Source organism: Paenibacillus farraposensis (genome assembly GCF_020736845.1).
Lineage (GTDB): Bacteria > Bacillota > Bacilli > Paenibacillales > Paenibacillaceae > Paenibacillus > Paenibacillus farraposensis.
The window spans coordinates 1-55,257 of record NZ_JAFFQR010000005.1 but is presented as its reverse complement, the minus strand read 5'-3'; the positions used below and the strand labels follow the sequence as shown (position 1 = coordinate 55,257).

Below are 55,257 nucleotides of genomic sequence, written 5' to 3'. Positions count from 1 at the left end.
ATGCCGCAGTGGTTAAATGATGGTTCTTTACCTGGACTGGCTGTTTGGATGATTGCAGGAGCAGCGCTGTTTATAGCTAGTTGCTCATTTGCAGGTGCATCTGTAGCCAACCGGCTGCAGCGGGGCATTGAACGCTTGATACGGATACCGATGAACGAAATGCTGGCAGGTGCCATTGGTATGGTGATGGGATTGATACTTTCCTTGGCAGCATACCCGCTTTTATCATGGTTGGGGGCACCCGGTCTACTGATTCAGACAGCTGTTACCATCGTATGCGGATATGTCGGTTTGATGGTTGGTCTGGCCAAGAGAGACGAGCTGTCATCCTTTTGGAGTTCCGGTTTTTTTGGCCGGATGACAGATGTGGAAGAACGCAAGCTGGAGGAACATAAAATTTTGGATACCAGCGTCATTATAGACGGGCGTATTGCAGATATTTGCAAGACAGGTTTTATTGAGGGAACCATTGTGATCCCTGAATTTGTGTTGGAGGAACTTCAGCATATTGCAGATTCTTCTGATTTACTCAAGCGCAATCGTGGACGTCGGGGGCTGGATATTCTGAATAAAATCCAAAAAGAGCTGGATGTCAATGTGCTCATTTATGAAGGGGATTTTGAAGAAATTTCAGAAGTCGATAGTAAGCTGGTCAAGCTGGCAAAGGTGCTGCAGGGTAAAGTTGTAACCAATGATTTTAACTTGAACAAGGTATGCGAGCTTCAAGGCGTATCGGTGCTCAATATTAACGACTTGGCGAATGCAGTCAAGCCTGTCGTGCTTCCCGGTGAGGAAATTATGGTACAGATCATTAAAGACGGCAAGGAACATGGGCAGGGTGTGGCCTATCTGGATGATGGAACGATGATTGTTGTGGAAGGCGGACGCGACTATATTGGTTCCCTGATGGAGGTGCTGGTTACAAGTGTGCTTCAGACCTCTGCGGGCCGTATGATCTTTGCCAAGCCAAAATTATTGGAAAAAGCTCAATAAACGCGGTATGATGAAGTAGATGTGTTATCATACGGATCGTCCAAGTGCGATCAGGGCAGGAGCTATTTCAATGAATAATCGGGTAGGAGTCGTCATTGTGGCGGCTGGTCGCGGCTCCCGTATGGGAACGCAGGAGAGTAAGCAATTCTTGCTTTTACGGGACAAGCCCATCTTCATACATACACTTGAGATTTTTGCAGCCATGCCCGAAGTGCATGAAATGGTGATGGTGACGGGAGCCGAAGATGTGGAGCGTTGCCGGGATTGGATTCGTCAATACCAGATCAGTAAAAACGTACAGGTGGTGGCTGGTGGCAGTGAGCGCCAGCATTCGGTTTATTACGGTCTGCGCCACTTGCAGGCGGATTGGGTGATGGTGCATGATGGTGTGCGCCCGCTGATCCAGCCTGAGCTTGTACGTTCATGTCTGGAGGCGGCTCAGCGTTCCGGTGCTTCTGTAGCAGCGGTACCTGTAAAGGATACGATCAAGCAAGTGAACGGAGATGGTATCATTACGTCAACGCCGGATCGCCGAAGTCTGTGGAGTATTCAAACGCCACAGACTTTTCGTCTTTCCGATTTGCTTCGGGCATATGAGGAAGCAGAGCAGGCAGGATTTTTGGGAACAGATGATTCGATGCTGGTAGAGCGGCTAGGGATACCGGTGACGGTCGTCCAAGGCAGCTACAGGAACATCAAAATTACTACGCCTGAGGATTTGGAGATGGCGGCGTTATGGGTAAAGACAGAGGGGGAGGATCTGAAGTGATCAGAGTAGGACAAGGATTTGACGTTCACCAGCTGGTGGAAGGAAGGCCCTGCATCATCGGAGGTGTGAATATTCCCTACGAAAAAGGCCTGCTGGGCCATTCCGATGCAGACGTGCTGCTGCATGCCATTAGCGATGCCATCCTGGGAGCGCTCGGCCTGGGAGACATCGGGAAGCATTTCCCTGATAGCGACCCGGAATTTAAGGATGCCGATAGCCTCAAGCTGCTGGAGCACGTGTGGGGACTGGCCAAGGAGCGCGGGTATCGCTTGGGGAACATCGATTCCACGATTATTGCACAGAAGCCCAAAATGGCATCGTACATCCCGCAGATGAATGAAGTCATTGCCCGGGCGCTGGAGGCAGAGGACCCATCGCAGGTTAACGTGAAGGCAACTACGACAGAGCAGCTTGGTTTTACCGGACGGGGCGAAGGGATCGCTGCTCAATCGGTTGTCTGTCTTATCAAGTAAATGCTATCATCTAGAGTAATTTGATTTGGAGGAGATTATATGAGCACGGAAGTTCGTGTACGCTATGCACCAAGCCCTACGGGGCATCTGCATATTGGAAATGCCAGAACGGCATTATTTAATTATTTGTTTGCCCGCAATCAAGGCGGAAAATTTATTATTCGCATTGAGGACACAGATGTGAAGCGCAACATTGAGGGCGGGGAAGAAAGCCAGCTTAAATATTTGAAATGGTTGGGCATGGACTGGGATGAGAGCATAGACGTAGGAGGCGAGTATGGACCTTATCGCCAGACCGAACGTTTGGACATATATAAAACATATTGGCAGGATTTGCTGGATCGTGGCTTGGCTTATCGGTGCTACTGTACTGAAGAAGAACTGGAACGCGAGCGCGAAGAACAGATGGCGCGCGGGGAGACTCCACGCTATTCAGGGAAACACCGTGATTTGACAGAAGAACAGTGTCAGGCATTTGAAGCGGAGGGCCGTGTACCAAGTATTCGTTTTCGCGTACCAGAGGACCGCGAATATACGTTTGACGATATCGTTAAAGGTCAAATTACGTTTAATTCCAAGGAAAGCGGCGATTTTGTAATCGTCAAAAAAGACGGTATTCCAACATATAACTTTGCCGTAGCGATTGACGATCATTTGATGAAAATATCGCATGTGCTGCGGGGTGAAGATCATGTTTCCAATACACCACGGCAATTGATGATTTTCGAAGCTCTCGGCTGGGAGCCGCCACGCTTCGGTCATATGACGCTGATCGTGGGCGAGGATCACAAAAAGCTAAGCAAACGCAATGAATCCATTATTCAGTTCATGGAGCAGTATGACAAGCTGGGCTATTTGCCAGAAGCCATATTCAATTTTATTGCGCTTTTGGGCTGGTCCCCGGAAGGCGAAGAAGAAATCTATGATCGGGAACAGTTAATCTCGATTTTTGATCCCAATCGTTTGTCCAAAAGCCCGGCAGTGTTCGATACGAACAAGCTTGCTTATTTGAACAATCATTATATTAAAAAGGCTGATCCTGAGCGGATTGCCTGCATGGCGATTCCACATTTGCAGGCAGCGGGACTGTTGCCGGCTGAATTGTCGGCAGAACAGCAGGATTGGGCCAGAGCACTCGTTCGCTTATATCAGGAGCAGATGACCTCTGCGTCCGACATTGTAGCGTTGTCTGAGCTGTTTTTCCGTTCGCATCTGGAGATGGACGACGAAGCGGCGGCTGTGCTGTCCGAAGAGCAGGTGCCTGTGGTACTGAGAGCCTTTGCCGACAAGGTTGAAGCGAGCGAGGAATTTACGGCTCCACAAATGGCCAAGCTGATCAAGGAAGTGCAAAAAGAAACCGGCTTTAAGGGGAAACAGTTGTTTATGCCGATTCGTGTGGCCCTTACTGGTCAGACCCATGGACGGGATCTGAATGAAACCATTTATTTGCTCGGACGTGACAAGGTGTTGGATCGACTTAAGGAGCAAAATAAAGGCTGATATTTCTTGTCAATTTGTTGTCTTTTCGCTATAATGACTCCATTGATATGGATTGATATTTACGTGTAAAGGCTGCGAACAGGAGAAGTACACTGCATAAGGCATCTGCCAGAGAGGACGGCCGAGGGAAACCCGGGCTGGAAGCCGTCCAGATGACCTGCGGAGGAAATGCACCTGGGAGTTGTGCGCCCGAAACCTAATCAGCGTCAACGGCTGATAGTGGCAAGGGCGTAACGAGTCGTTCCCGTTACCGGACGCCTAAGACGGACTTTCCTGCTTTTTAGGCAGAGGTTATGTCCGAAGCAGAGTGGGACCACGTTCATGCGTCTCTGCAGCTCAGGCTGCGGGGGCGCTTTTTCATTTTTATCAGCCTCTGACTCGGTATAAGCTGAAAAATGTCGAAGCGTGCTGATGGATTCGAAAATTGACGAAACGTGCAATGTTATGAAGATGTGGCAACGATATGGAGGGAATAGGAGGGCGACATGTTCAGACATATCAAATCCGACATTCAGACTGTTTTGGATAATGATCCGGCTGCTCGGAGCAAGCTGGAGGTCTTTTTTACGTATTCCGGCGTCCATGCCCTCTGGGCACACCGAATCGCACATTGGTTTTATTTGCGAAACTGGTGTACTTTATCCCGTGTTATATCTCAAATATCGCGATTTATGACAGGTATTGAAATTCATCCCGGCGCCCGGATCGGAGAACGGCTGTTCATTGACCATGGCATGGGAGTAGTCATCGGCGAAACCTGTGAGATCGGCGACGATGTCGTATTGTATCAAGGAGTTACGCTTGGAGGGACCGGCAAAGAGAAGGGTAAGCGTCATCCCACCATTGGGAATAATGTTGTCATAGGCTCTGGTGCCAAAATATTGGGTTCTTTTACAGTTGGAGCGCAGTCCAACATTGGCTCCAACTCGGTAGTACTTAAAGAGGTTCCCCCTAACAGTACGGTGGTAGGTATCCCGGGGCGAGTGGTCAGACAGAATGGCATACGCCCAGACCGGCTCAGTCACCAGCTGCCTGACCCGGTCGTGGATTCTATACAGGGCCTCCAACTGGAAATAGAACGATTACGTGCAGAATTGTCTGATTTGAGGGAGGAGCGATCAGCTCAGAAACATCCGGTGACCCAAGAGAATAAATTACAAGGATAATTTTCATAAGGGAGGAACATAACGATGCCGCTTCAAATTTATAATACAATGACGAGGAGCCGGGAGCCTTTTGTGCCACTGGAGCCCGGGAAGGTTAAAATGTATGTATGCGGGCCAACCGTATATGATTACATTCATATTGGTAATGCACGGCCTGTTATCGTGTTCGACGTGGTGCGCAGCTACCTGGAATATTTGGGTTTTGATGTGAACTATGTGGTGAATTTTACGGATGTCGATGACAAGCTGATCCGCAAAGCTCAGGAACTTGGTGTGGATGTTCCGGCAGTTGCCGAAAAGTTTATCGCGGCCTACTATGAGGATTTGGCCGGATTGAATGTTCCTGCTGCCAGCATAAACCCGCGTGTAACGGAGAGCATGGATCTGATTATAGAGTTTATTAAGGAACTGGTAGACAAAGGCTATGCTTATGAGAATGATGGTGATGTGTTCTATCGGACCAAAATGTTCAAAAGCTACGGACAATTGTCCGGTCAAAATCTGGAGGAGCTGCAGTTCGGAATTCGCATCCAGGTGGATGAACGCAAGGAAAATGCCGAAGATTTTGTCCTCTGGAAGGCGGCAAAGCCGGGAGAAATTTATTGGTCGAGCCCTTGGGGGAACGGACGACCAGGGTGGCATATCGAATGCTCAGCTATGGCTCGCCATTACTTGGGAGATACGCTCGATATCCATGGAGGCGGACAGGATTTACAATTTCCGCACCATGAATGCGAATGCGCGCAATCCGAAGCAATAACGGGCAAGCCGTTGGCCCGCTACTGGATGCATAATGGATACATTCGCATTGATAATGAAAAAATGTCGAAATCACTCGGCAATGGTATTTTGGTTAAAGATTTGCGCGCTCGTCACAAGCCTGAGGCTTTACGCTATTTTATGCTGTCGACGCATTACCGCAATCCGTTGAACTACAACCAAGAGACGATGAGTCAGGCGGAGAACAGTGTCGAACGGATTGCTAATGCCGTGGCTAACGTGAACCATCGCCTAGCCAATGCGTTGAAAGGCAACGAAGAAGTGTCGACAGAGCTGCAATCAAAGCTTGACGGGATATTGCAGCAGTTTGGCGAAAAAATGGATGATGATTTCAATACACCTGATGCGATTACTGCTGTATTTGAATGGGTGAGCGAAGCCAATCACTTGTTGCAGCGTGATGTCGTCAACCAGGCAGAATTGCAGGCAGTGCTCCATACCTTTGATTCGATGAATAAAGTACTTCGTATATATTCGGAGCCAGCAGAAGAGCTGCTGGATGATGAAATTGAACAATTGATCGCAGAACGTGTCGAAGCTCGTAAAACTAAAAACTGGGGCAGAGCCGATGAAATTCGTGATCAACTAGCTGCTAAAGGTATTGTGCTTGAGGATACGGCACAGGGTATGCGGTGGCGTCGAAAATGAGTGATAAGCCACTGAATACGGGGGCTTTAGAGGGCGCGGGAAACTGGTTTCCGTATCCTGCGTCCAAACCGACCCGTCTAATGCCTCCCATTGCGCTAGCTTACATTGGCGATGCTGTGTATGAGGTTGCCGTCCGTCAATATTTGCTGGCGCAGCCCAACCTGCGCCCGAATCATTTACACCGGCGAGCCACAGGACTGGTCTCTGCAAAGGCGCAGAGCCGCATGCTGGGACTGCTGGAGAAGGTGCTGACCGAAGAGGAGCGCGACATTGTCCGGCAAGGAAGAAATGCTAAGTCAGGCAGCCTGCCTAAAAATGCAGATGTGCTTGAGTATCGGCACGCGACTGCGCTGGAGGGACTGATCGGCTTTCTGTATTGTGATGGACGTTTGGACAGATTAAGAGAATTGATCACTTATGGTATTGAACAAATGGAAAACACAGAAAAATCATAATTTGGAACGAATCAGATGGATTTAGCATCCGTCGTTTCCCGGGAGGAAGCTAGATATGGAAGAAGAATGGATTGCCGGTAAGCATTCGGTAACGGAGGCCTTACGCTCAGGCAGAACGATCAATAAAATATGGATTGCAGATAATGCGCAAAAGCATTTGACACTACCGATTACGGCTGAGGCAAAAAAAGCAGGAATCATCGTTCAGCAGGTGGACAAGCGCAAGCTCGATCAAATGGTACCGGGGATTCAGCATCAGGGAGTAGTTGCACAGGCTGCGCCTTTTGCCTATGCCGAAGTGGAAGAATTGCTTGCCAATGCTCGTCATAAGGGGGAAGAGCCGTTTTTGATTTTGCTCGATGAAATTGAAGACCCGCACAATCTGGGCTCCATCCTTCGTACAGCAGACTGCACAGGGGCGCATGGTGTTATTGTGCCCAAGAGGCGTTCGGCAGCCGTAACTGCAACGGTGTCCAAAACGTCGGCAGGTGCTGCTGAGTATGTCCCGGTAGCGCGTGTAAACAATTTGGGACAAACCATTGACCGTCTTAAAGAAGAAGGGGTATGGGTAGTTGGCACAGATGTGGCAGCGACTGACCCTGTATTTGGGAATGGAGTATTTACGGGACCCGTGGCCATTGTCATTGGCAACGAAAATAAAGGAATGGGTCGTTTGATCCGTGAGAAATGTGACGTACTCGTCAAGCTGCCGATGGCGGGGCAAATCAATTCTCTGAATGCTTCTGTAGCGGCAGGTGTCGTTATGTACGAAGTATTGCGCGGGCGACAGGTACGGGACTAACGATATGGCTGACACGCGGGATGTTCTGCTTGTGGACGGTTACAACATGATTGGAGCCTGGCCCGAACTTTCCGCGCTGGTACAATCCGGTATGCAGGAAGCGAGGGACAGGCTTCTTGAACGACTCGCGGATCATCAGGCGTATTCCGGTAGAAGAGTCATCGTCGTATTTGATGCATACAGGGTACCGGGATTGGGAAAAGCTTTTGCCCAGAGTAAAGTCCAGATTTATTTTACGAGAGAAAAAGAGACGGCCGACGAGTGCATCGAGCGATTGGTCCGGGAGCTAAGCAGCAAGAGAAGAAGGATTTACGTAGCGACAAGCGACCAGGTAGAGCAGCATGTAGCTTTTGGCCAGGGCGCACTCAGAGTATCGGCGCGGGAACTGCTGATCGAGATTGAGGAATCCGAAAGTGAAGTACAAAAGCGAATCCAGCAGGATAGCTCCAAATTGTCCCGTAATTCACTGGATGCCAAGCTGAGTCCGGAACTTCGAAAGCTGTTTGAGCGATGGCGAAGGGAATAATCCAGTAATTGGGCGCAGTACCATTTTGAAACCATTGACAATTTTGTTAGTGCTCTTCTTTTTTAGGCTGTTGTGGTTGACGGTATCAGCTTACATCGCGTATACTTGTCGTATATTTGAGAGAGTAACGGGTACCTTGCGTTGCAGCCGGAGGGATTGTTAGTGAGTGTGGACCTCAAGGATATCATGTTGTCAAAGTTTGATTACAAAAATGATGAAGACATTGTCGGAGCAGTCCATGAAGGTGATGGAGAGGCGCTGGAGTTTCTGATTAACAAATACCGGAACTTCGTGCGGGCCAAGGCCAGATCCTACTTCCTGATCGGCGCTGATCGCGAGGATATTATTCAGGAGGGTATGATTGGTCTCTACAAATCCATTCGCGATTTCAAGGGAGACAAGCTAGCTTCGTTCAAGGCCTTCGCCGAATTATGTATTACACGGCAGATTATTACGGCAATCAAGACGGCTACACGACAAAAGCACATTCCTCTGAACTCTTACGTATCTTTGGACAAGCCTATCTACGATGAAGAGTCGGATCGGACGTTGCTCGATGTGATTTGCGGAACACAAGTAAGTGACCCTGAGGAGCTCATTATCAATCAGGAAGAGTTTGTAGGTCTTGAATACAAAATGTCAGAAATTCTGAGCGATCTGGAACGAAAGGTCCTTATGCTGTATCTGGACGGACGTTCATATCAGGAGATTGCAGAAGATTTAGACCGCCATGTGAAATCTATTGATAATGCTTTGCAACGGGTCAAGCGCAAGCTTGAAAAGTATTTGGAAGTAAGAGATAATTGAAGATAGAGGTAGACAAGGGAAAGGCTCGATTTCGAGTCTTTTTTTATTCATTCGGGCAAGGTATGCAGGTTTATATGTGTTAAAAATGATTTATACTAAAAAGATAAATAATAGATATCGCTTGGATGTTGAGGCGGATTTTCAGAGAACATTTTTGAAGGATGAGCAGATGCTAAAAATACACCACAGTAAGGACTGCGAATTGTATGCAAACACTCATTGACATGGAAAACCTCGTGTGATAAAGTGTTTTAGGTAGGCCTAAATTCGCGGTTTTTTTTTAGGATCAATTATGAGACTTCCGGTGTTGGATGTCTTCGGGAGGTGCACATCATGCGGGTAATTATTACTTTGGCTTGTACAACTTGCAAACAAAGAAATTACACAACGACGAAAAACAAGCGTAATCACCCCGACCGCATGGAGATGAAGAAATTCTGTAAGTTCTGTAACGAACAGACATCTCATCGGGAAACCAGATAGTGTTTGGAGGTGTATTCGGAGTGAAACGCAGTTTCAAGTCTCTGTTTTCCTTTTTCTCTGAAAGCTGGGCTGAACTCAAGAAGGTTCGCTGGCCCAATCGTAAAGAACTGACCAACTATACGCTGATTGTCATTGGGACAATTGCGTTCGTCACGATTTATTTTTGGGTTCTCGATATCGGCATTTCCGCTGTAGTCGAAGCGATTATCTAGGAAGGGCTCCAGGTGGCTTGATATGGAAAAAAGATGGTATGTCGTTCATACCTATTCAGGGTATGAGAACAAAGTCAAAGCCAATTTGGAAAAACGCGTTGAGTCCATGGGCATGGAAGACAAGATATTCCGTGTTCTTGTTCCAATGGAAGAAGAACTGGTAACCAAGGATGGTAAGAAAAAAACCGTTATGCGCAAAGTATACCCTGGTTATGTCTTGGTCGAAATGGTCCAAACCGACGACTCTTGGTATGTTGTTCGCAATACGCCAGGTGTTACGGGATTTGTAGGGTCGACAGGCTCGGGTTCCAAGCCGACGCCTTTGCTTCCGGAAGAAGTTGAACAGATCCTGAAGCATATGGGCATGGTAGAGCCGAAACCGAAGATTGAATTCGATGTTAAGGAATCCGTGCGAATTAAAGTTGGTCCTTTTGCGAATTTTGTGGGCTCCGTGGAAGAAATTTTGGTTGAGAAGAGTAAGCTTAAGGTTCATGTCAACATGTTTGGACGGGAAACCCCGCTTGAGTTGGATTATACTCAGGTGGAGAAAATATAGATTTTTCTTACAGGTTTCTTGTGGGAGGATCAATAGGGTCCGTCTACCACTATTGAGTCAAGGAGGTGTCATCCATGGCAAAAAAGGTAATTAAAATGGTAAAACTGCAGATCCCTGCAGGGAAAGCTAATCCAGCGCCTCCAGTAGGTCCAGCCTTGGGTCAAGCAGGTGTCAACATCATGGCATTCTGTAAAGAGTTCAATGCTCGTACTGCTGATCAAGCAGGCCTGATTATCCCGGTTGAAATTTCGGTATTTGAGGATCGTTCTTTCACGTTCATCACCAAAACTCCACCGGCTGCTGTTCTGCTGAAAGTTGCTGCTAAAATCGAAAAAGGTTCCGGTGAACCGAATAAAACGAAAGTTGCAACTGTAAATCGCGCTACTGTTCGTCAAATTGCAGAGCAAAAAATGCCTGACCTTAACGCAGCTTCTGTAGAAGCAGCAATGCGTATGGTTGAAGGTACTGCTCGCAGCATGGGTATCACCATCGTAGATTAATTTTATTAATCTACATGTGCCGGCAGTACGGCTGTCCGGTAAGTGTGGGAGGAATATCCGCTAATACCACATAAGGAGGAAAACATAATGGCTAAACATGGTAAGAAGTACCTGGAAGCTGCCAAGCTGATTAATAGCGAAGCGACTTATGAGCCTTTGGAAGCCGTTGAACTGGTGAAAAAGGCTGCAACTGCTAAATTCGACGAAACCGTTGAAGCAGCAGTTCGTCTGGGTGTAGATGCCCGTAAACAAGACCAGGCTGTTCGTGGTGTTGTTGTCCTGCCGCATGGTACAGGTAAAACACAACGCGTTCTGGTATTTGCAAAAGGTGACAAAGTGAAAGAAGCGGAAGCGGCTGGCGCTGATTTTGTTGGTGATCAAGATATGATCAACAAAATTCAACAAGGCTGGTTCGAGTTCGACGTCTGCGTTGCGACACCTGATATGATGAGTGAGGTTGGTAAACTGGGTCGTTTGCTTGGTGGTAAAGGTTTGATGCCTAACCCTAAAGCGGGCACAGTAACTTTCGACGTTGCCAAGGCTGTTCAAGAAATTAAAGCCGGTAAAATCGAATACCGTCTCGACAAAGCAGGTCAAATTCACGCGCCAATCGGCAAAGCTTCCTTCAGTGCTGAACAACTGAACGAGAATCTTAAAGCCTTGATTGATGCCCTGAACCGTGCGAAACCAGCGGCTGCTAAAGGTGTATACCTGAAAAACATCGCTATTTCTTCGACGATGGGACCAAGTGCACGTGTGAACGCATCTGTTTATAGATAATATTTTGATTGACACGTTTAATCCAATTTGTTATTCTGTAAAAGTTGTGAGTCCTTGTGACTGACCGTTAAAGTTGAATATGCTTACCGTAGACAGTAGGTGCTTTCGAGCTTAATTTCCTACCGAGGTGTTATGATAGAACGTTTCGTGTGACGGGTAATCCCCGTTCATGTGGATTTATCAAGCCTTCGTACTCTACGGAGGCTTTTTTCATGCCTATGAAAGCAGCTTTGTGAGATTAACAGAATGTTTTTTTTGAACAAAGCGAATAAATTGATCAGGAGGTGTACAGTTTGGCAAATGCAAAGGTGATTCAAGCAAAACAAGAGGCTGTGGAAGCAGTAGCTGCAAAACTGCGCGAGAGCGTAACAACTGTGGTTGCTGATTATCGCGGTCTGAACGTTGCCGAAGTAACTGAGCTGCGTAAGCAGCTTCGCGAAGCCGGAATCGAATTTCAAGTGCTGAAAAACACACTGCTCCGCCGGGCAACTGCGGCAGCAGAGTTGACTGAACTGGACGCAGTATTGACAGGTCCTACTGCAGTAGCGTTTGGTAAAGATGATGCTGTGTCTGCAGCTAAAATCTTGAACGATTTCGCTAAGAAAAACAATGCGCTGGAACTGAAAGGTGCGGTTGTAGAAGGTCGTGTTATCGGTGTTGAGGAAATCAAGGCGCTGGCAGAACTGCCATCCCGCGAAGGTCTCCTCTCCATGCTCCTCAGCGTGCTTCAAGCTCCTATGCGCAACTTCGCGCTTGCAGTTAAAGCTGTTGCGGAAAAAGAAGAGCAAAGCGCTTAAGGTAGGAATTGTACTTGCTGTATAGAAGTTAAGAACAAAAATACGAAATTAAATGGAGGTTCAACCATGAGTAAAGAGCAAATCTTGGAAGCAATTAAAGGTATGTCCGTTTTGGAACTGAACGATCTCGTGAAAGCAATCGAAGAAGAATTCGGCGTAACTGCAGCAGCTCCAGTAGCTGTAGTAGGTGGCGCAGCAGGTGGTGCAGCTGAGGCTGAGCAATCCGAGTTTGACGTAATCCTGGCAAGCGCTGGCGCTTCCAAAATCAACGTTATCAAAGCAGTTCGCGAAATCACAGGTCTTGGCCTGAAAGAAGCAAAAGAACTGGTTGACAACGCTCCAAAACCACTGAAAGAAAAAGTGGGTAAAGAAGAAGCTGAATCCATTAAAGCAAAATTGGAAGAAGCAGGCGCTTCTGTAGAAGTAAAATAATTACTGCTATCTAGCAGATAATGTGCTTTTTTAAACAAACCCCTTGAGGTGATCTTCAAGGGGTTTGTTGCTGTAAAACGGTAGTACCAGTGGAGTGCCATGATGTCTGAAACGTGAAAATAAAGGCTATGATGGTATTACAAGCGAAAGAGGTGGTCATGAATGGCTGATCATTACTACTCGAAACGGCCGGAGGCCGTGCATGAACGGCGGAATCTGGAGACAGTGCTGCGGGGGCGCACATACCACTTTGCCAGCGATGCGGGTGTTTTCTCAAAGCAGGGAATTGATTACGGCAGCCGTGTGCTGATTGAAGTGATGCAGCTCCCTGTGCAGGCTTCGGTGCTGGATGTCGGATGCGGGTACGGTCCGATTGGATTAGCGGCGGCAGCGCTTGTGCCAGAGGGTCACGTGACCATGATTGATATTAACGAGCGAGCTGTTGAACTGGCAAAAGAGAATGCGGAACGAAATGGGATTACAAATGTCACTATTCAGCAGAGTGATTTGTTCGCAGAAGTGAAACATGAGCGTTTTGACGTGGTTTTGACGAATCCGCCGATACGTGCAGGGAAAGAAACGGTACATGCCATTTTTGAGCTGGCTTATGAGCACTTAAACGAAGGTGGAGCTTTGTGGGTGGTCATTCAGAAAAAGCAAGGAGCTCCATCGGCGAGTGCCAAAATAGAGACTCTTTTCGGTTCTGTGGAGGAAGTTACAAAGGATAAGGGGTATCGGATTTTAAAAGCTGAAAAAAATTTTAGAAAAAAGCAATAGGACCATTGACTTGAATCCTGGTATATGATATTATTATAAAATGTCAGTATTAGGATGCCCTCCATGACTTTAGTTTATTGAAATGTCAATAGCTTTATGCGTAGAAGGTATAGGAAGCATCCCTATTACGTATAATATAATCATTTTGGGCAAATCTGCAAGTAATGAAGATCTTCCGGCAAGAAGATTTTGCAAATACGGGCTCTTTTTTCGAATGCATTCGAGTAAGAGCTTTTCTGTATTTGTGAATCAAATCTTCTGTATGTGTCTTATTATAAGGTCACAAACAGAGGTTCGCAATGTATTTTTAAAGTGAGTAGACATGAGGGGTGAGTTTAAGTTGGCAGGACATCTTGTTCAATATGGTCGACGCACTCGGCGCAGTTATGCACGCATCAATGAGGTACTCGAGGTTCCGAACCTGATTGAAATCCAACAAAAATCCTACGACTGGTTTTTGGAGGAAGGATTACGGGAGATGTTTCGGGATATTTCTCCAATTCAGGATTTCACAGGAAACCTGATTCTGGAGTTTATTGATTACTCTCTCGGAGAACCTAAATATACCGTTGACGACGCAAAAGAACGCGACGTAACGTATGCAGCACCGCTTCGGGTAAAAGTCCGGCTTATTAATAAAGAAACCGGGGAAGTGAAAGAGCAGGAAGTGTTCATGGGAGACTTCCCGCTGATGACTGAAACGGGTACGTTTATTATTAACGGTGCGGAACGGGTTATTGTCAGCCAGTTGGTTCGCTCTCCCAGCGTCTATTTCAGCACAAAAGTCGACAAGAATGCGAAAACAACATACACCGCAACGGTAATTCCTAACCGGGGAGCTTGGCTTGAGCTGGAGATGGATGCGAAGGATATTATCTATGTCCGGATTGACCGTACTCGTAAAATTCCGGTTACGGTGTTGCTGCGTGCGCTTGGTTTTGGCACTGATGCTGAGATTCTGGATTTGCTCGGCAATGACGAATATATCCGCAACACGCTTGATAAAGACAATACCGACTCTACCGAAAAAGCGCTGATCGAAATTTATGAGCGTCTTCGTCCGGGTGAGCCGCCTACACTGGAAAATGCAAAGAGCTTGCTCGTTGCACGCTTCTTTGATCCAAAACGTTATGATCTGGCCAACGTAGGCCGTTACAAAATCAACAAAAAGCTTCACATCAAAAACCGTCTATTCAATCTACGTCTTGCTGAGACTCTGATTGATACAACAACCGGTGAAATCATCGCTGAAGCAGGGCAAATGGTAGATCGGCGCTTGTTGGACGAGATTTTGCCTCAACTGGAGGCGTCGGTAGGACACCGTACGTATCATGTTGCCAGCGGCGTACTGGAAAGCAATGATATTCCGCTTCAAACGATTGACGTATTCTCGCCGATTGAGGATGGCAAGGTCGTAAAACTGATTGCTAACGGAAATATTGATAAATCGGTGAAACATATCACGCCTGCCGATATTATTTCCTCCATCAGTTATTTTATTAACTTGCTTCACGGAATCGGCAGCACAGACGATATTGATCACTTGGGCAACCGTCGTTTGCGTTCTGTAGGTGAGCTGCTTCAGAACCAGTTTCGTATCGGGTTGTCCCGTATGGAACGCGTGGTACGCGAAAGAATGTCGATTCAGGATGCCAATGTAATTACGCCACAGGCGCTGATTAACATCCGTCCGGTTATCGCTTCGATAAAAGAGTTTTTTGGCAGCTCCCAATTGTCCCAGTTTATGGACCAGACGAACCCGCTTGCTGAACTAACGCACAAGCGTCGTCTGTCCGCACTCGGTCCTGGCGGTTTGACACGCGAACGCGCGGGCATGGAAGTACGTGACGTCCATCCGAGTCACTACGGCCGTATGTGTCCTATCGAGACGCCGGAGGGACCAAACATCGGTTTGATTAACTCCTTGTCTACGTTTGCGCGTATCAATGAATACGGGTTTATCGAAGCCCCATATCGTTGGGTAGATCCGAAGACCGGAAAAGTTACAGACCAGATTGATTACCTGACTGCCGATGAGGAAGATAACTACATCGTAGCTCAGGCAAATGCGGAATTGACGGAGGAAAACACCTTCAAGGATGAAATCGTCATCGTCCGCTATAACAAGCAGTCTGATAACATTATTCCAATGGCTAGTAGCCGTGTTGATTACATGGACGTATCGCCTAAACAGGTCGTATCGGTGGCGACTGCACTGATTCCGTTCCTGGAGAACGATGACTCTAACCGCGCATTGATGGGTTCCAACATGCAACGGCAGGCTGTCCCGCTTCTGATTCCAAAGGCACCTTTGGTTGGAACAGGAATGGAACATAAGTCTGCAAAAGATTCCGGTGTTTGTGTTGTGTCCAAATACAACGGGGTTATCGAACGTTCTTCGGCCAACGAAATTTGGCTGCGTCGGATTGAAACTGTGGATGGCGCTGAAGTAAAAGGCGACATTGTTAAGTATAAATTACACAAATTTATGCGTTCTAACCAAGGAACATGCATCAACCAGCGTCCAATCGTGAACAGAGGCGATATTGTCAAAGTTGGCGATATTCTTGCAGATGGTCCTTCCACGGAGATGGGCGAGCTGGCATTGGGACGTAACGTTGTCGTAGCCTTCATGACTTGGGAAGGTTACAACTACGAGGATGCGATCTTGCTTAGCGAGAAGCTGGTTAAAGAGGACGTATATACCTCGATCCATATCGAGGAATACGAATCCGAAGCCCGCGATACGAAGCTCGGACCGGAGGAAATCACGCGTGATATTCCGAATGTCGGTGAAGAAGCGCTTCGCAATCTGGATGAGCGCGGAATCATTCGCATTGGTGCTGAGATTGCCGCAGGTGACATTCTCGTTGGTAAAGTAACACCTAAGGGTGTGACTGAATTGACGGCTGAAGAGCGTCTCTTGCATGCAATCTTTGGTGAAAAAGCACGCGAGGTTCGCGACACTTCCTTGAGAGTTCCCCACGGAACTGACGGGATCGTTGTAGATGTTAAAGTGTTTACCCGTGAAAATGGCGATGAGCTGCCACCGGGCGTAAACCAGCTGGTGCGTGTGTACATTGCTCAAAAACGTAAAATTTCCGAAGGCGATAAAATGGCTGGACGTCACGGTAACAAGGGTGTCGTTGCCAGGATCTTGCCTGAGGAAGATATGCCATTCCTGCCGGATGGTACGCCGGTACAGGTCGTTCTGAACCCACTGGGCGTTCCTTCACGGATGAATATCGGACAGGTGCTCGAAGTCCATCTGGGTATGGCCGCAATGCGTCTTGGTATTCATGTGGCTACGCCAGTATTCGATGGTGCCAAGGAATATGACGTATTTGATACGATGGAAGAAGCAGGCATGCAGCGCAATGGTAAAACTGTGTTGTATGACGGACGTACAGGGGATCGTTTTGAACGTGAAGTTACTGTGGGTGTCATGCACATGATCAAACTGGCGCACATGGTTGACGATAAAATCCATGCCCGTTCCACGGGTCCTTACTCTCTTGTTACTCAGCAGCCATTGGGCGGTAAAGCTCAATTCGGTGGTCAGCGTTTCGGGGAGATGGAAGTATGGGCGCTGGAAGCCTATGGCGCAGCGTACACGCTTCAGGAAATTTTGACTGTGAAATCCGATGATGTGGTTGGCCGTGTTAAAACTTATGAATCCATCGTCAAAGGTGAAAATGTGCCTGAACCGGGTGTGCCTGAATCCTTCAAGGTCTTGATCAAAGAGCTGCAAAGCTTGGGGATGGACGTGAAGATTCTGTCCGAAGACGAACAAGAGATTGAAATGAGAGAGCTTGATGACGAAGATGACTCAACCGGCGATAAGCTGAGTTTGAATCTGGAAGGCTCTGAGGTTGGTGTAGAGTAGTCTGATCGCTGACTGAATCATAACAGCTTTGTTATATGCCTTGATCCATTCGAGGATGGAATGGGCTTCTTGATACCGCCCGGTTATGCCGGGCGGTATCAAACCTAAAAACTCAGGATTTGGTTAAGGAGGGTTGCTCCTTGTTGGACGTCAACAATTTCGAATATATGAAAATCGGGCTTGCTTCCCCCGAAAAAATTCGTTCTTGGTCCCGCGGAGAAGTCAAAAAACCGGAGACGATTAACTATCGTACACTTAAACCGGAAAAAGAAGGACTATTTTGCGAGAAAATTTTTGGACCTACGAAAGATTGGGAATGTCATTGCGGCAAGTACAAACGTGTACGCTATAAAGGTGTTGTCTGTGACCGTTGTGGTGTAGAAGTTACTCGTGCTAAGGTACGCCGCGAGCGTATGGGACACATCGAGCTGGCTGCCCCTGTATCGCACATTTGGTACTTCAAAGGTATTCCAAGCCGTATGGGTCTGGCTCTTGATATGTCTCCAAGATCTCTCGAAGAGATCATCTACTTCGCATCTTATGTTGTAACTGATCCAGGAGATACGCCGCTGGAGAAAAAGCAACTTCTTTCCGAAAAAGAATATCGCAGTTACCGTGAAAAGTACGGCTACGGATTCCAAGCAGGTATGGGTGCTGAAGCAGTTAAAAAGCTTCTTCAGGACTTGGATATCGATAAAGAACTGGAATTCCTCAAAGAAGAGCTGCGTACGGCTCAAGGCCAGCGTCGTAACCGTGCCATCAAACGTCTTGAAGTGATCGAGGCATTCCGCAACTCTGGTAATCAGCCGGATTGGATGATCATGGACGTGCTGCCTGTTATTCCTCCTGAGCTTCGTCCAATGGTACAGCTGGATGGTGGACGTTTTGCCACCTCTGACTTGAATGACCTGTACCGTCGTGTTATCAATCGTAATAACCGTCTGAAACGCCTGCTGGATTTGGGCGCACCAGATATTATCGTACAAAATGAAAAACGGATGTTGCAGGAAGCTGTTGACGCTCTGATTGATAATGGTCGTCGTGGTCGTCCTGTTACAGGTCCGGGTAACCGTCCATTGAAATCCCTCAGCCACATGCTGAAAGGTAAACAAGGTCGTTTCCGTCAAAACTTGCTTGGAAAACGTGTTGACTACTCTGGCCGTTCCGTTATCGTTGTAGGTCCGTACTTGAAAATGTACCAATGCGGTTTGCCGAAAGAAATGGCGCTGGAGCTGTTTAAACCTTTTGTTATGAAAGAGCTTGTGAACAAAGGCCTGGCACATAACATCAAGAGCGCGAAGCGTAAAGTGGAGCGTGTGAGTGCAGAGGTATGGGATGTACTCGAAGAAGTAATCAAGGAGCATCCGGTTCTTCTTAACCGTGCCCCTACGCTGCACAGACTGGGTATCCAAGCTTTTGAACCGATCCTGGTTGAAGGTCGTGCGATTCGCCTGCATCCGCTCGTATGTACAGCATATAATGCCGACTTTGATGGTGACCAAATGGCGGTTCACGTTCCGTTGTCTGCGGAAGCTCAGGCAGAAGCCCGTCTGCTCATGCTGGCATCCGGTAACATTTTGAATCCAAAAGACGGTAAGCCAGTTGTTACTCCTTCCCAGGATATGGTACTTGGTTCCTTCTATTTGACGATGGACAACAAGGAAGAAAAAGGAAGTAACATGATTCTTCGCAATCCGAATGAGGCTATTTCGGCCTACCAACGGGGTACAGCGGGCTTGCATGCTCGTGTAGCTATTCCGGTTAAGGCGTTGAATAAAACGAGCTTTACAGAGAAACAACAGGATGCAATGCTGATTACAACGGTGGGTAAAATTATCTTTAACGAGATTTTCCCGGCAAGCTTCCCGTACATCAATGATGCTACCCGTGCAAACCTGCTTTATGGTACTGCCGAGGAATTCTTTGTTTACGAGAAGGGTGTAAACCTTACAGAAGCTATTCAAAACGCTCCGCAAGCTAGCGGTGTGGGTAAGGATTACCTTGGTAATATCATCGCCCGTTGTTTTGAGATTTACCATACAACCGAAACAGCCGTAATTCTGGATAAAATCAAGCAGCTTGGTTTTACGTATTCCACTCGTGCGGGTGTGACTGTTGCTGTGGCAGACGTTGTTGTACCTAAAGAGAAACAGGATATTCTTAAAAATTCCGACGATAAGGCCCAGGTTGTAACCAATCAGTACCGTCGTGGTTTGATAACAAACGAGGAGCGCTATGACCGGATTATTGATATCTGGTCCAAAGCCAAAGACGATATTACAGACATTTTGATGAAGTCCATGGATCGATACAATTCCATCATGATGATGGTGGACTCCAAGGCGCGGGGTAACAAATCGCAGATTACCCAGCTTGGTGGGATGCGTGGTCTGATGGCGAACCCATCCGGTCGTATTATCGAGCTCCCAATCAAATCGAACTTCCGTGAAGGTCTGACCGTACTCGAGTACTTCATCTCCACTCACGGAGCGCGTAAAGGTTTGGCCGATACGGCGCTGCGTACAGCTGACTCCGGTTACCTGACTCGCCGGCTTGTTGATGTGGCGCAGGATGTTATCGTGCGCGAAGATGACTGCGGAACGGATAAAGGCTTTACAGTAAGTCGTATCCAGGACGGCAAAGAAGTGATTGAGGACCTGTACGATCGCCTGGAAGGTCGTTATTGCTTTGAAACGGTGCGCCATCCAGAGACCGACGAGATTTTGGCTAGACGTAATGAACTGATTGACTCCAACAAAGCTGAAGCGATTGTTAAAGCTGGAGTCGATAAGGTTCAAATCCGTTCAGTACTAAGCTGCCGCGCCAAACACGGCGTCTGCAAAAAGTGCTACGGTCGCAATCTGGCCACTGGTAAACACGTTGAGATTGGTGAAGCAGTTGGTATTATCGCAGCACAGTCCATCGGTGAACCGGGAACACAGCTCACCATGCGTACGTTCCACACAGGCGGCGTAGCGGGTGATGATATTACGCAAGGTTTGCCTCGTATTCAGGAGCTTTTCGAAGCACGTAATCCTAAAGGTCAGGCAACCATCAGTGAAATTGACGGTGTAGTTAAAGAAGTTCGTGAAGGTAAAGACCGTCGCGAAATTGATATTCAGGGTGAGGCAGAAACGAAAACATACTCGGTGACCTACGGTTCCCGCCTGCGTGTAAGCGAAGGTATGACTGTTGAAGCCGGGGACGAACTGACGGATGGTTCAATTGACCCTAAAGAAATGCTGCGTATTAAAGGTATTCGCGGGGTGCAAAACTACATCCTTCAGGAAGTTCAGCGTGTATACCGTAATCAGGGCGTAGAAATCAACGATAAGCACGTGGAAGTTATGATTCGTCAAATGCTGCGTAAAATTCGTATCATTGATGCGGGTGACACAACGCTGCTTCCAGGCTCTTTTGTTGATGTGCATGAGTATGAAAATGCGAACAAGATAGCGATTCTCAGCGGCAAAGAGCCAGCGGTTGCTAAACCGGTTCTGCTTGGTATCACCAAGGCCTCTCTGGAAACAGACTCCTTCTTGTCCGCAGCTTCCTTCCAGGAAACTACTCGTGTCCTGACCGATGCTGCTATTAAAGGCAAGGTTGACCAGTTGCTTGGTCTGAAAGAGAATGTTATTATCGGTAAATTGATTCCTGCGGGTACAGGTATGAACCGTTACCGTAGTGTGAGATTTGCCCAACCGGATGAGGAGCAATCCTCAACAGAAGGACTCGAACCAATTTCGGCTGAGTAATAGAAAAATAGTAATAGCCCGGAACATCTTATCCTTGCTGAAGCCTTACCCTAGAGGCTTCAGCAGGCAAGTTTCGGTGTTTTTCTAAAAATGCAACGATTTATCTTTTTTTAAATGAATTATAGTTGATAATTATCTTGACATTGCTTATAGTCAATGCTAATATAGCAAAGGTGCGTGAGCAGCCTATATGCTATTAGGTCTTTTCGGAGGAATGAGATATGTCTAAAGAACAGGGACTGCAAGATGCTCATGTCAAAATCGGTACCAAGCAAACCATCCGAATGGTAGAATTGGGCTTCGCCGCAGAAGTATATGTGGCAGAAGATGCAGATCAGCGTCTCACTTCCAATATCATTGCTTTGTGCAACAAGCAGGGAGTTAAAGTTACTCTCGTAGACACAATGAAAAATCTCGGAGTTGCATGCGGGATTGAAGTGGGAGCGGCAATGGCTGCTATCGTAAAACAATAAGGTAAGGAACGTTTTTGTCTATGGAATTTTATTCTGGCCGGCAAAGACTTTTCATTTGTTCTTTTATGAACCGCCTGGGTCTGTGGGCTTAGAAAAAGGTTTGTAAAGTAACAGCAGAAATTGAGGAAGGGGGTGGCAACCAACATGCCAACTATTAACCAACTGGTTCGTAAAGGACGTCAAGCCAAAATCGAGAAATCGAAATCACCAGCTTTGCAAAAAGGTTTTAACGCCTTGAAACGTGAAGCTACCGATATCAGTGCCCCGCAAAAACGTGGAGTGTGCACTCGTGTAGGTACAATGACTCCGAAAAAACCGAACTCCGCACTTCGTAAATATGCCCGTGTTCGTTTGACGAACCGTGTAGAGGTGACTGCTTACATTCCAGGTATTGGACATAACCTTCAGGAACACAGCGTCGTGCTGATTCGTGGCGGTCGTGTAAAAGACCTTCCGGGTGTGCGTTACCACATCGTTCGCGGTGCTTTGGATACTGCAGGCGTAAACAACCGCATGCAAGCTCGTTCCAAATATGGCGCAAAACGCCCTAAAGCTAAAAAATCCTAATGAATATAAACCGCTTATGCAGGTTTAACATGTAAGAAAGGGGGATATCCATGCCACGCAAAGGTCCAGTTACCAAAAGAGACGTGTTGCCAGATCCGGTGTACAACAGCAAGTTGGTTACCCGTTTGATCAACCGCATCATGCTCGACGGAAAACGAGGCGTTGCTCAAAGCATTCTGTACAATGCGTTCAAGCTTATCCAAGAACGTACGGGGAATGACCCAATGGAAGTTTTTGAAGCAGCTATCAAGAATATCATGCCAGTCCTGGAAGTTAAAGCTCGCCGTGTCGGCGGTGCCAACTACCAAGTACCAATCGAGGTAAAACCAGAAAGACGTACGTCCCTGGGATTACGTTGGCTCGTAAATTACTCCCGCAGCCGCGGTGAGAAAACAATGGAAGAGCGTTTGGCAGCTGAGATTATCGACGCTTCCAACAACACAGGCGCTTCCGTGAAAAAACGTGAAGACACACACAAAATGGCTGAAGCGAACAAAGCGTTTGCACACTATCGTTGGTAGGATTCAGCTAAAAAAAATAACTTCAATTTTGAAGGGAGACCCATTTCATGGCAAGAGAGTTCTCCTTGAAAAATACACGTAATATCGGGATCATGGCCCATATTGACGCGGGTAAAACAACCACAACAGAACGGATATTGTTCTACACAGGCCGTACGCACAAAATCGGTGAAGTTCACGAAGGTGCTGCGACAATGGACTGGATGGAACAAGAACAGGAGCGCGGAATCACGATTACTTCCGCTGCTACAACCGCTGCTTGGAAAGGTCACCGCGTCAATATCATCGATACCCCGGGGCACGTTGACTTCACTGTTGAAGTTGAACGTTCCCTTCGTGTATTGGACGGAGCAGTTGGTGTTTTCAGTGCGAAAGAAGGCGTTGAGCCTCAGTCCGAAACCGTATGGAGACAGGCTGACCGCTACGGCGTTCCACGGATCGCATATGTAAACAAAATGGATATCATTGGTGCTGACTTCTTGAATGTTGTATCCGACATGCGTGATCGCCTTCAAGCGAACGCAGTTGCGATTCAATTGCCAATCGGCGCTGAAAATGACTTTTTAGGTATTATTGATATCGTTGGACAAAAGGCCTATATGTACAAAGATGACCTTGGTCAAGATATCGAAGAAACCGAAATTCCTGCGGAATTCAAAGATCAAGTCGAAGAACTTCGCAATGAATTGATCGAGAAGGTTGCTGAACTGGACGAAGATTTGACTATGAAATACCTGGAAGGTGAAGAGATTTCTGTTGAAGAAATCAAAGCCGCTCTCCGTAAAGGTGTTGTAGAAGTTAAGATCTTCCCGGTTATCTGTGGATCTTCTTACCGCAACAAAGGCGTTCAATTGATGTTGGATGCTGTTGTTGACTATCTGCCAGCTCCTATTGATGTACCAAGTATCCAAGGGCATCTGGAAGATGGCACAGAAGTTGAACGTCATTCTTCTGATGAAGAGCCGTTCTCCGCATTGGCCTTCAAAATTATGACGGACCCTTACGTTGGTAAGTTGACATTCTTCCGCGTATACTCCGGTGTGCTTCAATCCGGTTCATACGTATTGAATGCAACAAAGGGCAAACGCGAACGTATCGGACGTATTCTTCAAATGCACGCGAACAGCCGTCAAGAAATCACTGAAGTTTACTCTGGTGATATTGCGGCAGCCGTAGGTTTGAAAGATACAGGTACAGGTGATACACTGTGTGATGAGAAGCATCCTGTTATTCTCGAATCCATGAATTTCCCTGATCCGGTTATCGAAATCGCGGTTGAGCCTAAGACCAAAGCTGACCAAGACAAAATGGCAGTTGCTCTCGGCAAGTTGACTGAAGAAGATCCAACTCTTCGCGCTTCTACTAACGAAGAAACGGGTCAAACCATCTTGGCAGGTATGGGTGAGCTTCACTTGGACATTATCATCGACCGTATGCGTCGTGAGTTCAAAGTGGAAACCAATGTGGGTAAACCACAGGTAGCGTACCGTGAAACATTCCGCGCTCCAGCACGTGTGGAAGGTAAGTTTGTTCGTCAATCCGGTGGTCGTGGTCAATACGGTCATGTATGGGTTGAGTTCGAACCACTCGAAGCAGGTACTGGCAGCCAGTTTGAAAGCAAAGTTGTCGGTGGCTCTGTTCCAAGAGAATACATCGGACCTGCACTTGCTGGTATTGAAGAGCAAATGAAAAACGGTGTCCTGGCAGGCTTCCCGCTTGTAGACGTTAAAGCTACAATCGTGGATGGATCATACCATGATGTCGATTCCAACGAAATGGCATTTAAAATTGCCGGTTCGATGGCGCTGAAAGCAGCGAAAGACAAATGTAAACCTGTATTGCTTGAGCCGATTATGAAAGTTGAAGTAACGGTTCCGGAGGAATACATGGGTGATGTAATGGGTATGTTGAACTCCCGTCGTGGCCGGATTGAAGGTATGGATTCCCGTGGCGGTGCCCAAATCATTCGTGCAATGGTACCATTGTCCGAAATGTTTGGATACTCGACTACACTCCGTTCCGGTACACAAGGACGCGGTGTGTTCTCCATGGAACTTCATCATTATGAAGAAGTTCCGAAGAGCATTGCCGAAGAGATCGTTGCCAAAACCAAAGGCGGCGAGTAATACAGTGTATTAGCTGCCCGGTATACATAAGGGTTACCGAATGGTATCCGGCAGCAAAAAAATAAATTAAGTTATTGAGGAGGAATTGTTCAAATGGCAAAGGCTAAGTTTGAACGTACAAAACCGCACGTTAATATCGGTACTATTGGTCACGTTGACCATGGTAAAACAACTCTGACTGCAGCAATCACAACTGTATTGTCCAAAACTTACGGTGGTGCTGCTGTAGCATTCGACCAAATCGACAAAGCTCCAGAAGAGCGCGAACGCGGTATCACAATCTCCACAGCACACGTGGAATACGAAACACCTAACCGTCACTATGCACACGTTGACTGCCCAGGTCACGCCGACTATGTTAAAAACATGATCACTGGTGCTGCACAAATGGACGGAGCGATTCTGGTTGTATCCGCAGCTGACGGCCCAATGCCACAAACTCGCGAACACATCCTGTTGTCCCGTCAAGTAGGCGTTCCTTACATTGTTGTATTCCTGAACAAATGCGACATGGTTGAAGACGAAGAGCTGTTGGAACTGGTTGAAATGGAAGTTCGCGACTTGCTGAGCGAGTACGAATTCCCAGGCGACGACACTCCAATCACTCGTGGTTCCGCTCGTGAAGCATTGCAAAACCCAGAAGGCGACTGGGCTAAGAAAATCGTTGAAATGTTCGAAACAATCGACACTTACATCCCAACTCCAGAACGCGACACTGACAAGCCTTTCCTTATGCCTGTCGAGGACGTATTCTCCATCACTGGCCGTGGTACAGTTGCTACAGGCCGTGTAGAGCGTGGTACTGTTAAAGTGGGCGACGAAATCGAAATTATCGGTATTCAAGAAGAGTCCCGTAAATCCGTAGTAACAGGCGTGGAAATGTTCCGCAAATTGCTTGATTCCGCTCAAGCTGGTGACAACATCGGCGCACTGCTTCGCGGTGTAGATCGTGCACAAATCGAGCGTGGTCAAGTATTGGCTAAGCCAGGTTCTGTTAACCCGCATACAGAATTCTCTGCTCAAATCTACGTTTTGACTAAAGAAGAGGGTGGACGTCACAAACCTTTCTTCACTGGATACCGTCCGCAGTTCTACTTCCGTACAACTGACGTAACAGGTATCATCACGCTGCCAGAAGGTTCCGAAATGGTTATGCCTGGTGACAACATTACGGTTACTGTTCAACTGATCAGCCCAATTGCGATTGAAGAAGGAACTAAGTTCTCCATTCGTGAAGGCGGCCGTACAGTTGGTGCCGGTGCCGTAGCAACGATCTCTAAATAATAGGGTTACTAGCCTTGAATATAGCAACATTGTACTAGAACGAGTAACATTGTATTGGAACGAAGCTAAACGAGCCCCTGCCCTGGTGCGGGGGCTTTTCTCTTGAGAGTATGGCGAATTACAAATGCAATAGCATCTTTTTGAAAATAGATGTATTGTTTTTTGTGTTTTTACTTGCAATAGGCAGAACTATTAGATATAATAACTAATGTTGTTTGTGACTGTGCGATGATGTGAGAGGTTACTGACACACCCGGCCCCTTTGCCATGGGAGGGGTGTTGGAAAATTTTCACGGAGTATGTCCGATACCAAATTGGGCGATAGAAGGAGGGACTAAAATGGCAAAGCAAAAAATTCGTATTCGTTTGAAAGCTTACGATCACAGAATTCTTGATCAATCCGCTGAGAAAATTGTTGAAACAGCTAAACGTTCGGGTGCTGGTGTATCCGGGCCAATTCCGCTGCCAACTGAAAAACAAGTTATTACTATTCTCCGTGCGGTACACAAGTACAAGGATTCTCGGGAACAATTCGAAATGCGCACTCACAAGCGTTTGATCGATATTGTTAATCCGACTCCACAAACTGTGGATGCCTTGATGCGCTTGGACCTGCCGTCCGGTGTAGATATCGAAATTAAATTGTAATATGTGATTAGGAAAAGAAAAGAGGTGTCAACATGAAAGGTATCTTAGGAAAAAAACTCGGAATGACTCAAGTGTTTACTCCAGAAGGTAACGTACTTGCTGTTACAGTTATCGAAGCAGGTCCTTGCGTTGTTCTGCAAAAGAAAGATCTGGAAAACGATGGATACGAAGCGATCCAACTCGGTTTCTCTGATAAGAAAGAAAAAAGATCGAATAAACCAGAAGCAGGACATGCGAAAAAAGCTAATACTGCACCTAAGCGCTACGTTCGTGAACTTCGTGGCATCGACCTTGCTGCGTACGAGGTTGGTCAAGAACTGAAGGCTGATGTCTTCACAGAAGGCGAATTCGTTGACGTAACAGGTATTTCCAAAGGCAAAGGCTTTGCTGGCGTTATCAAACGTTGGGGACAAAGCCGCGGACCAATGGCGCACGGTTCTCGTTACCACAGAGGTCCAGGTTCCATGGGCTCTATTCAAGCCAATCGCGTTCCTAAAGGTAAACACTTGCCAGGACACATGGGGCATGAAACAGTAACGATTCAACGTCTTGAAGTTGTTAAAGTCGATACAGATCGCAATGTATTGCTCGTGAAAGGTTCCATTCCAGGACCTAAAAATAGTTTCGTTAAAGTATCAGAAACGGTGAAAAAATAAACGACTGAAGAAAGGAGGAACACGAAATGCCAAAAGTAGCACTTTTAAATATTAGCGGCAGCCAAGTAGGCGAAATTGAATTGAATGATGCGGTATTCGGTATCGAACCGAACAAACACGTTCTTCATGACGCTGTTGTTATGCAGTTGGCTTCCCTGCGTCAAGGTACTCACAAAGTAAAAGGACGTTCTGAAGTACGCGGCGGCGGACGTAAGCCTTGGAAACAAAAAGGTACTGGTCGTGCTCGTCAAGGTTCAATCCGTGCACCGCAATGGGTTGGTGGCGGTACAGTATTCGGTCCGACTCCACGCAGCTATGCTTATAAATTGCCTAAAAAAGTTCGTCGTCTGGCGATCAAATCGGCCCTTTCATCTAAAGTGATTGAGAATGAAATTATCGTATTGGACGCTCTTACTTTGAACGGACCTAAAACGAAAGAATTCGCAGCCATTTTGAAAAACCTTAAAGCTGATCGTAAAGCATTGGTCGTAGCTCCTAGCTATGATGACAATGTAGCACTGTCCGCTCGTAATATTCCTGGTGTGAAGTTTGTAGCCGCAGACGGCATTAATGTTCTTGACGTGCTTGGACACGACAAACTGATCATTACGAAGGAAGCAGTTCAGAAGGTAGAGGAGGTGCTCGCGTAATGAAGGATCCTCGTGATATTATCAAACGTCCGGTTATCACCGAACGTACGGCTAACATGATGAATGACTTGAAATACGTTTTCGAGGTTGATATTCGTTCTAATAAAGTCGAAATCAAGAAAGCAATCGAAGCGATCTTTAACGTGAAAGTAAGTAACGTAAATACGCTTCGCGTTCCTGCAAAACCCAAACGCTACGGACGTCATTCCGGCTATACGAGCGAGTGGAAAAAAGCGTTCGTAACGCTGAGCAAAGACAGCAAACCGCTTGAGTTCTTTGAAACGGTATAATTGAAACTGTAAAGTAAGGAGGGAAACTCAGTGCCAATTAAAAAGTATAAACCGACGTCCCCGGCCAGACGTGCTATGTCTGTATCTACTTTCGAGGAGATCACAACAAATCAGCCCGAGAAATCGTTGCTGGCACCTCTGAGCAAGAAAGCTGGACGCAATAACCAAGGTAAAATTACGGTTCGCCATCAAGGCGGTGGACACAAACGTAAATACCGTATTATTGACTTCAAACGTAACAAAGATGGAATACCGGGCCGCGTTGCTACGATCGAATACGATCCAAACCGTACGTCCAACATCGCACTTATCCACTATGTGGATGGTGAAAAACGTTACATCATCGCTCCTAAAGGTTTGAAAGTAGGGGACGAAGTGGTATCCGGTCCGGATTCCGATATCAAAATCGGTAACTCCTTGCCTTTGGAAAACATTCCAGTAGGTACGGTTATCCACAACATTGAATTAAAACCGGGTAAGGGTGGCCAACTCGTTCGCGCTGCTGGTACGGAAGCCCAACTTCTTGGTAAAGAAGAAAAATATGTAACAATCCGTTTGACTTCTGGCGAAGTTCGCCGCATTCTGAAAGTTTGCCGCGCTACAATCGGTTCTGTTGGTAACGAAGACCATGAGCTCGTGAAAATCGGTAAAGCCGGTCGTAGTCGTTGGTTGGGACAACGTCCTGAAGTTCGTGGTGTTGTAATGAACCCTAATGATCACCCTCACGGTGGTGGTGAAGGTCGCGCTCCAATCGGACGTAAATCCCCAATGTCTCCATGGGGCAAACCAACTCTTGGTTACAAAACGCGTAAAAAAGGTAAAGCATCTGATAAATACATCGTTCGTCGTCGTACTAAGTAATAAAACGTGCGCTTAAGTCGCACGTTAACATTTTAGAGAACGACAACGCTTTAACGAAGGGAGGATTTATAAATGGGTCGCAGTCTTAAAAAAGGGCCGTTCATTGATGGTTACTTGCTGAAAAAAGTAGAGGTTTTGAACGAAACGGACAAGAAAGCCGTGATCAAAACTTGGTCCCGCCGCTCTACAATTTTCCCGCAATTTATCGGACATACGTTTGGTGTATACGATGGTCGTAAACACGTGCCAGTATACGTAACGGAAGATATGGTTGGACACAAATTGGGCGAATTTGCTCCAACGCGTACGTACAAAGGCCATACAGATGACGATAAGAAAACTAGAAGATAATTAACACAGCGTAGTGTTTGAGAGGAGGTAAACTCAATGGAAGCAAAAGCACATGCTAAGTCCGTGCGGATTTCCGCTCGCAAAGTAAAGCTTGTTATCGATTTGATTCGCGGCAAGCAGGTTGGTGAGGCGATTGCAATTCTTCGTCACACTCCGAAATCAGCTTCTCCAGTCGTTGAGAAATTGTTGAATTCTGCGATCGCAAATGCAGATCACAACTACTCTATGGATGTAAATAAGTTGGTAGTATCCGAGGTTTTCGTAAACCAAGGTCCTACAATGAAACGGTTCCGCCCGCGTGCAATGGGTCGTGCAAGCCGCATCAATAAACGCACCAGTCATATTACTCTGGTGGTATCTGAAAAATAAGGAGGGAAAACGTGTGGGCCAAAAGGTAAATCCCGTCGGACTCCGAATCGGTATTATCCGTGATTGGGAATCCAAATGGTATGCAGGCAAAGATTTCGGTGATCTTTTGCTGGAAGACGTTAAGATTCGTGAGCATCTGAAAAAAAGATTGAAAGACTCCGCTGTATCCCGTGTTGAAATCGAGAGAGCAGCTAACCGTGTCAACGTAACGATCCACACTGCGAAACCAGGTATGGTTATCGGTAAAGGTGGTTCCGAAGTTGAGAACCTGCGTAATGAAATTACTAAAATTGCAGGCGGTAAAAAGGTACACATTAATATTTCTGAAATCAAAAATCCTGAACTGGACGCGATTTTGGTTGCTGAAAGTATTGCACAACAATTGGAACGTCGTGTTTCTTTCCGTCGTGCGTTGAAACAAGCAATCCAAAGAACTATGCGTTCAGGAGCAAAAGGAATTAAAACTCAAGTAGGCGGACGTCTTGGCGGTGCCGAAATCGCTCGTTCCGAAGGGTACAGCGAAGGAACTGTTCCACTGCATACGCTTCGTGCCGACATTGACTACGGTACAGCGGAAGCTCATACTACTTATGGCCGTCTTGGCGTAAAAGTATGGATCTATCGTGGAGAAGTTCTTCCTCCAGCTAAGAAACAAGCTCCTCAGGAAGGAGGCAACTAATCATGTTGGTACCTAAACGTGTAAAACATCGTAAACAACAACGCGGTCACATGAAGGGGCGTGCAAAAGGCGGAACTACACTGAACTTTGGTGAGTACGGTTTGCAAGCTACTGAACCTGCATGGATCACTAACCGTCAGATCGAAGCTGCTCGTATTGCGATGACTCGTTACATCAAACGTGGTGGTAAAGTTTGGATTAAAATTTTTCCTGACAAACCAATTACTCAGAAGCCTCTTGAGGTTCGTATGGGTAGCGGTAAAGGTAACGTAGAAAAATGGGTTGCAGTTGTGAAACCAGGTAAGATCATGTTCGAACTTGCTGGTGTACCGGAAGAGATTGCTCGTGAAGCAATGCGTCTTGCCGCTCACAAACTGCCAATCAAAACTAAGTTTGTGAAACGTGAAGAATTGGGTGGTGAAGCAAATGAAGGCTAGTGAATTCCGCAACCTAACCACTGCTGAAATCGAACAAAAGATCTCTGGTTTTAAAGAAGAACTTTTTAACCTTCGTTTTCAACTCGCTACCGGTCAGCTTGATAACCCGACTCGGATCGGCGCTGTGCGTAAGGAAATTGCTCGTGCAAAAACTGTGATCCGTGAAAGAGAACTTGGGATTAGCTAAGATATTAGACCGGGTGGAAAATCCGCCTGTAATTAGGAAGGAGGCCAACAATGAGCGAACGTAATGCCCGTAAAGTATTAGTCGGTAAAGTGGTCAGCGACAAAATGGATAAAACGATTGTGATTGCTGTAGAAACTTACAAAAAACACAATCTCTACCATAAACGCATCAAAGTGACTAAGAAATTCAAAGCTCATGATGAAAACAACATCGCACAAATCGGCGATACTGTTAAGATCATGGAAACTCGTCCTTTGTCCAAAGACAAAAACTGGAGACTGGTCGAAATCGTTGAAAAAGCTGTTATAATCTAATGTAGCGCAGTTTTTCCGAAAGGAGGATAAATAAATGATTCAACCATTTACACGTTTGACTGTGGCTGACAATTCCGGCGCGAAGGAACTGATGTGTATCCGTGTGCTCGGTGGTACGGGACGTCGTACAGCTCAAATTGGTGACCTGATCGTTTGTTCTGTAAAACAAGCAACACCAGGCGGCGTTGTCAAAAAAGGTGATGTAGTAAGAGCGGTTGTCGTTCGTACTAAACGTTCTGTTCGTCGTAAAGACGGTTCCTACATCGGATTTGATGAGAACGCAGCAGTTGTTGTTAAAGAAGACAAGAGTCCACGCGGTACTCGTATTTTCGGACCAGTTGCTCGCGAGCTTCGTGACAAAGACTTCATGAAAATCGTTTCCTTGGCTCCGGAAGTGATCTAAATTCACCTTAAAATGTGCCCGTAGGAGGTGTACGAAATGCCAAAAGTGAAAAAAGTTCTGGAATCCCACAACAACAAGCTTCACGTCAAAAAAGACGATACTGTTCTGGTGATTACCGGTAAAGATAAAGGTAAAAAAGGTCGCGTTATCGCTGCTTACCCTCGTCAAAACCGTGTGCTTGTGGAAGGTGTTAACATGATTAAAAAACACCAAAAGCCTAATCAGCTGAACCCACAAGGCGGCATCATCGAGAAAGAAGCTCCGATTCACGTTTCTAACGTTATGCACATTGATCCAAAGAGCGGAAAAGTAACTCGTATTGGTTACAAAGTATTGGACAATGGGAAAAAAGTTCGTATTGCAAAACGTTCCGGTGAAGTGATCGACTAATTATTTTTTTGAGAAAGGAGGATTATGATTCATGGCAACAACAAGAATGAAAGAACGTTTCTTGAAAGAGATTACTCCTGCTTTGATGCAGAAGTTCAACTATACAACAGTGATGCAAGTGCCTAAAATCGAGAAAGTTGTAATCAATATGGGTGTTGGCGACGCAGTTCAAAACTCCAAAGTACTTGATTCAGCTCTCAATGACATGCAGCTGATCGCTGGTCAAAAGCCAGTTATTACACGCGCAAAAAAATCTATTGCAGGTTTTAAATTGCGTGAAAACATGCCGATCGGTGTTAAGGTAACACTTCGTGGCGAGCGTATGTACTATTTCCTGGACAAATTGTTCAACATCACGCTTCCTCGCGTACGTGACTTCCATGGTGTATCAACAAAAGCTTTCGACGGACGTGGCAACTACACGCTTGGTCTGAAAGAACAGTTGATCTTCCCGGAAATCGAGTATGATCAAGTTGATAAAGTTCGTGGTATGGACATCGTTATCGTAACGACTGCTAAGACTGACGAAGAGTCCCGTGAACTCTTGACTCAGCTGGGTATGCCTTTCGCAAAGTAATGTTGGCATAATGTTTAGGGTGTCTGATCTGAAAGGACCCCTGTTCTCCGAAACTATTTAGGAGGTGTCAGGCTAAGTGGCAAAAACTTCAATGAAAGTCAAACAACAACGCGCACCAAAGTTTAAAGTTCGTGCTTACACTCGTTGTGAGCGTTGTGGTCGTCCACATTCGGTGCTGCAAAAGTTTAAAATTTGCAGAATTTGCTTCCGTGAATTAGCTTATAAAGGCCAGATTCCTGGCGTGAAAAAAGCAAGCTGGTAAAAAGTCCTGTTTGGGAAGGAGGTTTATACACAATGACTATGTCTGATCCAATTGCAGATATGCTTACTCGTATTCGTAACGCGAACACAGTTCGTCACGAAACGGTAGAAATGCCTGCATCTACAATGAAAAAACAAATCGCTGACATCCTGAAACGTGAAGGTTTCATTCGTGATGCGGAATTTGTTGAAGATAGCAAACAAGGGATCATCCGTATTTTCTTGAAATACGGTGCGAACAACGAGCGTGTTATTACAGGCTTGAAGAGAATCAGTAAACCAGGTCTTCGCGTTTACACAAAGAGCAATGAGATCCCACGCGTTCTGGGTGGACTCGGAGTTGCAATCATTTCAACATCCAAAGGCGTTATGACTGATAAAGAAGCACGTCAGTCCAAAGCCGGCGGAGAAGTAGTTTGCTACGTTTGGTAAGATAACGTTTAAAAGATAGGAGGTGCAACAGATATGTCCCGTATTGGTCGTAAACCAATCGCAGTACCAAGTGGTGTTGACGTTACTTTGAACAACACAGTTATCACAGTTAAAGGTCCTAAAGGAACATTGACTCGTGAGCTTCATAAAGACATGTCCGTTACTGTGGAGAACAATGAAATTAATGTATCCCGTCCTTCGGACAACAAGCTTCATCGCTCTTTGCATGGAACAACCCGCAGCGTTGTTAGCAACATGGTAAGTGGTGTAACTGAAGGCTTTTCTAAATCTCTGGAGCTGGTTGGGGTCGGATATCGTGCAAGCAAATCCGGAGATAAAATCGTTCTGAACGTTGGATACTCTCATCCGGTTGAAATCACGCCGGAAGCAGGCATCGAATTCGAAGTTCCTTCGAACACTAAGATCATCGTTCGCGGAATTGATAAAGAGCGTGTAGGTGCTTACGCTGCTAAAATTCGTTCCGTTCGTGAACCTGAGCCGTATAAAGGTAAAGGTATTAAATACGAAGGCGAGCGCATCATCCGTAAAGAAGGTAAAGCCGGTAAGAAGAAATAAGTTTCTTACCGACTTTGTGCGGTCTTTCATACAGAAAGACTTCGTACTTCTTTTTTACCCAGTGCGTCTTAGTATAAAGGTATAAAGGCAAACTGAAGGGAGTGAAAACTTGAGATGATTACAAAACAAGATAAAAATAAAGCACGTGTCAGAAGACATCTGCGTGTACGTAAAAAAATCGAAGGTACGGCTGTACGTCCTCGTTTGAACGTATTCCGTTCTTCCAAACATATCTATGCACAACTGATTGATGATGTAGCTGGTGTAACTTTGGTATCTGCATCCACTATGGATAAAGAACTGAAAAGTGAAATCAAAAACGGTGGTAGCGTAGAAGCAGCTCGTAAGGTTGGCGAACTTGTTGCTAAACGTGCAAAAGAAAAAGGTCATGCTAACGTAGTATTTGACCGTGGTGGATATTTGTATCATGGACGAATTCAGGCTTTGGCTGATGCAGCTCGCGAAACAGGACTTGAATTCTAAGACATTTCTCAAAAGGAGGTTAACGACTTGCGTGTAGATCCGAATACTTTGGAACTGACTGAAAGAGTTGTAAATATTAATCGTGTAGCTAAAGTTGTCAAAGGCGGACGCCGTTTCAGCTTCAGTGCTCTGGTAGTAGTGGGCGACGGCAACGGCTGGGTAGGCGCTGGAATCGGTAAAGCTGGCGAAGTACCTGATGCGATTCGCAAAGGTATCGAAGATGCTAAGAAAAACCTGATCCATGTTCCACTCGTAGGCACAACAATTCCTCACCTTGTTACAGGTAAGTTCGGTGCTGGCCGGGTTCTGTTGAAACCGGCATCGGAAGGTACTGGGGTTATCGCTGGTGGTCCAGTTCGTGCCGTTCTGGAGCTTGCTGGTGTAGGTGATATTTTGACAAAATCTCTGGGTTCTTCGAATTCCATGAACATGGTCAATGCGACTTTGGAAGGTTTGTCCCGTCTGAAACGCGCTGAAGAAGTTGCTAAATTGCGCGGCAAATCTATCGAAGAGCTGCTGGGCTAAGGAGGGAATATCATGGCGAAATTAGAAATTACCCTCGTTCGTTCGTTGATCGGCCGTCCTGATACTCAGAGAACGACTGTTAAAACGCTCGGCTTGCGTAAAATTAACCATAAAGTAATTCAACCCGACAATGCAGCGATTCGCGGGATGATTAATCAAGTTAGCCACCTGGTTTCTGTTAAAGAAATCGAAGCTTAAGAAATAAAGCATTTCAACAATAATCAAGGAGGTGCAACGAACGATGAAGTTACATGAGCTTTCCCCAGCTCCAGGTTCCCGCAAAGAACGTAAACGTTTGGGTCGTGGTCCTAGTAGCGGTACGGGTAAAACTTCCGGTCGTGGTCATAAAGGTCAAAACGCTCGTTCCGGCGGTGGTGTACGTCCGGGCTTCGAGGGTGGTCAAAACCCACTCTATCGTCGCTTGCCTAAACGCGGTTTCGTAAACCCTACTCGTAAAGAGTATGCGGTTTTGAATATCGAAGATTTAAACAACTTTGCAGCGGGTACAGAAGTAAGTCCTGAGTTTTTGCTGAACAATGGCATTGTGAAAAACGCGAAATCGGGTATTAAAATTCTGGGTAATGGAGAACTCAATGTGAAATTGACAGTTAAAGCAAACAAGTTCTCTCAATCTGCGGTAGAGAAAATTGAAGCTGCCGGCGGTAAAACCGAGGTGATCTAATGTTCAGGACTCTGAAGAATATATGGCGTGTTGAGGATCTTAGAAGTCGAATCCTGTTCACCCTGTTTATACTATTTGTATATCGTATTGGCTCTTTTGTGCCGGTTCCCGGCGTTAACAAGCAAGTCTTTACATCTCAGGATCAGGCAGGAAACGAATTGTTTGGACTCCTTAATACCTTCTCAGGGGGCGCTTTGTATCAGTTTTCGATCTTCGCCCTCGGGATTATGCCATATATTACAGCGTCTATCATTGTACAGTTGCTGTCAATGGACGTGATTCCGAAATTTGCGGAATGGGCTAAACAAGGAGAGCATGGTAAAAAGAAGTTAGCTCAAATTACACGGTATGGTACGGTAGTACTGGGCCTGATTCAAGCATTCGGAACGTCGATCGGCTTTAACCGACTGTATGGTGCAGCGATGATTCCAGGAGCGACTTTTGCTGATTATTTGGTGATTGCAATCGTGCTTACAGCAGGAACTACGTTCCTCATGTGGCTGGGTGAGCAAATTACCGAAAAGGGAATCGGCAATGGTATCTCTATAGTAATCTTTGCAGGGATTGCTGCAGGTATTCCAAGGCATATTCGGACGATTGTGGAATCCCAGTTTATTCAGGCAGATCAGCTGTTTATGAATATTCTGAAGGCAATTATTATTGCCTTGGTCGTTCTTCTGATTATTACTGGTGTTATCTATATCCAGCAAGGTATTCGGAAGATACCGGTGCAATATGCGAAGCGTGTAGTTGGGAACAAAATGTACGGTGGCCAGAATACGCATATTCCGATGAAAATTAATGCGGCAGGCGTTATTCCGGTAATCTTTGCGGTGTCATTGCTGCAATTCCCGACAATTATTGCGAGTTTCTGGGCGGATCATGCATGGGCGAAGTGGGTTACCACTTACTTGTATTATGACAAACCGCTAGGCATGGTTTTGTATGTCGTGATGATTATCGGTTTCACATTCTTCTATACCTTTGTACAGATGAATCCGCAGCAAATGGCCGACAATATGAAGAAAAACGGTGGCTATATTCCGGGAATTCGTCCGGGTAAAGCAACGGAAAAATACTTGACACGAGTAATGTCACGTTTGACGATGACAGGGGCTTTGTTCCTTGCAATCATCTCCGTATTGCCGGTATTCTTCGGTTCGCTTTCGGGCTTGCCTCGTTCCGTGCAAATTGGCGGTACTTCACTGCTCATCATTATCGGTGTTGCATTGGATACAATGAAGCAAATCGAAAGCCAACTGATCAAACGCCATTACAAAGGCTTCATCAACAAATAGGCAATAGGTACCGGCTTAGGATGTTCGCATGCTTACCGGCACCTTTTGTGCTGTTTCTTGTGTAGGGGTCGTCTAGAGGAGTGACAGGTTGTGAATATTTTGATTATGGGCCCTCCAGGGGCTGGTAAAGGTACACAAGCAGATGTCATTGTGAAGGAATTCGACATTCCTCATATCTCGACAGGTGACGCTTTTCGCCTAGCGATGAAACAGGGAACACCTATTGGCATTAAAGCCAAAGAATATATTGATAAAGGCGAACTTGTTCCAGATGATGTAACGATCGGGATCGTTGAAGAACGGCTGCAGCAACCGGATTGCAAGAAAGGATTCTTGCTGGACGGTTTTCCAAGAACTCTAGTTCAGGCTGAAGCCTTGGATCAAATTTTGGGCCGTTTGAACACGAAGCTGGACAATGTCATCAATCTGAAAGTGGATCGTGACAAATTGTTGGTACGAATCACAGGACGGCGAGTTTGCAAAAGTTGTGGGTCTAGCTATCATGTTGTCTTTAACCCTCCTAAGGTTGAAGGCATTTGCGATAAAGACGGCGGGGAACTCTATCAGCGCCCTGACGATAACGAAGATAGCGTAAGAACGCGACTAGACGAATATAGTAATAAAACAGCACCACTCCTCACGTTTTATGAGAACCAGAATCTTCTGCGTCATATTGACGGAGAACAGGATATTGATGTGGTTTCCCAAAATATCGTGTCCTTGTTGCGGGGTTAGCTGTAATGATCATTTGCAAGTCGGGAACGGAATTAAGCTTTATGAGGGAAGCTGAGAGGATGGAGACGATTCATTCCTTGGCAGAACACATCGAGCCCGGTATGACGACCGGTGAACTTGATCATTTAGCTGATCGGTATGTTCGCAGTCAGGGAGCTGTGCCGTCTTTTAAAGGTTATAACGGTTTTCCTGCTAGCATTTGCGCTTCAGTCAACGAACAACTGGTGCACGGATTTCCCGGCAAACGCAAGTTAAACGAAGGCGATAGCATAATAATAACTCGCCAGTTTACAATGTCGCATGCCATTCGGCAATATATTGAGAATCCAAACCGAGGTATTCCCGAGCAAGGGCCGAGGCTGAAAACCGGCATTGTGCTGGCTATTGAATCGATGATTCCAATAGGTTCTCGTCATGTAGGGACGCTGGAAGACAACTGGACGGTCGGTTCGGTGAACGTAGTCTCTCATGTTCATCACGAGCATGTGAAGATGATCGCAACGGACGGCATGGATATTTTCACGAAACTGAGTGCGTAGGTGATTGGGATGGTTCAGCAAGGAAACCTGCAAATCGGTCAGCTGGTGAAAATTCTGAAAGGCAGAGGTGCCGGACAGATTGCGGTTGTCGTTTCAATAGCGGACAGCAGGTTTGTGTATATTGCGGATGGGGATAAACGAAAGTTTGATCAAGCGAAGAAGAAAAATGTTCTTCATTTGATGCCTCAGTCAAAGATTAGCAGCGAGATTGTAAACAGTTTAAACGAAAGCGGTCGGGTGACGAATGGAAAGCTGCGGCACGCAGTGAAAACTTTCCTGGACTCGTCCGAATACCAAGCTGAAGAGAAAGGAGACTGACTTTGGCCAAGGAAGATGTCATTGAGGTTGAAGGTACGGTAATCGAGCCACTGCCGAACGCTACGTTCAAGGTAGAGCTGGAGAACGGTCACCAAATTCTTGCTCATGTTTCCGGTAAACTGCGGATGCACTTTATCCGTATTTTGACAGGCGACAAGGTGGTTGTACAGTTATCGCCTTACGATTTAACGAAAGGCCGTATAACGTACCGCAAGTAATTCATGTAGGTTTTTATCAGACGTACGTCATTTAAAAAAACTTGTTTTGCTCGGCAAAACGATGTGAATGTTCACGAAGCGAGTTTTACCAGGGTAAAGCTTGGAGGAGGGAATCAACATGAAGGTAAGACCTTCTGTAAAACCCATTTGCGAAAAATGCAAAGTCATTCGCCGCAAAGGGAATGTAATGGTTATTTGCGAAAATCCGAAACACAAACAAAAACAAGGTTAATAGAAGGGGGTGTAGCGTAAAATGGCTCGTATAGCTGGTGTGGATTTGCCACGTGACAAACGCGTTGAGATCGCCTTGACTTACATTTTCGGAATCGGTAAGACGACTTCTCAGAAAATTTTGAAGGAAACAGGCATCAGTGCAAACACGCGTGTTCGTGATTTGACTGAAGATGAAGTGAGCAAATTACGTGAAACGATCGACAAAGAGGTTAAAGTAGAAGGCGATCTGCGTCGTGAAATTTCCTTGAATATTAAACGTCTGACTGAGATTGGCTGCTATCGTGGTGTTCGTCACCGTCGTGGATTGCCTGTTCGCGGACAACGTACTAAAACCAATGCCCGTACTCGTAAAGGTCCTCGTCGGACTGTAGCGAACAAGAAGAAATAAGAAGGGAGGATAACATTCAATGGCTAAACCGAAAAAAGTTGTACGTACAAAACGCCGTGACCGTAAAAATATCGAGAGTGGCGTGGCACACATCCGTTCCACGTTCAACAACACGATCGTTACGATCACAGATCCACACGGTAACGCAATCTCTTGGGCCAGCTCAGGCGGTATGGGATTCCGCGGTTCCCGTAAATCTACTCCATTTGCAGCGCAAATGGCTGCAGAAACTGCTGCTAAAGCTGCAATGGAACACGGCATGAAAACTGTCGAAGTTATGGTTAAAGGACCAGGTGCAGGCCGCGAAGCAGCAATCCGCTCTTTGCAAGCTGCTGGTCTGGAAGTTAACCTGATTAAAGACGTAACTCCGGTACCTCATAACGGATGCCGTCCTCCAAAACGTCGTCGCGTCTAATGAGATTTCTCCTCTGCGTGTAGTATAGATCCGGCACAAATTGCCAAGAATGGATGTTTAGGTATACTGCATGATTAACTATGGATATGGTGAATGTTTCATATAGGAGCGACGTTTTGAAGGAGGGATATTGCAGTGATAGAGATCGAAAAGCCGAAAATTGAGACGGTCGACGTCAATGATGATGGCACCTATGGAAAATTCGTGGTAGAACCGCTGGAACGTGGGTACGGTACGACGCTGGGGAACTCGCTTCGTCGTATTCTGTTGTCCTCGTTACCTGGGGCAGCAGTCACATCGGTTCAGATCGATGGAGTTCTCCACGAGTTTGCAACGGTTCCCGGTGTGAAGGAAGACGTAACGGAGATCATTCTGAACTTGAAAGCTTTATCGCTTAAAATCCACTCGGATGAAGAGAAAGTACTCGAAATCGATGCGGAAGGCGAAGGGGTTGTAACGGCAGGAGATATTCGTGCGGATAGTGATGTAGAAATTCTTAATCCGGATCTTCACATTGCTACTCTCGGACCGGGTTCGAGACTCCACATGCGCATTTTTGCCAATCGTGGTCGTGGTTACGTTAAGCAGGATCGGAATAAACGTGATGACCAGCCGATCGGCGTCATTCCCGTCGACTCCATCTATACTCCGATTGCACGTGTGAACTATGGAGTAGAAAATACGCGTGTCGGCCAGGTTACGAATTATGACAAACTGACACTTGAGGTTTGGACTGACGGAAGTATTCGGCCTGAGGAAGCAGTGAGCCTTGGAGCCAAAATTTTGACCGAGCATGTAATGCTGTTCGTGGGTCTCACGGACGAAGCAAAAGATGCGGAAATTATGGTCGAAAAAGAAGAAGACAAGAAAGAAAAAGTTCTTGAAATGACGATCGAAGAGCTGGATCTCTCCGTCCGTTCCTATAACTGCCTTAAGCGCGCTGGTATCAATACGGTACAAGAACTCACGACTAAATCTGAAGAAGATATGATGAAGGTCCGCAACTTGGGACGCAAATCTTTGGAAGAAGTACAAGAGAAGCTTGAGGAACTTGGTTTAGGACTTCGTACGGAAGAATAGACAGCAACGTTTTTGTGAAGGAGGGGAAATTACATGGCATACCAAAAATTGGGCCGTAACTCTAGTGCCCGTAAAGCTTTGTTTCGTGATTTGGTAACCGATCTGTTCTTGTACGAGCGTATCCAAACTACTGAGGCTAAAGCGAAAGAAGTTCGTTCTATTGCAGAAAAACTGATCACCAAAGCGAAAAAGGGGGATCTGCACGCACGCCGTCAAGTGGCTGCGTTCGTTCGCCGTGAAACTGTGGATGGTGAGCAGGATGCAATCCAAAAACTGTTTAGCGAATTGGCTACACGTTACAATGAGCGTCCAGGTGGATACACTCGTATCCTGAAGCTGGGACCTCGTCGTGGCGACGCTGCTCCAATGGTATATCTGGAATTGGTTGACCGCGCGTAGACAGGCGAAGATGAGGGAAGGGTGGACAGAATCAGCTTGATTCTGAACAACCCTTTTTTTCTCTTGGAGAAGTCCGGAGGGCTTCTCCTTTGCTATGTTCGGTTTATTCTCATAGACCCAGAGATTACCCTGTAAAGGTGTGAAGAAATGTGCGGAACTTGTGCATGAAAGTGAACTACGACGGAACCGAGTATGATGGTTTTCAGACTCAGCCCAGCGGCAATACAATTCAGGATTATCTGGAGAGTGCTATTTATTCATTGACGGGGGAACGTCTTAAAATCACAGGTTCAGGTCGCACAGACGCTGGCGTACATGCATATGGGCAAGTATTTAATTTTCATACCGAGTCGCCTATTCCCATTGAACGTTGGTGCCTTGCCCTAAATGCGTGGTTGCCCCGTGATATTATTGTTACGGATGCAAGAGAGGTTCCGTTGTCTTTTCACGCGCGTCGTATGGCAAAGCGTAAGACATATCGGTACAGCATTAATGCTAACCGGTTCCCGGATATCTTTCACCGTCGTACACAGGCGCACCACCCAACCAAATTAGATGTACAAGCAATGGAACAGGGACTGGCACATTTAGTAGGGACCTTTGACTATACTTCGTTTGCATCCCGACATTCTCAAAAGACGAATCATGTTCGCACCATTTACGAAGCCTATATAACGGTAGATTATTCCTTTTCTCGTCCAGGCTCGGATGATCAGGGAATTATTCATACTTATATTACAGGTAACGGATTTTTGCAGCATATGGTACGGATCATTATGGGGACTCTGCTGGAAGTGGGAGAAGGCAAGAAATCAGCGGATGATATTCCATTTATTTTGGAGGCGAAAAATCGTTCAAAGGCCGGGCCAACAGCGGTAGGACACGCTTTAACGCTTTGGGGTGTGGAGTATGAGGAAATCAATGAAAAACATTGATTTTTTCCTTGCGAATTTGCTGGTTATCCTGTAATATAAAAGTTGTGTTTTCTTAATGGCTTTCCCACAGCCCCAATTAAGATGATCACATTAAAAGCAACATCTAATCCATCAAAAATGTAGCAAGTTAACGAACGAAGATAAATGACGATTTCTGTTAATGAACTTAGGGAGGAAACTTTTCATGCGTACTACGTACATGGCTAAGCCAAATGAAGTTGAGCGCAAATGGCACATCATCGATGCCGAAGGTAAAACGCTCGGTCGTCTGGCAAGCGAAGCGGCTGCTTTGATTCGCGGCAAACATAAGCCACAATTTACACCACATGTGGACACAGGTGATTTCGTTATTGTAATCAATGCGGAGAAAATCGCTCTGACTGGTAAAAAAATGGAGAACAAGAAATACTACCGTCACTCCATGCATCCAGGTGGTTTGAAAGTAACGGTTGCACAAGATATGGTTAAGAACAAACCAGAACGTATGTTGGAATTAGCTGTTCATGGTATGCTTCCTAAAACTCGTCAAGGTGAGAAAATGAAGCTGAGACTGAAAGCTTACAGAGGCACTGAGCATCCACATGCAGCACAAAAACCTGAAGTTTACGAACTTCGCGGATAATTAAAAGGAGGACAGTTTCATGGCACAAGTACAATACTATGGGACAGGTCGTCGTAAACATTCGGTAGCTCGTGTTCGTCTCGTACCGGGTGAAGGACGCATTGTCATCAACAAGCGTGACATTAATGATTATTTTGGTTTGGAAACACTCAAACTGATTGTTAAACAACCATTGAACCTGACAGAAACAATGGGTAGCTATGACGTACTCGTTATCGCTCATGGCGGTGGTATCTCTGGTCAAGCAGGCGCAATTCGCCACGGTATTTCCCGTGCTCTGTTGAAAGCAGATCCGGATTTCCGTCCAGCTTTGAAAAAAGCGGGCTTCCTGACTCGTGACCCACGTATGAAGGAACGTAAAAAATACGGTCTCAAAGCTGCTCGTCGCGCACCACAATTCTCGAAACGTTAATATCCCTTGTATATCAAGGAATTTCAGCCCTTGGCCTTCATTGGTCAGGGGCTTTAATTTTGAGACAAAATGTGCTGTGACCATATTTTGACCATTTTTATATTATTCTTGATCATTCGTGACCACATCTGAACCAGCGATTGGAGGATCAAATTCCGTGAATTTTTCAAACAGATCAGCATTTTTTTCTTTAACTGCTTTGTTACATACGTATAAATGTTCATAGTTATTTTAATATCTGAATGTCCAAGACATTCCTGTACTTCTTTAATGCTGGCCCCAGCTTCAAACAAAAGGGATGCATGAGTATGTCTTAAGCCATGTACGGTTATTTTGGGTAATTTGTTAGAGCGAATGATTTCATTCAGTTTGTCATTTGGGTAGGCCAAGCGAATTGGTGTTCCATCCTCACGTGTAAAAATCATTCTGTCATCGTTATAACCTATTGGCTGTACAACACCTCTGCTTTGCTCTGTACGCTGTTTTTTGAGTAGGGAAAGGGTTGTGTTGTCTAAACTAAGAACGCGTCTGGAAGCAGGCGTTTTGGAGGTTAGAGGAGTGTAAGCTTTTTTGTCGATTGTTTTTTTCTAAAGTCAATATCGCTCCAGCGTAAAGCTAGGAGTTCTCCTTTTCTCGCTCCGGTATAAATTAATAAATGGAACATTAAGTAATCCCGGTTACTACAGGCTTGCTTTATTATTGTAAGAAAATTTTTTATTTCGTCTTTCTCCTAGTAGTTCCTCTCTTCCTGTTTCTCCGCAAGTTGCTCTTCTTCTCTTTTTGGTATAGTTACATCTTTCATTGGGTTGGTTTTTCTCAGTTTCATTTCAACTGCATATTCAACGACTTGATTGGCGTACATTCTCATGTTTTCGATCATCCAAAGGAATTGGATTTCTCTTTTTTGAGATAGCGTAATTTCATCTACATGAAATATTAGCTGAGAAGAGTTTTCATAAGTAAATGACTGATCATAATAGGCATAAATTATTGTTTCGCTAATGTGTGGTTCTTTTTTTGAACCCCTTTCGCAGCAGTAGTTTGCTGTTCAATACTTGTCCGTATTTGCCCTTCATAATTTCGACGCATAATTTGTTTTAATCTTTTTTTCTAGCTAGGTAAATGGGGACCTCAAATATTTCCGACAGATATACAAGTACATCGTTGAATAATGTCGGTAGCTTAAGCCTAGACAACATAAAAAAAGGCATTGAAGCATAGAGCACGAATTGATCCGCATCGGCTTCTTGTAGTTCAACGAACTCTTTAGGCATAACTGTTTGATTACCTGCGTTTGCTTTAGGTATACCTATCGTAATGACACATGGATTGTGGACTATAGCGGAGCAAAATTATCTTTACGCACAAGGTCGGAATAAACCGGGACAAAGGGTCACAAACGCCAAGGAGGGGACAGCTACCACAATTTTGGTGTGGCTGTAGATTTTGCTCTTTGGCTGCCGGACGGAAAATTCGTAAGCTGGGATACTAAACGTGATGGTAATGCAGACCATAGGTCTGACTGGATGCAAGTTGTGGCTATCGCTAAGGATTTGGGTTTCGAGTGGGGCGGAGACTGGCGCAGTTTTAAAGATATGCCTCACCTGCAGATGGTCTTTGGAATCACGACGGCTCAATTTCGGGCAGGCAAGCGCCCAACTCAGGCCCAGCTTGATGCAGCTTTAATGAAGATTAATAAAACGGAGGATGAGGAAATGACAGCAGAAGAAAAGGCAGCGTTTAAGGAGTTGCAAGTAATCGTACAAAAGCAGGATGACCGTATCAAAACGTTGGAGACAGCAGCCAAGCAGCCTAAAGTACCAGAGTGGGCAGAACAAGCCTGTATTAACGCAAAAGCTAAGGGTGTCCTGGATACGGCTAATGACGGTAGCTACGACTTTTACCGCATGGTCACCTTACTTGATCGGGTGGGTATATTCAATACGAAGGGAGACAAATGTTCGGAGAAAATAAACTATTAGACTCGACTGCCTGATATTACAGGCTTTAAGGCAAGAAGTATCGTCAGCCTTTTTCAATTAAGTATTAGACTGGCCCTAAAATGAAACAGCGACGCACTAGGACTTCAAAAATAAAGTCTTAGACTGCCGCTGATTTATTATGCTATCGTTCACGTAGCCTACCGTTGCATTTTCTTATGCCTTATGCATTTCGTTGAAGAAAGCTACATCGTCGATTGGTAGCCTTACCGTCGGATGACCGGGCTTTACCGCCTTGCCGATGGCGATCAGCATAATCGGAACATACCGCTCTGATATGCCGAAAGCTTTCACGAACTTTTGTTTGTCATAACCGCCCATCGGTACCGTATCGTAGCCTTTGGCACGGGCAACGAGCATGAGTTGCATCGAAACTAGCCCGCAGTCGGTATATACAATTTGATGGACGATCTCGGGCGGCATGCTCGCATACATGTCGGTATAGCGTTCGACAAACGATTTTGCCGTATCTGGAGGCATATAACCCGCATCGACAGCCAGGCTGTAAATCTTCTCGGCCATCCGAATGTTCTCAAGGTCTCCAAGAACGGCGATGATAGCAGAAGCTTCAACCACTTGTTGTTGATTGAATGCGATCGGAAGCAGTTTTTGCTTCAGATCCGGAGAATCGATAACAAGAAAACGCCACGGCTGCAGGTTGGCGCCCGAGGGAGCCAGCGTGGACTGCCGCAATATTTCGTTCAATTCCTCCCGCGAAATTTTGACTTCGGGATCATAGCTGCGAACCGACCGGCGTTCTCGAATAACATCGAAAAAAATTTGTTGCCCAGGTAGTTGTGGTAATTGCGAAACGGACATAGTTCTCTCCTCCTCTTGGAACGTAGGTTTTTCAATGCAACAGCAATTATCGAACATAAGACACTTAGACAACATTTGTTGTATTTGTAGGTTATAATAACTGTAGAGCGGTCACAACCATCAATATAATTAAATCGTTGTTTAGACAACACCATTTCGATAATGTTGTTTCATGTGGAGGCCTTTTCTATGACAATTCATAAAAATAAATATGATCCGCGTGTGAAACGTACTCGTCAACTCTTGCAAGATGCTTTCATTTCTTTGGTTAAAGAAAAAGACTTTGAAACGATAACTACTAGAGATATCACAGAGAAGGCTACTGTAAACAGATCGACTTTTTATGCACACTTTACAGATAAATTTGCGATCCTTGAATCTATGATCAATGAATCTTTTATGGCGATCATAACTCCCCGAATAAGCGGTCATGTGGTATTAAACGAAGAAACTATTGAAAATATTTTTCTGGCTATATGCGATTTTCACAAAGATCTCAGCGCCTCGTGCAAACGAAGCTATTCATCGCTTGGACTTGAGTTCGAAATTCGAATAAAGGAAAAAATTCAAACGATAATTCTCTCCTTTATAAACAAAGACAAGATGCTTTCAAGTCCAAACGCGAAATTATTAATAAATACAGCTTCGATCATGTTAAGTTGGGGGATGTATGGGGCAGCTTATGCTTGGAACAAAGAGGGGCGTGTATTAACTGCAGAATCATTCGTTAAACAGACCATGCCCTTAGTCATGAACGGAGCCAAAGAACTGCTGGGCTAGGTCTGTGTCTATTACATTATCTGCAGCCCGTTCGTTTAATGCCGCTGCCAGTCTAATACTTTATTTTGCGAAGACAACAAATATTCGTGATCGAACAAGACATTACCACAATTACACTGTCTGTCGTAAGTCTGGCTACTATCGAAGGGCTGACTCTTGGCACTGTATTATACCGCAAGCTTAAACCCGTATACGAGGCACGTTTTTCTGTGGAACAGCGTAACCTTATCGGGCAACTGGCCCAGGACGCCTATGCATGGGTAGAGCGTAATTATGCTGGAGCTGGCGCAGAAAGTTTCACCAGGCCGTTAAATATTTAGCGGTTAAGGCAGGTCAGTTATGTATTGTTATAAAGTAGGAGGAAGATAAGTTTTAACTGAAAAAAATGATTATGTTCTCTACAAAGGGATGCAAACACACAAGACTTGGCAGCCGAGTTATTCAGATTTAACTATAACGATGAGAGTTACAAATGATAAGGAAGTTACACGGGGGGATATAATATAGTTCTCTTTGATGATTCTGTTATTAATGTTTCATATAGTCAATCCAAATTGGTTCCATAGAAAAATATAAAAGAAACTCCTGCCGTCTTCAAGGTCAGCAGAGGTTTCTTTTTTTGACCGTATTTTTACCATATTTGAACCAGAATAGGCCCTAAATAATCGGAAACAAAATTTTTCTTTCCTATCTATACTGCGGAAAACTGAACGCATCCTAACGTTATATTTTCGAACGTAAAAATACGGTCTCAAAGCTGCTCGTCGTGCACCACAATTCTCGAAACGTTAATCGTTTCATCAAAGACTCTTTGGAAAAACGCTTAGAATCCCTTTACTTTAGGCGTTTAAATAGAAGCTGAACTTTAGCCTGAGAGAGGCTTGAAGCGTAAGTAATGTTCGGCCTGCTTTTCCAAATGTATTTTATAAAAATATTTTATATAAGCTCACGGAATTTGACTGGATGCAAAGGATCTGGGGTTAGAATACTGGCAGAACAGCGTTTCTGCTCACTTCGGACTGAATAATGTTTATATCAGGGTATATTGCTCTGGATTGACAATGAGTATGAAAGTTTTATACTTTACTTATTCTTATTAGTTTAGTCGGTATTTAGAACATGGTACTTATTTATGAATCTTCAGATGGAGGCGAATTAGGCATGAACTTATTGGAGAAAGAAGCATTGATTAAAGTCAAAGCGGTTGAGCTGGAAGAGGCAACTCCCGAGGAAGTTATCCGGTATGCTGTTCAAACATTCCCTAATCTCACCTTTGCTTGCAGCTTTGGTGCGGAAGATATAGTACTTGTAGATATGCTACAAAAAATTAGTCCCTCTACCGACATTTTTTACTTGGACACTGATTTTCATTTTCAAGAAACGTATGATACACGAGATCGGCTCAAGCATAGATACAATTTGGAGTTTGTACGGGTGTCTCCTCTAATGACTCCCGAAGAGCAAGCAGCTGAGCATGGAGAGGAGCTGTGGAAATCAGATCCCAACGCATGCTGCGGAATACGCAAGGTTGAGCCGCTGACACGTATTTTGTCCCAATACGATGCCTGGATTACCGGCATTCGCCGCGACCAGGCACCTACCCGTGCCAATGCAAAAAAGGTGGAGTATGACCAGAAATTTGGACTTGTTAAATTCAATCCACTGGCGAGCTGGCAGTCGGAAGATGTATGGAATTATATCCATACTCATCAAGTGTTGTATAATCCGTTGCATGATCGCAATTTTCCAAGCATCGGATGCGAGCAATGCACACGTCAAGTCTTACCAGGTGAAGACCCACGTGCAGGCCGCTGGTCAGGCAATGAGAAAACCGAATGCGGGCTCCATCAATAAATTTGCATACCTTAGCTTTGAATTGTACTAATAATTAGAAAGGAAGTGCATTATGACTGCAATTCTTCCGCATGGCGGAACGCTAGTTAATAGAATCATAACAGGCCCGGAGCAAAAAACACTTTTGCAGGCTGCGCATGAATTGTTTCCGATCCGAGTAAACTCGTGGACTATTTCGGACCTGGACTTGATTGGAGTAGGGGCATTTTCCCCCTTAACCGGGTTTATGAATGAGACTGACTATCGGTCAGTGGTTACGGAAATGCGTCTTGCCGATGGCACAGTCTGGAGTATTCCCATCACGCTTGCAGTTACAGAGAGCATAGCCAGTGAGCTACACGTAGGCCAGCAAGTTGCCTTAGTAGGTGAAACAGGTGCAACCATCTATGCCGTGCTTGATATTGAGAGTATTTATCAGGCTGATCAGGCCGAGGAAGCCAGACGTGTATTCAAAACGGATGATCCGGCTCATCCTGGTGTGAAAAAACTTCTAGATCGCCCAGCTACTTATGTGGGTGGCTCCGTACAAGTACTGAATCGACCAGAACCTGCGCAGTTTAGCGATTTTTATTACACACCAGCTCAAACGCGCCAACATTTTGCCGAAAAGGGCTGGAAAACAGTAGTCGGTTTCCAAACACGTAATCCGGTACACCGTGCGCATGAGTACATCCAAAAAAGCGCCATGGAGATAGTTGATGGGCTATTTCTAAATCCGCTCGTTGGTGAAACCAAATCAGATGATGTTCCGGCAGATGTACGTATGAGCAGCTATCTGGTGCTGCTGGACCATTATTACCCGGCTGATCGGGCTTTTCTGGGGGTGTTTCCTGCTGCTATGCGGTATGCGGGTCCAAGAGAGGCTATTTTCCATGCGATTGTGCGTAAAAACTATGGCTGCACCCATTTTATTGTTGGAAGAGATCACGCTGGTGTAGGAGACTATTATGGCACCTACGAAGCGCAGGAGATTTTCGGAGATTTCACTCCTGAGGAGCTGGGCATTACTCCATTATTTTTTGAGCATAGCTTTTATTGCACCCGTTGTGGAAATATGGCTTCAAGCAAAACCTGCCCTCATCCAAAGGAGCATCATTTGGCGCTTTCAGGCACCAAGGTACGGGGATTGCTACGCTCTGGTGTTTGTCCGCCGCCTGAGTTTACACGACCTGAAGTTGCTCAAGTGCTGATAGAGGGCATGAAAGAATTTGTTCCTTCCTAAATTGTACTATTTGTCCGCCTCGTCCCATATAGATCATTAGTATCTGTATAGGACGGAGGTGTTTTGTTGTGCAAAAAAATAATCGTAAACATGAGGTTACACTGTGGATTCGCTATCGAACGCTGCAAAAAATGCTATTGGGCTGTTGTCTCGCCGTTCTGTTTATTGTGCTGGTTATATATGAGATACCTGCTTCGAGAGCCTGGACCCACTGGAGTCTTCCGCTTGCAGGTAAAGTAATTGCTATAGATGCAGGACATGGAGGGCCTGATGGAGGGGCAGTTAGCAAGGCGGGGATCATTGAAAAAGATATTAACCTGGCGATTGCTCTATATTTGCGGGATTACCTGCAACAAGCAGGAGCTGTTGTCGTTATGACACGTGAGGATGACCGCGATTTGGCTCAACCGGAAACCAAAGGCTATTCAAGAAGAAAAACAGAGGATTTAAAACAGCGTGTGCGCATGATTGAGGAGCATAAAGCGGACCTTTTTTTGAGCATTCACATGAACAGTATCCCATCCAGCCGTTGGAGTGGAGCGCAAACCTTTTATGTTCCCAACCATAAGGATAATGAGAATCTGGCCTCCCTTATTCAGGAGGAGATTAAGCGCAATATGGAAAACACGGACAGAGTGGCCAAGACGGTGGATACAGTGTATTTGTTGAAGGCACTCAAAATGCCATCTGCTCTAGTAGAAGTCGGATTTTTATCTCATCCTGAGGAGGCTAGACGGCTGAGTGATGAAACCTATCAGCGACAGGTAGCGGCATCCATCTACAAGGGGATTTTACGTTATAGCGCTGGAGAAAAGGGGGTATCGTCAGCATCTAAAGTCAGATAGTGGTATACTATAATTGTTTACAACTACGTAAATTCATTGGAGCAGAGGTGCTGATTATTCATGCAATCCAGAGAGCAAGTTATAGAGCTACTTCAACAGGTGCGAGAGCCTCATACAGGCCGTAGCCTGGTTGATCTTCATTTTATTCGGGATATTGTTGTAAAAGAGGAACACGTATCCTTGACTGTGGTTAGTCTGGATACCGGGGAAAAGGAACGGACAGAGTTGGAGAGGGAAATCCGACAGAGGTTGGAGGAGGCAGGGGTGAGTCACGTTCATATTCGTATTCGTGAAGCCTCTGAGTATGAAAGATCCGCTATTCAAACAGAGGGCGCGCCCGAAGCAACAACTGATCCCGTTTTAACCAAAGGACATGCTGCAGGTATGGAAGAACATGAACTGCTTAATCCGGCATCTGGCGTTCGTTTTATTGCCATTGCGAGTGGAAAAGGTGGTGTAGGGAAGTCAACGGTAGCTGTAAATTTAGCGGCTGCTTTAGCCAGGCAGGGTAAACGTGTCGGTTTGATTGATGCCGATATCTATGGCTTTAGTGTGCCGGATATGATTGGGACGGAGGATGTTCCTGTTGTAGAAGAAGGAATTATTCAGCCGGTGGAGAGGTTTGGTGTCAAGCTCATGTCTATGGGCTTCTTTGTCAGAGAGAACAGTCCTGTTATCTGGAGAGGTCCTATGCTGGGAAGAATGCTCAGACAGTTCTTTAGTGATGTCCAATGGGGGAAACTGGACTATATGATCCTCGATTTACCGCCGGGTACCGGGGATGTAGCGCTTGACGTACATCAAATGATTCCGCAGAGCGAAGAAATCATCGTCACTACTCCTCATGCGACGGCCGCCTTTGTGGCAGCGCGTGCGGGCGCGATGGCGCTCCAAACGGATCATAAAATCATTGGCGTTGTGGAGAATATGTCCTATTATGTATCCTTTACTGGTGAAAAGGATTATGTTTTCGGCCGTGGAGGAGGGGCTATGCTAGCTGATACTCTCCATACCAAGCTACTGGCGCAGATCCCGTTGGGAATTCCGGATAATCATCCTTCAGAAGCTGATTTTTCGCCTTCTGTATATAAACCTGAATCGGCAACGGGAGCTATTTATAACGATATCGCCGCTCAAATTACGGCATTGCACGCCGAATCTGAATAAGAAAAAAGGCTGGTTGCGCAACCAGCCTTTTTATTATTGACCTCCTCCTTGTTCGCCTTGACCCCCGCCGCCACCCCCGCCGCCGCCTTGCTTTTGGCCGCTTGTGCCTCCAGGACTTTTTTTCTCAACCTTAGGCTGAAGCTCCTCTTGTACGACAGTTTTGAGTAAATTCATCACCTCAAGCCGGAAAATCGGACTTTGCATAGCATCATGCATGACAGTCATAGCTTGTTTGCGATACTCAGGGGTTTTAGTCAGGTCCATGTACATCTTGGTCAGCTCTGGCGACTTAAGCATGGACTCAATGGACTTCTGATAAGATGGATCCTTTATAAGCTGCATATGAAGCTGTTTGTTTTGGCTATTGATCGCTTTGGCAAATTCTCCGGCAAAACGCGGGTCGGTCATAATTTTTTCGATTTCTTTTTTATACTCAGGTGAAACGAGCGTATCCTTGACTGCAATTTTCATCTGCTCAGCCGATTGTGCAGGCATAAGCATTTTCATTCCCATGCCACCTGAAGCACCGCCGGATCCACCTCCGGAACTGCCACCAGATCCAGCACCAGACTCGCCTTCTTCACCGGATTGGCCCGATTGTCCTTCCTTGGATGAACTGCTTTGCCCGGTCAGAGCCTCTTCTATGGCTTTTTTTCCATCATCGCTTTTCAGGATATCGACTACCATCGTTTTCGTCTCTTTATAACTGTTCTGGGGAGGTGAAGAACTCTGATCCGAGCCACAGCCGCCCAGTGCAACGCCCAGTACGCATATCAGGCTGACATATCGCAAACGAGTCCAATTCATGGCCGTATTCCTCCTTCATGAATGAATGTGGATAGTATGCGAACGAATGAGGAGAAATATGTCGGTTGGGTTTTGGTTTTTTGCTGAGAACGATGTAAAATAACTCCTTAAAGGCCTGTAGCCTGATCACGAACCTCTTTGCCTTTTAATGTACCTTGTTGAAGCAATTCAGATACCGTTACGAATTCATAGCCTTGTGCACGCAGCTTGTCAATAATAACTGGCAATGCTTCATGAGTTTGCTTGCAGGAATCACTGGCATGAAGAAGAACGATGTCACCGGGATGCGCTTTATTTACAACACGGTCAATAATAACCTGAGTGCCGGGATTTTTCCAATCCAAGGAATCGGTATCCCATTGAATGGTTTTGTAGCCTAAAGTGCTGGCCACTTGAAGAACTCTTTTGTCAAAGTCCCCATTAGGCATACGAATCAACTTTGGTGCTTGCCCGGTCAGTTCGGTTAGTGTAGTGTGAGCAGTTGATATTTGTTTGCGAATCTCTTCATCGCTTAAACTGCTGTAATTTTCGTGTTTATGGCCATGACTTCCGATCTCAAATCCGCTGTCTTTAATTTGATTTACAAGATCTGGATGTGTTTTACTCCATGGGGAAGAAAGAAAAAAAGTGGCCTTGGTCACTTTTTTATCTTCAAGAACCTTTAATATAGGAGCAGTACGCTTATCCCCCCAACTGATGTCAAAGGTGAGAGCAATTAGCTTTTTGGCAGTGGGTACACTATAAACCGCAGATGGTGTTTCCTCGGAAAAAACGGTAATATTATCAGTTTCAACATAGATGACCCCGATAGCAAAGACGGCAGCAGCTATGACGATAAAGAACCGCTTGATTTTTTTTCCGTTTAGAACATAGAAAAAAGAATTCATAGTTTTATGATGCCCCTTTCTTCCTATGAAGTGCTTGTTTACTTAAAGCTATGCAGGGGGTTGTCAATTATGCCATCAGACTTACAGGAGGGATTAATGAATGGGATTAAAAGCATTTTTTCGCGATATATATACGACCAGACGGTTCATTTTGGCTTCTGCGCTTCTCTTTTGTATTAGTATTGCAGTAGGCTGGCTAAGCACAGGCGCTATTCAGTCCATGTTGGCCCAACAAATAAAGGGGTTGGGAACTGTAGCTCAACGTTTGCAGCAATCTGATCATCCTCAATGGAGTTTTTTTGTGTTTATCTTTTTTAATAATGCCATCAAGTGTGTACTCGTGATATTTGCAGGAGCATTATTAGGAATCGTGCCGTTTATTTTTTTAATTGTAAATGGGATGGTTTTAGGATTTGTAGTGCATCTACAGGAAGATATGGGAAGAAGCATGTACGAGATTGTCGTAAAAGGACTACTTCCTCATGGTGTAATTGAATTGCCAGTTTTGATTGTCGCTTGCGCCTTTGGTATGAAGTTTGGGATGAAAACAATGTCTGCGATTGGCTCAGCTATAGGATTGAAACGAAAAAGAAGTGGTCAAACGTGGGAGGTCTTTATAAAACAGACGTTGACTGTGTCTATATGGTCTGTCATCTTGCTGCTTGTCGCATCTGCAATTGAGAGCGGCATAACTTATCGGTTATTGTCACATTAAAAATTGCGGCCATTTATTTATATATTTACTGAAAATTGAACATAACAAAGGGGAGAGCTTAAAGAAAAAACTTACAACAAATCATAAGAAGTTTGAAACCCTAGCAATCGAGTTTAAAAACAGGTACAGATTGGAACAATAGTTGAGCAAATATAAGTTCGATCTAATATGTTGATAAGGGAGTATGGTCATATGCTGGGAATGCTGTTTAACGAAAAAGAATGCAAGGAACTGGACTACGTTCTTCGTAAGGAGCTCGATGAAATGCTGCTTGATATGAGTGATACTCGGTTAGACCAGGATATTCGTTATGCAATTGCGCTTCGATATAAAACAGTCTTTCGCATGTATGCCCGCTTTGCGCCTGCTAAGGAGCTGTCCAAATATGCCCCCAGAGGGCGTGTTCCTCAGAGCAAACAATAAAGAATGACTTATAGGAAAATTAGTGTTATTTCCGCAGTAGCCTCTGATAAAAAAAGTATTGACTCGATTATGTATTCATGGTAAATTAGTTTTCGTCCCTTTTTGAAGGATTTGCTCAAAAAAAAGATTTTAAAAAAACTCTTGCAAAATTCAAAAAGAGATGATATATTATAAAAGTCGCCGCTGAGATGAAGTGGTGAAACAAAGTGAAGATCATAAAAGACTTCATAGATTGTTTGATCTTTGAAAACTGAACAACGAGTGAGTACGGATTTTGTTCGCAAAATCCATTATGAGATTTATAAT

73 protein-coding genes, 1 pseudogene and 1 other annotated feature (1 of these 75 only partly in view) are annotated in these 55,257 nt (G+C 45.5%); of the genes and pseudogenes, 68 read left to right on the top strand and 6 right to left on the bottom strand.

The window, feature by feature from the left end:
- From JO375_RS00695 to rpsI, 59 genes are all read left to right on the top strand, one after another.
- Window positions 1-993, top strand: partial view of a PIN/TRAM domain-containing protein gene (locus JO375_RS00695; RefSeq protein ID WP_229522664.1) — the 3' portion only. The gene continues 93 nt to the left of window position 1, outside the view; the window shows 993 of its 1,086 coding nt (coding positions 94-1,086); its start codon lies off the left edge, out of view; the stop codon is at window positions 991-993.
- A 70-nt stretch (window positions 994-1,063) separates the two neighbouring features.
- Complete coding sequence (gene ispD, locus JO375_RS00690; protein WP_229522663.1) at window positions 1,064-1,762, top strand: 2-C-methyl-D-erythritol 4-phosphate cytidylyltransferase; 699 nt, start codon at window positions 1,064-1,066, stop codon at window positions 1,760-1,762.
- Window positions 1,759-2,235: a 2-C-methyl-D-erythritol 2,4-cyclodiphosphate synthase gene (gene ispF, locus JO375_RS00685; RefSeq protein ID WP_229522662.1), complete on the top strand. Its 477-nt coding sequence runs from the start codon at window positions 1,759-1,761 to the stop codon at window positions 2,233-2,235. Before ispD ends, ispF begins: the two co-directional genes overlap by 4 nt.
- 39 nt (window positions 2,236-2,274) lie before the next feature.
- Window positions 2,275-3,735: a glutamate--tRNA ligase gene (gene gltX, locus JO375_RS00680; protein WP_229522661.1), complete on the top strand. Its 1,461-nt coding sequence runs from the start codon at window positions 2,275-2,277 to the stop codon at window positions 3,733-3,735.
- 485 nt (window positions 3,736-4,220) lie between these two features.
- Complete coding sequence (gene cysE / locus JO375_RS00675) at window positions 4,221-4,901, top strand: serine O-acetyltransferase (RefSeq protein ID WP_229522660.1); 681 nt, start codon at window positions 4,221-4,223, stop codon at window positions 4,899-4,901.
- Between the two features lie 24 nt (window positions 4,902-4,925).
- Complete coding sequence (cysS, locus tag JO375_RS00670; protein ID WP_229522659.1) at window positions 4,926-6,329, top strand: cysteine--tRNA ligase; 1,404 nt, start codon at window positions 4,926-4,928, stop codon at window positions 6,327-6,329.
- Window positions 6,326-6,784, top strand: coding sequence for a Mini-ribonuclease 3 (locus JO375_RS00665; protein ID WP_229522658.1), 459 nt, complete (start codon window positions 6,326-6,328; stop codon window positions 6,782-6,784). Before cysS ends, JO375_RS00665 begins: the two co-directional genes overlap by 4 nt.
- Window positions 6,785-6,839: 55 nt before the next feature.
- Window positions 6,840-7,586 carry a 23S rRNA (guanosine(2251)-2'-O)-methyltransferase RlmB gene (rlmB, locus tag JO375_RS00660; RefSeq protein ID WP_229522657.1) on the top strand — a complete coding sequence of 249 codons (747 nt, stop codon included), beginning with the start codon at window positions 6,840-6,842 and terminating at the stop codon, window positions 7,584-7,586.
- A 4-nt stretch (window positions 7,587-7,590) separates the two neighbouring features.
- Entirely contained in the window at window positions 7,591-8,112 is a 522-nt protein-coding gene (locus JO375_RS00655; RefSeq protein ID WP_229522656.1) for an NYN domain-containing protein, read from the top strand.
- A 162-nt stretch (window positions 8,113-8,274) separates the two neighbouring features.
- Entirely contained in the window at window positions 8,275-8,919 is a 645-nt protein-coding gene (gene sigH, locus JO375_RS00650; protein ID WP_229522655.1) for an RNA polymerase sporulation sigma factor SigH, read from the top strand.
- Between the two features lie 333 nt (window positions 8,920-9,252).
- Window positions 9,253-9,402, top strand: a complete 150-nt coding sequence (gene rpmG / locus JO375_RS00645) for a 50S ribosomal protein L33 (RefSeq protein WP_081752062.1) — start codon at window positions 9,253-9,255, stop codon at window positions 9,400-9,402.
- A 20-nt stretch (window positions 9,403-9,422) separates the two neighbouring features.
- A complete protein-coding gene (gene secE, locus JO375_RS00640) occupies window positions 9,423-9,614 on the top strand; it encodes a preprotein translocase subunit SecE (protein WP_229522654.1) in 192 nt (63 codons plus the stop codon).
- A 22-nt stretch (window positions 9,615-9,636) separates the two neighbouring features.
- Window positions 9,637-10,170 carry a transcription termination/antitermination protein NusG gene (gene nusG, locus JO375_RS00635; RefSeq protein ID WP_007432596.1) on the top strand — a complete coding sequence of 178 codons (534 nt, stop codon included), beginning with the start codon at window positions 9,637-9,639 and terminating at the stop codon, window positions 10,168-10,170.
- A 74-nt stretch (window positions 10,171-10,244) separates the two neighbouring features.
- A complete protein-coding gene (rplK, locus tag JO375_RS00630) occupies window positions 10,245-10,670 on the top strand; it encodes a 50S ribosomal protein L11 (RefSeq protein WP_229522653.1) in 426 nt (141 codons plus the stop codon).
- An 87-nt stretch (window positions 10,671-10,757) separates the two neighbouring features.
- On the top strand, window positions 10,758-11,450 hold the full coding sequence (rplA, locus tag JO375_RS00625; RefSeq protein ID WP_229522652.1) for a 50S ribosomal protein L1: 693 nt from the start codon (window positions 10,758-10,760) through the stop codon (window positions 11,448-11,450).
- Between the two features lie 68 nt (window positions 11,451-11,518).
- Window positions 11,519-11,670: a sequence feature (ribosomal protein L10 leader region), on the top strand.
- A gap of 73 nt (window positions 11,671-11,743) precedes the next feature.
- Window positions 11,744-12,247, top strand: coding sequence for a 50S ribosomal protein L10 (gene rplJ, locus JO375_RS00620; protein WP_229522651.1), 504 nt, complete (start codon window positions 11,744-11,746; stop codon window positions 12,245-12,247).
- A gap of 66 nt (window positions 12,248-12,313) precedes the next feature.
- Window positions 12,314-12,679, top strand: coding sequence for a 50S ribosomal protein L7/L12 (gene rplL / locus JO375_RS00615; protein WP_229522650.1), 366 nt, complete (start codon window positions 12,314-12,316; stop codon window positions 12,677-12,679).
- 162 nt (window positions 12,680-12,841) lie between these two features.
- Window positions 12,842-13,456, top strand: a complete 615-nt coding sequence (locus tag JO375_RS00610) for a class I SAM-dependent methyltransferase (protein WP_229522649.1) — start codon at window positions 12,842-12,844, stop codon at window positions 13,454-13,456.
- A 340-nt stretch (window positions 13,457-13,796) separates the two neighbouring features.
- Window positions 13,797-17,342: a DNA-directed RNA polymerase subunit beta gene (gene rpoB, locus JO375_RS00605; RefSeq protein WP_229522648.1), complete on the top strand. Its 3,546-nt coding sequence runs from the start codon at window positions 13,797-13,799 to the stop codon at window positions 17,340-17,342.
- A gap of 140 nt (window positions 17,343-17,482) precedes the next feature.
- On the top strand, window positions 17,483-21,097 hold the full coding sequence (rpoC, locus tag JO375_RS00600) for a DNA-directed RNA polymerase subunit beta' (protein ID WP_229522647.1): 3,615 nt from the start codon (window positions 17,483-17,485) through the stop codon (window positions 21,095-21,097).
- 221 nt (window positions 21,098-21,318) lie between these two features.
- On the top strand, window positions 21,319-21,570 hold the full coding sequence (locus tag JO375_RS00595) for a ribosomal L7Ae/L30e/S12e/Gadd45 family protein (protein WP_229522646.1): 252 nt from the start codon (window positions 21,319-21,321) through the stop codon (window positions 21,568-21,570).
- A 144-nt stretch (window positions 21,571-21,714) separates the two neighbouring features.
- Window positions 21,715-22,137 (top strand): 30S ribosomal protein S12, encoded by a 423-nt coding sequence (rpsL, locus tag JO375_RS00590; RefSeq protein WP_007432587.1) that lies wholly within the window; start codon window positions 21,715-21,717, stop codon window positions 22,135-22,137.
- Between the two features lie 50 nt (window positions 22,138-22,187).
- A complete protein-coding gene (gene rpsG / locus JO375_RS00585) occupies window positions 22,188-22,658 on the top strand; it encodes a 30S ribosomal protein S7 (protein ID WP_229522645.1) in 471 nt (156 codons plus the stop codon).
- Between the two features lie 47 nt (window positions 22,659-22,705).
- Window positions 22,706-24,784 (top strand): elongation factor G, encoded by a 2,079-nt coding sequence (gene fusA, locus JO375_RS00580; protein ID WP_229522644.1) that lies wholly within the window; start codon window positions 22,706-22,708, stop codon window positions 24,782-24,784.
- Window positions 24,785-24,877: 93 nt separating this feature from the next.
- Window positions 24,878-26,068: an elongation factor Tu gene (gene tuf, locus JO375_RS00575; protein WP_229522643.1), complete on the top strand. Its 1,191-nt coding sequence runs from the start codon at window positions 24,878-24,880 to the stop codon at window positions 26,066-26,068.
- Between the two features lie 339 nt (window positions 26,069-26,407).
- Window positions 26,408-26,716, top strand: a complete 309-nt coding sequence (gene rpsJ, locus JO375_RS00570) for a 30S ribosomal protein S10 (RefSeq protein ID WP_006676490.1) — start codon at window positions 26,408-26,410, stop codon at window positions 26,714-26,716.
- Between the two features lie 32 nt (window positions 26,717-26,748).
- Complete coding sequence (gene rplC / locus JO375_RS00565; RefSeq protein ID WP_229522642.1) at window positions 26,749-27,372, top strand: 50S ribosomal protein L3; 624 nt, start codon at window positions 26,749-26,751, stop codon at window positions 27,370-27,372.
- Between the two features lie 26 nt (window positions 27,373-27,398).
- Window positions 27,399-28,022, top strand: coding sequence for a 50S ribosomal protein L4 (gene rplD / locus JO375_RS00560; protein WP_229522641.1), 624 nt, complete (start codon window positions 27,399-27,401; stop codon window positions 28,020-28,022).
- Window positions 28,022-28,312 carry a 50S ribosomal protein L23 gene (rplW, locus tag JO375_RS00555; RefSeq protein WP_229522640.1) on the top strand — a complete coding sequence of 97 codons (291 nt, stop codon included), beginning with the start codon at window positions 28,022-28,024 and terminating at the stop codon, window positions 28,310-28,312. Before rplD ends, rplW begins: the two co-directional genes overlap by 1 nt.
- A gap of 30 nt (window positions 28,313-28,342) precedes the next feature.
- Window positions 28,343-29,173: a 50S ribosomal protein L2 gene (rplB, locus tag JO375_RS00550; protein WP_229522639.1), complete on the top strand. Its 831-nt coding sequence runs from the start codon at window positions 28,343-28,345 to the stop codon at window positions 29,171-29,173.
- A gap of 72 nt (window positions 29,174-29,245) precedes the next feature.
- Window positions 29,246-29,524, top strand: coding sequence for a 30S ribosomal protein S19 (gene rpsS, locus JO375_RS00545; protein WP_229522638.1), 279 nt, complete (start codon window positions 29,246-29,248; stop codon window positions 29,522-29,524).
- Window positions 29,525-29,560: 36 nt separating this feature from the next.
- On the top strand, window positions 29,561-29,893 hold the full coding sequence (gene rplV, locus JO375_RS00540) for a 50S ribosomal protein L22 (RefSeq protein ID WP_007432578.1): 333 nt from the start codon (window positions 29,561-29,563) through the stop codon (window positions 29,891-29,893).
- Window positions 29,894-29,906: 13 nt separating this feature from the next.
- Window positions 29,907-30,572: a 30S ribosomal protein S3 gene (rpsC, locus tag JO375_RS00535; protein ID WP_007432577.1), complete on the top strand. Its 666-nt coding sequence runs from the start codon at window positions 29,907-29,909 to the stop codon at window positions 30,570-30,572.
- Window positions 30,573-30,574: 2 nt separating this feature from the next.
- Window positions 30,575-31,009 (top strand): 50S ribosomal protein L16, encoded by a 435-nt coding sequence (rplP, locus tag JO375_RS00530; protein WP_007432576.1) that lies wholly within the window; start codon window positions 30,575-30,577, stop codon window positions 31,007-31,009.
- Window positions 30,999-31,196 carry a 50S ribosomal protein L29 gene (gene rpmC, locus JO375_RS00525; RefSeq protein WP_007432575.1) on the top strand — a complete coding sequence of 66 codons (198 nt, stop codon included), beginning with the start codon at window positions 30,999-31,001 and terminating at the stop codon, window positions 31,194-31,196. Before rplP ends, rpmC begins: the two co-directional genes overlap by 11 nt.
- 50 nt (window positions 31,197-31,246) lie before the next feature.
- Complete coding sequence (gene rpsQ / locus JO375_RS00520) at window positions 31,247-31,510, top strand: 30S ribosomal protein S17 (protein ID WP_229522637.1); 264 nt, start codon at window positions 31,247-31,249, stop codon at window positions 31,508-31,510.
- Window positions 31,511-31,544: 34 nt separating this feature from the next.
- Window positions 31,545-31,913, top strand: a complete 369-nt coding sequence (rplN, locus tag JO375_RS00515; protein ID WP_229522636.1) for a 50S ribosomal protein L14 — start codon at window positions 31,545-31,547, stop codon at window positions 31,911-31,913.
- A 36-nt stretch (window positions 31,914-31,949) separates the two neighbouring features.
- On the top strand, window positions 31,950-32,303 hold the full coding sequence (gene rplX / locus JO375_RS00510) for a 50S ribosomal protein L24 (protein WP_007432572.1): 354 nt from the start codon (window positions 31,950-31,952) through the stop codon (window positions 32,301-32,303).
- Window positions 32,304-32,334: 31 nt separating this feature from the next.
- On the top strand, window positions 32,335-32,880 hold the full coding sequence (gene rplE, locus JO375_RS00505) for a 50S ribosomal protein L5 (protein WP_007432571.1): 546 nt from the start codon (window positions 32,335-32,337) through the stop codon (window positions 32,878-32,880).
- 76 nt (window positions 32,881-32,956) lie between these two features.
- Window positions 32,957-33,142, top strand: coding sequence for a type Z 30S ribosomal protein S14 (locus JO375_RS00500; protein WP_010348808.1), 186 nt, complete (start codon window positions 32,957-32,959; stop codon window positions 33,140-33,142).
- A 32-nt stretch (window positions 33,143-33,174) separates the two neighbouring features.
- Entirely contained in the window at window positions 33,175-33,573 is a 399-nt protein-coding gene (gene rpsH / locus JO375_RS00495; RefSeq protein ID WP_229522635.1) for a 30S ribosomal protein S8, read from the top strand.
- A 33-nt stretch (window positions 33,574-33,606) separates the two neighbouring features.
- Entirely contained in the window at window positions 33,607-34,149 is a 543-nt protein-coding gene (gene rplF, locus JO375_RS00490) for a 50S ribosomal protein L6 (RefSeq protein WP_229522634.1), read from the top strand.
- A 114-nt stretch (window positions 34,150-34,263) separates the two neighbouring features.
- Window positions 34,264-34,632 carry a 50S ribosomal protein L18 gene (gene rplR / locus JO375_RS00485; protein ID WP_229522633.1) on the top strand — a complete coding sequence of 123 codons (369 nt, stop codon included), beginning with the start codon at window positions 34,264-34,266 and terminating at the stop codon, window positions 34,630-34,632.
- Between the two features lie 27 nt (window positions 34,633-34,659).
- Window positions 34,660-35,157: a 30S ribosomal protein S5 gene (gene rpsE / locus JO375_RS00480; RefSeq protein WP_007432567.1), complete on the top strand. Its 498-nt coding sequence runs from the start codon at window positions 34,660-34,662 to the stop codon at window positions 35,155-35,157.
- Window positions 35,158-35,169: 12 nt separating this feature from the next.
- The gene (gene rpmD / locus JO375_RS00475; RefSeq protein WP_229522632.1) at window positions 35,170-35,355 is read left to right on the top strand and encodes a 50S ribosomal protein L30; all 186 of its coding nucleotides are present in this window, start codon (window positions 35,170-35,172) and stop codon (window positions 35,353-35,355) included.
- Window positions 35,356-35,398: 43 nt separating this feature from the next.
- Window positions 35,399-35,839, top strand: a complete 441-nt coding sequence (rplO, locus tag JO375_RS00470; protein WP_229522631.1) for a 50S ribosomal protein L15 — start codon at window positions 35,399-35,401, stop codon at window positions 35,837-35,839.
- Window positions 35,839-37,137: a preprotein translocase subunit SecY gene (secY, locus tag JO375_RS00465; RefSeq protein WP_229522630.1), complete on the top strand. Its 1,299-nt coding sequence runs from the start codon at window positions 35,839-35,841 to the stop codon at window positions 37,135-37,137. Before rplO ends, secY begins: the two co-directional genes overlap by 1 nt.
- A gap of 90 nt (window positions 37,138-37,227) precedes the next feature.
- Window positions 37,228-37,872, top strand: coding sequence for an adenylate kinase (locus tag JO375_RS00460; RefSeq protein ID WP_229522629.1), 645 nt, complete (start codon window positions 37,228-37,230; stop codon window positions 37,870-37,872).
- A 5-nt stretch (window positions 37,873-37,877) separates the two neighbouring features.
- A complete protein-coding gene (locus JO375_RS00455) occupies window positions 37,878-38,411 on the top strand; it encodes a M24 family metallopeptidase (RefSeq protein WP_229522628.1) in 534 nt (177 codons plus the stop codon).
- Between the two features lie 9 nt (window positions 38,412-38,420).
- Window positions 38,421-38,729 (top strand): KOW domain-containing RNA-binding protein, encoded by a 309-nt coding sequence (locus tag JO375_RS00450; RefSeq protein WP_229522675.1) that lies wholly within the window; start codon window positions 38,421-38,423, stop codon window positions 38,727-38,729.
- A 2-nt stretch (window positions 38,730-38,731) separates the two neighbouring features.
- Window positions 38,732-38,947, top strand: a complete 216-nt coding sequence (gene infA, locus JO375_RS00445) for a translation initiation factor IF-1 (RefSeq protein ID WP_006212898.1) — start codon at window positions 38,732-38,734, stop codon at window positions 38,945-38,947.
- 118 nt (window positions 38,948-39,065) lie between these two features.
- On the top strand, window positions 39,066-39,179 hold the full coding sequence (gene rpmJ / locus JO375_RS00440) for a 50S ribosomal protein L36 (protein WP_003333770.1): 114 nt from the start codon (window positions 39,066-39,068) through the stop codon (window positions 39,177-39,179).
- A gap of 21 nt (window positions 39,180-39,200) precedes the next feature.
- Window positions 39,201-39,569, top strand: a complete 369-nt coding sequence (gene rpsM / locus JO375_RS00435) for a 30S ribosomal protein S13 (protein ID WP_007432560.1) — start codon at window positions 39,201-39,203, stop codon at window positions 39,567-39,569.
- Window positions 39,570-39,588: 19 nt separating this feature from the next.
- Window positions 39,589-39,984 (top strand): 30S ribosomal protein S11, encoded by a 396-nt coding sequence (gene rpsK, locus JO375_RS00430; protein ID WP_007432559.1) that lies wholly within the window; start codon window positions 39,589-39,591, stop codon window positions 39,982-39,984.
- A gap of 135 nt (window positions 39,985-40,119) precedes the next feature.
- Window positions 40,120-41,064: a DNA-directed RNA polymerase subunit alpha gene (locus JO375_RS00425; RefSeq protein WP_007432558.1), complete on the top strand. Its 945-nt coding sequence runs from the start codon at window positions 40,120-40,122 to the stop codon at window positions 41,062-41,064.
- Between the two features lie 33 nt (window positions 41,065-41,097).
- The gene (gene rplQ / locus JO375_RS00420) at window positions 41,098-41,463 is read left to right on the top strand and encodes a 50S ribosomal protein L17 (protein WP_007432557.1); all 366 of its coding nucleotides are present in this window, start codon (window positions 41,098-41,100) and stop codon (window positions 41,461-41,463) included.
- A 149-nt stretch (window positions 41,464-41,612) separates the two neighbouring features.
- Window positions 41,613-42,398, top strand: coding sequence for a tRNA pseudouridine(38-40) synthase TruA (truA, locus tag JO375_RS00415; RefSeq protein WP_229522627.1), 786 nt, complete (start codon window positions 41,613-41,615; stop codon window positions 42,396-42,398).
- A gap of 184 nt (window positions 42,399-42,582) precedes the next feature.
- Window positions 42,583-43,020, top strand: coding sequence for a 50S ribosomal protein L13 (gene rplM, locus JO375_RS00410; RefSeq protein WP_229522626.1), 438 nt, complete (start codon window positions 42,583-42,585; stop codon window positions 43,018-43,020).
- Between the two features lie 19 nt (window positions 43,021-43,039).
- Window positions 43,040-43,432: a 30S ribosomal protein S9 gene (gene rpsI / locus JO375_RS00405; protein WP_229522625.1), complete on the top strand. Its 393-nt coding sequence runs from the start codon at window positions 43,040-43,042 to the stop codon at window positions 43,430-43,432.
- A gap of 53 nt (window positions 43,433-43,485) precedes the next feature.
- Here the strand turns inward: rpsI and JO375_RS00400 are convergent, their stop codons facing one another.
- The 3 genes from JO375_RS00400 to JO375_RS00395 are packed head-to-tail and all read right to left on the bottom strand — an operon-like array spanning window position 43,486 to window position 44,300.
- Entirely contained in the window at window positions 43,486-44,010 is a 525-nt protein-coding gene (locus JO375_RS00400; protein ID WP_267497640.1) for a site-specific integrase, read from the bottom strand.
- Window positions 43,983-44,150: a tyrosine-type recombinase/integrase gene (locus JO375_RS24900; protein ID WP_377532060.1), complete on the bottom strand. Its 168-nt coding sequence runs from the start codon at window positions 44,148-44,150 to the stop codon at window positions 43,983-43,985. Before JO375_RS24900 ends, JO375_RS00400 begins: the two co-directional genes overlap by 28 nt.
- A 12-nt stretch (window positions 44,151-44,162) precedes the next feature.
- A complete protein-coding gene (locus JO375_RS00395; RefSeq protein WP_229522624.1) occupies window positions 44,163-44,300 on the bottom strand; it encodes a hypothetical protein in 138 nt (45 codons plus the stop codon).
- 425 nt (window positions 44,301-44,725) lie between these two features.
- Here JO375_RS00395 and JO375_RS00390 point away from each other — a divergent pair.
- Window positions 44,726-45,414 (top strand): annotated as a pseudogene (locus JO375_RS00390) (M15 family metallopeptidase); the annotation flags it as partial.
- Window positions 45,415-45,588: 174 nt separating this feature from the next.
- Here the strand turns inward: JO375_RS00390 and JO375_RS00385 are convergent.
- The gene (locus JO375_RS00385) at window positions 45,589-46,251 is read right to left on the bottom strand and encodes a nitroreductase family protein (protein WP_229522623.1); all 663 of its coding nucleotides are present in this window, start codon (window positions 46,249-46,251) and stop codon (window positions 45,589-45,591) included.
- Window positions 46,252-46,440: 189 nt separating this feature from the next.
- On the opposite strand from JO375_RS00385, the gene JO375_RS00380 reads away from it, so the two are divergent.
- The 6 genes from JO375_RS00380 (at window position 46,441) to JO375_RS00350 (ending at window position 52,119) form a co-directional block, all read left to right on the top strand.
- A complete protein-coding gene (locus tag JO375_RS00380) occupies window positions 46,441-47,031 on the top strand; it encodes a TetR/AcrR family transcriptional regulator (protein ID WP_229522622.1) in 591 nt (196 codons plus the stop codon).
- Window positions 47,032-47,117: 86 nt separating this feature from the next.
- Window positions 47,118-47,351 (top strand): hypothetical protein, encoded by a 234-nt coding sequence (locus JO375_RS00375; protein ID WP_229522621.1) that lies wholly within the window; start codon window positions 47,118-47,120, stop codon window positions 47,349-47,351.
- An 841-nt stretch (window positions 47,352-48,192) separates the two neighbouring features.
- Window positions 48,193-48,885, top strand: coding sequence for a phosphoadenylyl-sulfate reductase (locus tag JO375_RS00370; RefSeq protein ID WP_229522620.1), 693 nt, complete (start codon window positions 48,193-48,195; stop codon window positions 48,883-48,885).
- 52 nt (window positions 48,886-48,937) lie between these two features.
- Window positions 48,938-50,107: a sulfate adenylyltransferase gene (gene sat / locus JO375_RS00365; protein ID WP_229522619.1), complete on the top strand. Its 1,170-nt coding sequence runs from the start codon at window positions 48,938-48,940 to the stop codon at window positions 50,105-50,107.
- Window positions 50,108-50,175: 68 nt separating this feature from the next.
- Window positions 50,176-50,952 (top strand): N-acetylmuramoyl-L-alanine amidase CwlD, encoded by a 777-nt coding sequence (gene cwlD / locus JO375_RS00360; protein ID WP_229522618.1) that lies wholly within the window; start codon window positions 50,176-50,178, stop codon window positions 50,950-50,952.
- A gap of 60 nt (window positions 50,953-51,012) precedes the next feature.
- Complete coding sequence (locus JO375_RS00350; protein WP_322098674.1) at window positions 51,013-52,119, top strand: Mrp/NBP35 family ATP-binding protein; 1,107 nt, start codon at window positions 51,013-51,015, stop codon at window positions 52,117-52,119.
- Window positions 52,120-52,152: 33 nt separating this feature from the next.
- Here JO375_RS00350 and gerD read toward each other — a convergent pair whose 3' ends face one another.
- The gene (gerD, locus tag JO375_RS00345; RefSeq protein WP_229522617.1) at window positions 52,153-52,926 is read right to left on the bottom strand and encodes a spore germination lipoprotein GerD; all 774 of its coding nucleotides are present in this window, start codon (window positions 52,924-52,926) and stop codon (window positions 52,153-52,155) included.
- Window positions 52,927-53,033: 107 nt separating this feature from the next.
- Window positions 53,034-53,813, bottom strand: coding sequence for a polysaccharide deacetylase family sporulation protein PdaB (pdaB, locus tag JO375_RS00340; RefSeq protein ID WP_229522616.1), 780 nt, complete (start codon window positions 53,811-53,813; stop codon window positions 53,034-53,036).
- A 100-nt stretch (window positions 53,814-53,913) separates the two neighbouring features.
- Between pdaB and JO375_RS00335 the strand changes: the two genes are divergently transcribed.
- Window positions 53,914-54,528, top strand: a complete 615-nt coding sequence (locus tag JO375_RS00335) for a stage II sporulation protein M (protein WP_229522615.1) — start codon at window positions 53,914-53,916, stop codon at window positions 54,526-54,528.
- 192 nt (window positions 54,529-54,720) lie between these two features.
- The gene (locus JO375_RS00330) at window positions 54,721-54,951 is read left to right on the top strand and encodes a hypothetical protein (RefSeq protein WP_229522614.1); all 231 of its coding nucleotides are present in this window, start codon (window positions 54,721-54,723) and stop codon (window positions 54,949-54,951) included.
- Window positions 54,952-55,257 lie beyond the last annotated feature (306 nt).

Excerpts from the sequence above, each read along its gene's own strand:
- ispD (WP_229522663.1), top strand. The coding sequence starts at position 1,064 with ATGAATAATCGGGTAGGAGTCGTCATTGTGGCGGCTGGTCGCGGCTCC.
- gltX (WP_229522661.1), top strand. The coding sequence starts at position 2,275 with ATGAGCACGGAAGTTCGTGTACGCTATGCACCAAGCCCTACGGGGCAT.
- cysE (WP_229522660.1), top strand. The coding sequence starts at position 4,221 with ATGTTCAGACATATCAAATCCGACATTCAGACTGTTTTGGATAATGAT.
- cysS (WP_229522659.1), top strand. The coding sequence starts at position 4,926 with ATGCCGCTTCAAATTTATAATACAATGACGAGGAGCCGGGAGCCTTTT.
- JO375_RS00665 (WP_229522658.1), top strand. The coding sequence starts at position 6,326 with ATGAGTGATAAGCCACTGAATACGGGGGCTTTAGAGGGCGCGGGAAAC.
- rlmB (WP_229522657.1), top strand. The coding sequence starts at position 6,840 with ATGGAAGAAGAATGGATTGCCGGTAAGCATTCGGTAACGGAGGCCTTA.
- JO375_RS00655 (WP_229522656.1), top strand. The coding sequence starts at position 7,591 with ATGGCTGACACGCGGGATGTTCTGCTTGTGGACGGTTACAACATGATT.
- rpmG (WP_081752062.1), top strand. The coding sequence starts at position 9,253 with ATGCGGGTAATTATTACTTTGGCTTGTACAACTTGCAAACAAAGAAAT.
- nusG (WP_007432596.1), top strand. The coding sequence starts at position 9,637 with ATGGAAAAAAGATGGTATGTCGTTCATACCTATTCAGGGTATGAGAAC.
- rplK (WP_229522653.1), top strand. The coding sequence starts at position 10,245 with ATGGCAAAAAAGGTAATTAAAATGGTAAAACTGCAGATCCCTGCAGGG.
- rplA (WP_229522652.1), top strand. The coding sequence starts at position 10,758 with ATGGCTAAACATGGTAAGAAGTACCTGGAAGCTGCCAAGCTGATTAAT.
- rplL (WP_229522650.1), top strand. The coding sequence starts at position 12,314 with ATGAGTAAAGAGCAAATCTTGGAAGCAATTAAAGGTATGTCCGTTTTG.
- JO375_RS00610 (WP_229522649.1), top strand. The coding sequence starts at position 12,842 with ATGGCTGATCATTACTACTCGAAACGGCCGGAGGCCGTGCATGAACGG.
- JO375_RS00595 (WP_229522646.1), top strand. The coding sequence starts at position 21,319 with ATGTCTAAAGAACAGGGACTGCAAGATGCTCATGTCAAAATCGGTACC.
- rpsL (WP_007432587.1), top strand. The coding sequence starts at position 21,715 with ATGCCAACTATTAACCAACTGGTTCGTAAAGGACGTCAAGCCAAAATC.
- rpsG (WP_229522645.1), top strand. The coding sequence starts at position 22,188 with ATGCCACGCAAAGGTCCAGTTACCAAAAGAGACGTGTTGCCAGATCCG.
- fusA (WP_229522644.1), top strand. The coding sequence starts at position 22,706 with ATGGCAAGAGAGTTCTCCTTGAAAAATACACGTAATATCGGGATCATG.
- tuf (WP_229522643.1), top strand. The coding sequence starts at position 24,878 with ATGGCAAAGGCTAAGTTTGAACGTACAAAACCGCACGTTAATATCGGT.
- rpsJ (WP_006676490.1), top strand. The coding sequence starts at position 26,408 with ATGGCAAAGCAAAAAATTCGTATTCGTTTGAAAGCTTACGATCACAGA.
- rplC (WP_229522642.1), top strand. The coding sequence starts at position 26,749 with ATGAAAGGTATCTTAGGAAAAAAACTCGGAATGACTCAAGTGTTTACT.
- rplD (WP_229522641.1), top strand. The coding sequence starts at position 27,399 with ATGCCAAAAGTAGCACTTTTAAATATTAGCGGCAGCCAAGTAGGCGAA.
- rplW (WP_229522640.1), top strand. The coding sequence starts at position 28,022 with ATGAAGGATCCTCGTGATATTATCAAACGTCCGGTTATCACCGAACGT.
- rpsS (WP_229522638.1), top strand. The coding sequence starts at position 29,246 with ATGGGTCGCAGTCTTAAAAAAGGGCCGTTCATTGATGGTTACTTGCTG.
- rplV (WP_007432578.1), top strand. The coding sequence starts at position 29,561 with ATGGAAGCAAAAGCACATGCTAAGTCCGTGCGGATTTCCGCTCGCAAA.
- rplP (WP_007432576.1), top strand. The coding sequence starts at position 30,575 with ATGTTGGTACCTAAACGTGTAAAACATCGTAAACAACAACGCGGTCAC.
- rpmC (WP_007432575.1), top strand. The coding sequence starts at position 30,999 with ATGAAGGCTAGTGAATTCCGCAACCTAACCACTGCTGAAATCGAACAA.
- rpsQ (WP_229522637.1), top strand. The coding sequence starts at position 31,247 with ATGAGCGAACGTAATGCCCGTAAAGTATTAGTCGGTAAAGTGGTCAGC.
- rplN (WP_229522636.1), top strand. The coding sequence starts at position 31,545 with ATGATTCAACCATTTACACGTTTGACTGTGGCTGACAATTCCGGCGCG.
- rplX (WP_007432572.1), top strand. The coding sequence starts at position 31,950 with ATGCCAAAAGTGAAAAAAGTTCTGGAATCCCACAACAACAAGCTTCAC.
- rplE (WP_007432571.1), top strand. The coding sequence starts at position 32,335 with ATGGCAACAACAAGAATGAAAGAACGTTTCTTGAAAGAGATTACTCCT.
- rpsH (WP_229522635.1), top strand. The coding sequence starts at position 33,175 with ATGACTATGTCTGATCCAATTGCAGATATGCTTACTCGTATTCGTAAC.
- rplF (WP_229522634.1), top strand. The coding sequence starts at position 33,607 with ATGTCCCGTATTGGTCGTAAACCAATCGCAGTACCAAGTGGTGTTGAC.
- rplR (WP_229522633.1), top strand. The coding sequence starts at position 34,264 with ATGATTACAAAACAAGATAAAAATAAAGCACGTGTCAGAAGACATCTG.
- rpmD (WP_229522632.1), top strand. The coding sequence starts at position 35,170 with ATGGCGAAATTAGAAATTACCCTCGTTCGTTCGTTGATCGGCCGTCCT.
- rplO (WP_229522631.1), top strand. The coding sequence starts at position 35,399 with ATGAAGTTACATGAGCTTTCCCCAGCTCCAGGTTCCCGCAAAGAACGT.
- secY (WP_229522630.1), top strand. The coding sequence starts at position 35,839 with ATGTTCAGGACTCTGAAGAATATATGGCGTGTTGAGGATCTTAGAAGT.
- JO375_RS00455 (WP_229522628.1), top strand. The coding sequence starts at position 37,878 with ATGATCATTTGCAAGTCGGGAACGGAATTAAGCTTTATGAGGGAAGCT.
- JO375_RS00450 (WP_229522675.1), top strand. The coding sequence starts at position 38,421 with ATGGTTCAGCAAGGAAACCTGCAAATCGGTCAGCTGGTGAAAATTCTG.
- rpmJ (WP_003333770.1), top strand. The coding sequence starts at position 39,066 with ATGAAGGTAAGACCTTCTGTAAAACCCATTTGCGAAAAATGCAAAGTC.
- rpsM (WP_007432560.1), top strand. The coding sequence starts at position 39,201 with ATGGCTCGTATAGCTGGTGTGGATTTGCCACGTGACAAACGCGTTGAG.
- rpsK (WP_007432559.1), top strand. The coding sequence starts at position 39,589 with ATGGCTAAACCGAAAAAAGTTGTACGTACAAAACGCCGTGACCGTAAA.
- rplQ (WP_007432557.1), top strand. The coding sequence starts at position 41,098 with ATGGCATACCAAAAATTGGGCCGTAACTCTAGTGCCCGTAAAGCTTTG.
- rplM (WP_229522626.1), top strand. The coding sequence starts at position 42,583 with ATGCGTACTACGTACATGGCTAAGCCAAATGAAGTTGAGCGCAAATGG.
- rpsI (WP_229522625.1), top strand. The coding sequence starts at position 43,040 with ATGGCACAAGTACAATACTATGGGACAGGTCGTCGTAAACATTCGGTA.
- JO375_RS00395 (WP_229522624.1), bottom strand. The coding sequence starts at position 44,300 with ATGAGAATGTACGCCAATCAAGTCGTTGAATATGCAGTTGAAATGAAA.
- JO375_RS00385 (WP_229522623.1), bottom strand. The coding sequence starts at position 46,251 with ATGTCCGTTTCGCAATTACCACAACTACCTGGGCAACAAATTTTTTTC.
- JO375_RS00380 (WP_229522622.1), top strand. The coding sequence starts at position 46,441 with ATGACAATTCATAAAAATAAATATGATCCGCGTGTGAAACGTACTCGT.
- JO375_RS00370 (WP_229522620.1), top strand. The coding sequence starts at position 48,193 with ATGAACTTATTGGAGAAAGAAGCATTGATTAAAGTCAAAGCGGTTGAG.
- sat (WP_229522619.1), top strand. The coding sequence starts at position 48,938 with ATGACTGCAATTCTTCCGCATGGCGGAACGCTAGTTAATAGAATCATA.
- JO375_RS00350 (WP_322098674.1), top strand. The coding sequence starts at position 51,013 with ATGCAATCCAGAGAGCAAGTTATAGAGCTACTTCAACAGGTGCGAGAG.
- gerD (WP_229522617.1), bottom strand. The coding sequence starts at position 52,926 with ATGAATTGGACTCGTTTGCGATATGTCAGCCTGATATGCGTACTGGGC.
- pdaB (WP_229522616.1), bottom strand. The coding sequence starts at position 53,813 with ATGAATTCTTTTTTCTATGTTCTAAACGGAAAAAAAATCAAGCGGTTC.
- JO375_RS00335 (WP_229522615.1), top strand. The coding sequence starts at position 53,914 with ATGGGATTAAAAGCATTTTTTCGCGATATATATACGACCAGACGGTTC.
- JO375_RS00330 (WP_229522614.1), top strand. The coding sequence starts at position 54,721 with ATGCTGGGAATGCTGTTTAACGAAAAAGAATGCAAGGAACTGGACTAC.